General features: G+C 42.8%; 44 protein-coding genes and 1 riboswitch. Of the genes, 32 read left to right on the top strand and 12 right to left on the bottom strand.

The genetic code is table 11. The annotated features are described in order from the left end of the window. The first annotated feature begins 702 nt into the window (after window positions 1-702). The 14 genes from P4V41_RS15800 to purD all read left to right on the top strand — a co-directional run bounded on the left by P4V41_RS15800 (window position 703) and on the right by purD (window position 15268). Window positions 703-1230 (top strand): DUF2179 domain-containing protein, encoded by a 528-nt coding sequence (locus P4V41_RS15800; RefSeq protein ID WP_066390813.1) that lies wholly within the window; start codon window positions 703-705, stop codon window positions 1228-1230. A 3-nt stretch (window positions 1231-1233) separates the two neighbouring features. Then, complete coding sequence (locus P4V41_RS15805; RefSeq protein ID WP_197195914.1) at window positions 1234-1437, top strand: NETI motif-containing protein; 204 nt, start codon at window positions 1234-1236, stop codon at window positions 1435-1437. Window positions 1438-1520: 83 nt separating this feature from the next. Then, a riboswitch (purine riboswitch) is annotated at window positions 1521-1623 on the top strand. Window positions 1624-1727: 104 nt separating this feature from the next. Beyond that, window positions 1728-2213 (top strand): 5-(carboxyamino)imidazole ribonucleotide mutase, encoded by a 486-nt coding sequence (gene purE / locus P4V41_RS15810; RefSeq protein ID WP_328086083.1) that lies wholly within the window; start codon window positions 1728-1730, stop codon window positions 2211-2213. Continuing rightward, window positions 2206-3360, top strand: coding sequence for a 5-(carboxyamino)imidazole ribonucleotide synthase (gene purK / locus P4V41_RS15815; RefSeq protein WP_419181327.1), 1155 nt, complete (start codon window positions 2206-2208; stop codon window positions 3358-3360). Before purE ends, purK begins: the two co-directional genes overlap by 8 nt. After that, entirely contained in the window at window positions 3357-4649 is a 1293-nt protein-coding gene (purB, locus tag P4V41_RS15820; protein WP_144704474.1) for an adenylosuccinate lyase, read from the top strand. Before purK ends, purB begins: the two co-directional genes overlap by 4 nt. Window positions 4650-4989: 340 nt before the next feature. Continuing rightward, window positions 4990-5712 carry a phosphoribosylaminoimidazolesuccinocarboxamide synthase gene (gene purC / locus P4V41_RS15825; protein ID WP_328086087.1) on the top strand — a complete coding sequence of 241 codons (723 nt, stop codon included), beginning with the start codon at window positions 4990-4992 and terminating at the stop codon, window positions 5710-5712. Next, a complete protein-coding gene (purS, locus tag P4V41_RS15830) occupies window positions 5700-5954 on the top strand; it encodes a phosphoribosylformylglycinamidine synthase subunit PurS (RefSeq protein WP_137791366.1) in 255 nt (84 codons plus the stop codon). Before purC ends, purS begins: the two co-directional genes overlap by 13 nt. Beyond that, entirely contained in the window at window positions 5951-6634 is a 684-nt protein-coding gene (gene purQ, locus P4V41_RS15835; protein WP_328086089.1) for a phosphoribosylformylglycinamidine synthase subunit PurQ, read from the top strand. Before purS ends, purQ begins: the two co-directional genes overlap by 4 nt. Further along, on the top strand, window positions 6618-8849 hold the full coding sequence (gene purL, locus P4V41_RS15840; RefSeq protein ID WP_328086090.1) for a phosphoribosylformylglycinamidine synthase subunit PurL: 2232 nt from the start codon (window positions 6618-6620) through the stop codon (window positions 8847-8849). Before purQ ends, purL begins: the two co-directional genes overlap by 17 nt. Further along, window positions 8825-10243: an amidophosphoribosyltransferase gene (purF, locus tag P4V41_RS15845; RefSeq protein ID WP_066399607.1), complete on the top strand. Its 1419-nt coding sequence runs from the start codon at window positions 8825-8827 to the stop codon at window positions 10241-10243. Before purL ends, purF begins: the two co-directional genes overlap by 25 nt. A 14-nt stretch (window positions 10244-10257) precedes the next feature. Then, on the top strand, window positions 10258-11298 hold the full coding sequence (gene purM, locus P4V41_RS15850) for a phosphoribosylformylglycinamidine cyclo-ligase (protein WP_328086091.1): 1041 nt from the start codon (window positions 10258-10260) through the stop codon (window positions 11296-11298). Beyond that, entirely contained in the window at window positions 11295-11885 is a 591-nt protein-coding gene (purN, locus tag P4V41_RS15855) for a phosphoribosylglycinamide formyltransferase (RefSeq protein WP_328086092.1), read from the top strand. Before purM ends, purN begins: the two co-directional genes overlap by 4 nt. Beyond that, complete coding sequence (purH, locus tag P4V41_RS15860) at window positions 11882-13420, top strand: bifunctional phosphoribosylaminoimidazolecarboxamide formyltransferase/IMP cyclohydrolase (RefSeq protein ID WP_328086093.1); 1539 nt, start codon at window positions 11882-11884, stop codon at window positions 13418-13420. Before purN ends, purH begins: the two co-directional genes overlap by 4 nt. 579 nt (window positions 13421-13999) lie before the next feature. Then, on the top strand, window positions 14000-15268 hold the full coding sequence (purD, locus tag P4V41_RS15865) for a phosphoribosylamine--glycine ligase (protein WP_328086094.1): 1269 nt from the start codon (window positions 14000-14002) through the stop codon (window positions 15266-15268). Here purD and P4V41_RS15870 read toward each other — a convergent pair. The 3 genes from P4V41_RS15870 to P4V41_RS15880 form a co-directional block, all read right to left on the bottom strand. Next, window positions 15246-15350 (bottom strand): EYxxD motif small membrane protein, encoded by a 105-nt coding sequence (locus P4V41_RS15870; RefSeq protein WP_328086095.1) that lies wholly within the window; start codon window positions 15348-15350, stop codon window positions 15246-15248. The two genes, purD and P4V41_RS15870, sit on opposite strands and share 23 nt — an antisense overlap. 64 nt (window positions 15351-15414) lie before the next feature. After that, window positions 15415-16686 (bottom strand): MFS transporter, encoded by a 1272-nt coding sequence (locus P4V41_RS15875; RefSeq protein ID WP_328086096.1) that lies wholly within the window; start codon window positions 16684-16686, stop codon window positions 15415-15417. Window positions 16687-16704: 18 nt separating this feature from the next. Beyond that, window positions 16705-16965, bottom strand: a complete 261-nt coding sequence (locus P4V41_RS15880) for a DUF2892 domain-containing protein (RefSeq protein ID WP_328086097.1) — start codon at window positions 16963-16965, stop codon at window positions 16705-16707. A 92-nt stretch (window positions 16966-17057) separates the two neighbouring features. On the opposite strand from P4V41_RS15880, the gene P4V41_RS15885 reads away from it, so the two are divergent. The 5 genes from P4V41_RS15885 to P4V41_RS15905 all read left to right on the top strand — a co-directional run bounded on the left by P4V41_RS15885 (window position 17058) and on the right by P4V41_RS15905 (window position 21926). Then, window positions 17058-18806 (top strand): adenine deaminase C-terminal domain-containing protein, encoded by a 1749-nt coding sequence (locus P4V41_RS15885; protein WP_328086098.1) that lies wholly within the window; start codon window positions 17058-17060, stop codon window positions 18804-18806. 49 nt (window positions 18807-18855) lie between these two features. Then, a complete protein-coding gene (locus P4V41_RS15890; protein ID WP_328086099.1) occupies window positions 18856-19872 on the top strand; it encodes a DUF3048 domain-containing protein in 1017 nt (338 codons plus the stop codon). A 17-nt stretch (window positions 19873-19889) separates the two neighbouring features. Continuing rightward, the gene (locus P4V41_RS15895; RefSeq protein WP_066242834.1) at window positions 19890-20195 is read left to right on the top strand and encodes a YerC/YecD family TrpR-related protein; all 306 of its coding nucleotides are present in this window, start codon (window positions 19890-19892) and stop codon (window positions 20193-20195) included. 351 nt (window positions 20196-20546) lie between these two features. Further along, a complete protein-coding gene (locus tag P4V41_RS15900) occupies window positions 20547-20969 on the top strand; it encodes a MarR family winged helix-turn-helix transcriptional regulator (protein ID WP_328086100.1) in 423 nt (140 codons plus the stop codon). Window positions 20970-21395: 426 nt separating this feature from the next. After that, complete coding sequence (locus P4V41_RS15905) at window positions 21396-21926, top strand: NAD(P)H-dependent oxidoreductase (RefSeq protein ID WP_328086101.1); 531 nt, start codon at window positions 21396-21398, stop codon at window positions 21924-21926. Here the strand turns inward: P4V41_RS15905 and P4V41_RS15910 are convergent. Further along, window positions 21923-22462, bottom strand: coding sequence for a GNAT family protein (locus P4V41_RS15910; protein WP_328086102.1), 540 nt, complete (start codon window positions 22460-22462; stop codon window positions 21923-21925). The genes P4V41_RS15905 and P4V41_RS15910 overlap by 4 nt on opposite strands. 154 nt (window positions 22463-22616) lie before the next feature. Here P4V41_RS15910 and P4V41_RS15915 point away from each other — a divergent pair, with 154 nt between their 5' ends. From P4V41_RS15915 to gatB, 10 genes are all read left to right on the top strand, one after another. Beyond that, window positions 22617-23309 carry a heptaprenylglyceryl phosphate synthase gene (locus P4V41_RS15915; RefSeq protein ID WP_328086103.1) on the top strand — a complete coding sequence of 231 codons (693 nt, stop codon included), beginning with the start codon at window positions 22617-22619 and terminating at the stop codon, window positions 23307-23309. Between the two features lie 66 nt (window positions 23310-23375). Continuing rightward, window positions 23376-25616 (top strand): DNA helicase PcrA, encoded by a 2241-nt coding sequence (gene pcrA / locus P4V41_RS15920; protein ID WP_328086124.1) that lies wholly within the window; start codon window positions 23376-23378, stop codon window positions 25614-25616. Window positions 25617-25637: 21 nt separating this feature from the next. Then, a complete protein-coding gene (ligA, locus tag P4V41_RS15925) occupies window positions 25638-27644 on the top strand; it encodes an NAD-dependent DNA ligase LigA (RefSeq protein WP_328086104.1) in 2007 nt (668 codons plus the stop codon). A 42-nt stretch (window positions 27645-27686) separates the two neighbouring features. Next, window positions 27687-28898 (top strand): CamS family sex pheromone protein, encoded by a 1212-nt coding sequence (locus P4V41_RS15930; protein WP_328086105.1) that lies wholly within the window; start codon window positions 27687-27689, stop codon window positions 28896-28898. A 507-nt stretch (window positions 28899-29405) separates the two neighbouring features. After that, window positions 29406-30953 (top strand): L-glutamate gamma-semialdehyde dehydrogenase, encoded by a 1548-nt coding sequence (gene pruA, locus P4V41_RS15935; RefSeq protein WP_328086106.1) that lies wholly within the window; start codon window positions 29406-29408, stop codon window positions 30951-30953. Window positions 30954-31138: 185 nt separating this feature from the next. Further along, entirely contained in the window at window positions 31139-31495 is a 357-nt protein-coding gene (locus tag P4V41_RS15940) for a DUF3905 domain-containing protein (RefSeq protein WP_328086107.1), read from the top strand. Window positions 31496-31584: 89 nt separating this feature from the next. Continuing rightward, window positions 31585-31839 carry a YciI family protein gene (locus P4V41_RS15945; RefSeq protein ID WP_328086108.1) on the top strand — a complete coding sequence of 85 codons (255 nt, stop codon included), beginning with the start codon at window positions 31585-31587 and terminating at the stop codon, window positions 31837-31839. Between the two features lie 200 nt (window positions 31840-32039). Next, entirely contained in the window at window positions 32040-32330 is a 291-nt protein-coding gene (gatC, locus tag P4V41_RS15950) for an Asp-tRNA(Asn)/Glu-tRNA(Gln) amidotransferase subunit GatC (RefSeq protein WP_137791385.1), read from the top strand. 15 nt (window positions 32331-32345) lie between these two features. Further along, complete coding sequence (gene gatA, locus P4V41_RS15955) at window positions 32346-33803, top strand: Asp-tRNA(Asn)/Glu-tRNA(Gln) amidotransferase subunit GatA (protein WP_205724329.1); 1458 nt, start codon at window positions 32346-32348, stop codon at window positions 33801-33803. Between the two features lie 12 nt (window positions 33804-33815). Then, a complete protein-coding gene (gatB, locus tag P4V41_RS15960) occupies window positions 33816-35246 on the top strand; it encodes an Asp-tRNA(Asn)/Glu-tRNA(Gln) amidotransferase subunit GatB (RefSeq protein ID WP_328086109.1) in 1431 nt (476 codons plus the stop codon). Window positions 35247-35476: 230 nt separating this feature from the next. Here the strand turns inward: gatB and P4V41_RS15965 are convergent, their stop codons facing one another. Next, the gene (locus tag P4V41_RS15965; RefSeq protein ID WP_328086110.1) at window positions 35477-36313 is read right to left on the bottom strand and encodes a TetR/AcrR family transcriptional regulator; all 837 of its coding nucleotides are present in this window, start codon (window positions 36311-36313) and stop codon (window positions 35477-35479) included. A 93-nt stretch (window positions 36314-36406) separates the two neighbouring features. On the opposite strand from P4V41_RS15965, the gene P4V41_RS15970 reads away from it, so the two are divergent. Next, window positions 36407-39490, top strand: coding sequence for an efflux RND transporter permease subunit (locus P4V41_RS15970; protein ID WP_328086112.1), 3084 nt, complete (start codon window positions 36407-36409; stop codon window positions 39488-39490). A 63-nt stretch (window positions 39491-39553) separates the two neighbouring features. Here P4V41_RS15970 and P4V41_RS15975 read toward each other — a convergent pair whose 3' ends face one another. Next, a complete protein-coding gene (locus tag P4V41_RS15975) occupies window positions 39554-40516 on the bottom strand; it encodes a hypothetical protein (RefSeq protein WP_328086113.1) in 963 nt (320 codons plus the stop codon). 102 nt (window positions 40517-40618) lie between these two features. On the opposite strand from P4V41_RS15975, the gene P4V41_RS15980 reads away from it, so the two are divergent. Next, entirely contained in the window at window positions 40619-41113 is a 495-nt protein-coding gene (locus P4V41_RS15980) for a hypothetical protein (protein ID WP_328086115.1), read from the top strand. A 51-nt stretch (window positions 41114-41164) separates the two neighbouring features. Here P4V41_RS15980 and P4V41_RS15985 read toward each other — a convergent pair whose 3' ends face one another. From P4V41_RS15985 to P4V41_RS16010, 6 genes are all read right to left on the bottom strand, one after another. After that, a complete protein-coding gene (locus P4V41_RS15985) occupies window positions 41165-42094 on the bottom strand; it encodes an ABC transporter ATP-binding protein (protein WP_328086116.1) in 930 nt (309 codons plus the stop codon). Beyond that, window positions 42087-43067: an ABC transporter ATP-binding protein gene (locus P4V41_RS15990; RefSeq protein ID WP_328086118.1), complete on the bottom strand. Its 981-nt coding sequence runs from the start codon at window positions 43065-43067 to the stop codon at window positions 42087-42089. The genes P4V41_RS15985 and P4V41_RS15990 overlap by 8 nt, the downstream gene beginning before the upstream one ends. Before the next feature lie 14 nt (window positions 43068-43081). Further along, complete coding sequence (locus tag P4V41_RS15995) at window positions 43082-44002, bottom strand: hypothetical protein (RefSeq protein ID WP_328086119.1); 921 nt, start codon at window positions 44000-44002, stop codon at window positions 43082-43084. Next, window positions 43999-44817, bottom strand: a complete 819-nt coding sequence (locus P4V41_RS16000) for an ABC transporter permease subunit (protein WP_328086120.1) — start codon at window positions 44815-44817, stop codon at window positions 43999-44001. Before P4V41_RS16000 ends, P4V41_RS15995 begins: the two co-directional genes overlap by 4 nt. Before the next feature lie 214 nt (window positions 44818-45031). Then, a complete protein-coding gene (locus P4V41_RS16005) occupies window positions 45032-45862 on the bottom strand; it encodes a TIM barrel protein (RefSeq protein WP_328086121.1) in 831 nt (276 codons plus the stop codon). A 49-nt stretch (window positions 45863-45911) separates the two neighbouring features. After that, on the bottom strand, window positions 45912-46124 hold the full coding sequence (locus P4V41_RS16010; RefSeq protein WP_328086122.1) for a hypothetical protein: 213 nt from the start codon (window positions 46122-46124) through the stop codon (window positions 45912-45914). Between the two features lie 368 nt (window positions 46125-46492). Between P4V41_RS16010 and P4V41_RS16015 the strand changes: the two genes are divergently transcribed. Continuing rightward, window positions 46493-47398: a diacylglycerol kinase gene (locus tag P4V41_RS16015; protein ID WP_328086123.1), complete on the top strand. Its 906-nt coding sequence runs from the start codon at window positions 46493-46495 to the stop codon at window positions 47396-47398. Window positions 47399-47448 lie beyond the last annotated feature (50 nt).

The raw sequence follows: 47448 nt of genomic DNA on the forward strand, positions 1-47448 counted from the left end.
CCCCTGTTAGAGTAGGACGTCGCTAGGCAAAGAAGGTGGGACGAACTTTATGTTCGTTCCATCTTTTTTTTGTTTGTTTATAAGATACAAGATATAAAGGATAATCTAAAAATCTAATTATGAATTTTTTTACAGACTAAATGATATTAAAATAGACTCAACAAATTCAATTTATACTCAATATAGAGCTACGAAGGATTGTCGGAATTTAGCGAACGGCCTTTATTTTGTTTTTTAGACTTAACTGAGGTTCATTTCGACTTAATTGGCTCTTATTTTGACTTAATTTTTTTCATTCAGACTTAATTAGCGGTGGGAGATACCCCACTCCGTATGCTTCAAAGATCATTATCACCTCACGAAACCCATTCACAACCCTCAAAATAGGAAGAAGATGGCCAGAGCCATCTTCCAACACGCGATATTCCTCAGCAAGAGCTCAAAAAAACATTCAAAAGCGATTGCTGACTCTCTTTTTTAACAAACAGCTCACAAACATCATTACCAACACCACCAAAATCAAGAAAAAAGGAGGTTTGGTATGCACCAAACTTTCAATATAAATATAAGAAGCTTCCGCCAAACTTCCTACTAAACTCCCCCAAAAACCACAACTGTTTTTGCATCAATTCTCCAGTTTCCAACTTGTCCAAAAAGTGTTATCCTTAACGAAGTATTTTTCACCTTGGGAGGCTTGCCATCATGTTAGATAATGCGTTCGTCATGGTTGGGATCATATTATTGATCAATATTGTATATGTTTCGTTTTTTACGATCAGGATGATCCTGACGTTGAAAGGACAAAGGTATTTAGCTGCCTTTATTAGTGTGTTTGAGGTCATTATCTATGTGGTGGGCCTCGGGCTGGTTCTTGATAACTTAAATGAGATTCAAAACTTGATTGCGTATGCGGTTGGTTATGGAATTGGTGTTTTAGTAGGAATGAAGATTGAAGAAAAGCTTGCACTTGGATATACTACTGTTAACGTAATTACGACAAATCTTGAAGGCGGCCTACCGAATGAGCTTCGCAACAAAGGCTATGGTGTTACAAACTGGCTTGCAGAAGGTCGTGAAGGGCAGCGTTTGATGATGGAGATCTTAACATCGCGTAAATCAGAAATGAACCTATATAATACGGTAAAGGATTTGGATCCGAAGGCGTTTATTATTTCACATGAACCAAAAGCGTTTCATGGTGGATTTTGGGTTAAGGGTATCAGGAGGTAACAGATGGAGAAGAAACCTTCTAAAAAGAAGTTTGCTGTTGAAGCAGGAGAAACGATCTCTGATTGTCTGGATCGTATGGCCAATGAGGGCTATACACCGGTTCGACGTATGGAGGAGCCTGTGTTTCATGAAGTGAAGCGCAACGGCAGAATGGAACCAGAAGTAAAAGAACAACGAATTGTATTTGAAGGCAAGCTCCTTCAATAATGATCAAAACACGAACATTAAATGCGATATATAACTTAATGTTCGATTTTTGTTGACAAAACAAAACAATCATTGCTACAATAAAATCAGAAGAATAAAGCCCTCATATAATTTCGGGAATATGGCCCGTAAGTCTCTACCTGATGACCGTTATTTCATCAGACTATGAGGGAAAGCATCTTTCTGTCTATTTTTTCGGATACGTATGTCCAGTTGGCTGCTTTCTCTCATATTAGGGAGAAGCATACTAACTGGACTTTTTTATTTTTTCTGACAATAAGGAGGCTGCCATGGCTAAAGTTGGCGTGATCATGGGAAGTGTTTCAGATTGGGAAACAATGAAAGAAGCGTGTGACCTATTAGATGAACTTGAAGTAGCTTACGAGAAGAAGGTGGTTTCGGCACACCGTACACCAGATCTCATGTTTCAATACGCAGAAGAAGCAGAACATAGAGGGATTGAAGTGATCATTGCTGGAGCAGGCGGAGCAGCTCACTTGCCAGGTATGGTCGCAGCTAAAACAATCCTGCCAGTCATTGGTGTTCCGGTTCAATCCAAAGCGCTAAACGGGATGGATTCGCTGCTATCGATTGTACAGATGCCAAAAGGTGTTCCTGTCGCGACAGTCGCGATCGGAAAACCGGGTGCAGCGAATGCAGGACTTCTAGCCGCACAGATGGTGGCTGTACATGATGAAGGAGTCAAACAACGTTTAAAACAACGCCGTGCTACAGCACAACAAATGGCGATCGAAAGTAGTGAGCTTCTTGTTTAAGACGATAAAACCACAACAAACACTTGGTATACTTGGCGGAGGTCAGCTCGGCCGTATGATGGCGTTAAGCGCTCGTGAGATGGGATTGAACGTTGTTGTTTTAGAGCCAGGTGAGAATTCACCATGCGGGCAAGTTGCTGATCAACAAATCACAACAGCTTATGACGACCGAGAAGGCATCAAGAAATTGGCGGAACAAAGCGATGTCGTCACATACGAGTTTGAAAACATAGATGCAGTGAGTGCGAGCTGGTTAGAAGAGAACGGAAACTTACCGCAGGGAAGCCGTCTACTCTCTGTCACTCAGCACCGTTTAAAAGAGAAAGAAACACTTCAAAAAGCAGGTGTCCCTGTTGCTCCATATCGTCCAGTGACCGATTTTCTTTCACTACAACATGCGGTGGAAGAATTGGGTTACCCTTCTGTATTAAAAACGTGCAGAGGCGGTTACGACGGGAAAGGGCAGTTTGTGATCAAGAAAGAAAGTGATCTTGAGATTGCAGCAACACTTTTAGAAAAAGAGACAGATTGTGTGCTGGAAGCTTGGGTTCCTTTTGAAAAAGAAATATCCGTTATCATCACGAGAAGTGTGAGCGGTGAGGTTAAATCGTTTCCGATCGCAGAGAATATACACAAAGAGAATATCCTGCATCAAACGATTGCGCCAGCACGCATCACGAACACAACAGCGGATCAAGCAAAGCTCCTAGCGGGGTCAATCGCAACGGAATTAGAGCTTGTTGGTACGCTTGCCGTAGAGATGTTCGTCGCAAAAGACGGTACGATTTATGTGAACGAACTAGCGCCACGCCCGCATAACTCCGGGCATTACACGATCGAGGCGTGTGAGACTTCACAGTTCGATCAGCATGTTCGCGCCGTATGCAACTGGCCGCTTGGCAATACAGAATTAATAAAACCAGCCGTGATGATCAACATATTAGGTGAACATCATGAGACTGTGTTACGCGAGATAGGAAATTTAGGAGAAGCGAAACTTCATCTGTACGGAAAGAAAGAAGCGAAAGCGAAACGAAAGATGGGGCATATCACGGTTTTAGGTGATACGATTGAACAGGCACTGGAAAAAGCAGAAAAAGTGTCCGCACTATTTTTAAGTGATAACAAAACGGAGGTAACACAATGATTGAACGCTATACACGCCCTGAAATGGGAGCGATTTGGACGGACGAAAACAAATATCAAGCGTGGCTTGAAGTAGAGATCTTAGCTTGTGAAGCTTGGGCAGAACTAGGAGATATTCCGAAAGAAGACGTGAAGAAGCTTCGCGAAAACGCGTCTTTTGATATTAATCGAATTCTAGAGATCGAAGAAGAAACACGCCACGATGTTGTTGCGTTTACGCGAGCGGTATCTGAAACACTTGGTGAAGAGCGCAAATGGGTACATTACGGACTAACTTCAACAGATGTAGTAGATACAGCTCTATCGTATCTACTTAAACAAGCAAACGACATCTTAGCGAAAGATCTAGATCGTTTCGTTGAGATTCTTGCAGAAAAAGCAAAAGAACATAAATATACCGTGATGATGGGTCGTACGCACGGAGTGCATGCTGAGCCGACAACGTTTGGGTTGAAGCTTGCTCTTTGGTACGAAGAGATGAAGCGTAACGTGGAACGCTTCAAGCAAGCGTCTGATACGGTTCGTTTCGGTAAAATTTCTGGAGCCGTTGGGACGTATGCAAACATCGATCCGTTCGTTGAAAAATATGTGTGTGAAAAGCTTGGACTTGAAGCCGCGCCGATCTCTACACAAACGTTGCAGCGTGATCGTCACGCGCACTACATGTCAACGTTGGCTCTTATCGCAACGAGTATCGAGAAGTTCGCAACAGAAGTACGCGGTCTTCAAAAGAGTGAGACGCGTGAAGTGGAAGAGTTTTTTGCAAAAGGTCAAAAAGGATCATCTGCTATGCCGCATAAACGTAATCCGATTGGATCTGAAAACATGACAGGTCTTGCTCGTGTAATCCGCGGTTACATGATGACAGCGTATGAGAACGTATCACTATGGCATGAGCGTGATATCTCACATTCATCAGCTGAACGTGTGATTCTACCAGATGCAACAATCGCACTGAACTACATGCTGAACCGTTTCGGTAACATCATCAAGAACTTAACCGTGTTCCCAGAGAACATGAAACGCAACATGGAGCGCACATACGGATTGATCTACTCACAACGTGTTCTTCTCAAATTAATCGATAAAGGAATGGCACGTGAAGAAGCGTACGACACAGTGCAACCAAAAGCGATGCAAGCATGGGAAGAAGGCGTACAGTTCAGAACATTAGTAGAAGCTGAACAAAAAATCACTGAAAAATTAACACCTGAAGAAATCTCTGAATGCTTTGACTACAGTTATCATCTGTCACACGTAGACACAATCTTCGACAGATTAGGGCTTTAAAAGGTTTTATATACGAAGAATTGCTTTAATAAATGGTTAGTTTTTAAATCTTTAACGTCTACACATCATTGAAAAGTTGATTGTAGAGGAAGGTACGAGACTCCTGGGGGACGAGCGGGGCAGGTGAGACTCTTAACAGCGCAGAGCGCTAAGAGGCTCACCGCACGCCCCCCGGAAAGGGAGTACCTGGAGCGGAAATCAACTCTTTCAAGCTACGAAGATTAAACAAGCTTTTTTGAAGTACTTCAACTAAAAAGAGAGTAATCTATTGAGCTCTCTTTCTCTTTGCCTATTTTAAAAGATTGAATATTGGGAATCTTCATATAACGGAGGGGTCAAGATGGAGAAGTTAGAGCAGCTATACGAAGGAAAAGCAAAACGCATCTACCGCACAACAGACGAAGAAGTCGTCTGGGTCAGCTACAAAGATTCAGCAACTGCGTTCAACGGCGAGAAAAAAGCTGAGATCGCAGGAAAAGGAAGACTGAACAACGAGATCTCTTCTATCCTTTTTGAACTGCTCAAAGAGAAGGGTATCCACTCCCACTTCATAAAACGAGTATCCGAAACAGAACAGCTCGTAAAAAAGGTGACCATCATCCCCTTAGAAGTGGTTGTTCGTAACATCGCAGCTGGGTCCTTATCAAAGCGTATCGGGATTCCTGAAGGTCAGATCCTTCCGCGCACGATCGTCGAATTTTATTACAAAAACGATGACCTTGGCGATCCACTTATCACGGAAGAACATATCGACATCATGAACTTGGCAACACGAGAGCAACTCAGTCAGATTTCAGAACAAGCGATTCAAATCAACGAAGTGCTCACTTCTTATTTTGTTCAAAAGAACGTAAAGCTCGTCGACTTTAAGCTAGAGTTCGGAACAGATGCTAACGGATACCTTATGCTCGCTGATGAAATTTCTCCTGATACTTGCCGTTTATGGGATGCTGAAACGAACGAGAAACTCGATAAAGATGTATTTCGCCGAGGATTAGGAAGTTTAACAGATGCTTATGAAAAAATACTACAACGTCTAGGAGGCCTATCATGTACAAAGTAAAGGTGTATGTAACATTAAGAGAGAGTGTATTAGATCCGCAAGGTAAGGCAGTAATGAGCTCGCTTCACAAAATGGGACAGTCAGAGGTTGAAGATGTACGTATTGGTAAGTATCTGGAGTTAACCCTTCAAAAAGGCGATTACGATCTAGATGAGAAAATCGTGAACATGTGCTCGAAACTTTTATCGAATCCGGTGATTGAAGACTACCGCTACGAGGTGGAGGAGGTTGTCGCACAGTGAAGTTTGCTGTAATCGTTTTTCCGGGATCAAACTGTGACACTGACATGTATCATGCTGTAAAAGATGAGCTCGGTGCTGAAGTTGAGTACGTCTGGCATGACGCAACAAACTTAAATCAATTTGACGGTATTTTATTGCCAGGTGGTTTCTCTTATGGAGATTACCTCCGCTCTGGCGCTATCGCACAATTCTCGAACGTGATGACAGAAGTGGTTAAAGCTGCACGAGATGGAAAACCAGTTCTTGGCGTTTGTAACGGATTTCAGATTTTACTAGAAACAGGACTTCTGCCAGGTGCGATGCGTCGCAATGAATCATTGAAATTCATCTGCCAGCCAGAAGAACTAGTCGTTGAGAACACATCGACGATCTTTACGACTCAGTACGAAAATGGTGAAGTGATCTCCGTTCCAGTCGCACATGGTGAAGGCAACTATTATTGCGATGAAGAGACGCTGCAACAGCTTAAAGCAAACAATCAGATCGTATTTACGTATAAAAACAATCCGAACGGATCGGTTGAAAACATTGCCGGTATCACGAACGAGGAAGGCAACGTGCTAGGTATGATGCCGCATCCGGAACGCGCGGTCGATGAGCTTTTAGGTAGCAAAGATGGTCTTAAATTATTTCAATCTATTGTGAAGAGCTGGAGGGAACGTTATGTCGCTGCAACATGAACCAACAAGTTCACAAATTAAGAAGCAAAAATTATACCGTGAGATGGGTTTAAGTGATTCAGAGTTTGAACTCGTAGAAAAGATTATCGGCAGATCTCCTAACTGGACAGAAACAGGACTGTTCTCTGTTATGTGGAGTGAGCATTGTTCTTATAAAAATTCAAAGCCAGTTCTAAGCAAGTTTCCTACAAAAGGTGAGCGCGTACTTCAAGGTCCTGGTGAAGGTGCTGGGATCGTGGATATCGGTGACGGTCAAGCGGTTGTTTTCAAGATCGAATCTCATAACCATCCTTCAGCGATCGAGCCTTACCAAGGAGCTGCAACAGGTGTTGGTGGAATCATCCGTGACGTTTTCTCCATGGGAGCACGTCCAATCGCGATGCTGAACTCCCTTCGTTTCGGTGAATTAGAATCTCCGCGTGTAAAGTATTTGTTTGAGCAGGTGGTAGCGGGGATCGCAGGCTACGGCAACTGTATCGGAATTCCGACGGTTGGTGGAGAAGTTCAATTTGATCCATCATATGAAGGAAATCCACTTGTGAACGCGATGTGCGTCGGTCTGATCGACCATAAAGACATTAAAAAAGGACAAGCAAAGGGTGCAGGAAACTCTGTCATGTATGTTGGGGCGAAAACAGGCCGTGACGGCATCCACGGTGCAACGTTTGCATCGGAAGAGCTTTCTGAAGCATCAGAAGAAAAGCGTCCAGCGGTTCAAGTTGGGGATCCTTTTATGGAGAAACTCGTTATGGAAGCGTGCTTAGAGCTTATTCACAACTGTGATGCACTTGTTGGGATTCAAGATATGGGTGCTGCAGGTCTTACAAGTTCGTCGGCCGAGATGGCAAGTAAAGCGGGTATGGGAATCGAGATGAACCTTGATCTTATTCCACAGCGTGAAACAGGAATGACAGCTTATGAGATGATGCTTTCAGAATCTCAAGAGCGCATGCTTTTAGTTGTTGAAAAAGGCCGTGAGCATGAAGTGGAGAAGATCTTTGCAAAATGGGATCTTGATTGCGTGACGGTTGGAACGGTTATAGAAGAACAAGTACTGCGTCTTACTCACCAAGGTGAGATCGTGGCAGATGTACCGGTAGATGCTCTTGCAGAAGATGCTCCGGTTTATCATAAGCCATCAAAGGAACCTGCTTATTATGGTGAGTTCCAAGCGCAAGCAGACTACTTCCCAGAGATTACTAGCTTCAAATCTACGTTGCTCTCTCTTTTAAAGCAACCGACGATCGCGAGCAAAGAGTGGGTTTATAACCAATATGACTATATGGTACGTACGAATACGGTCGTAGCACCTGGATCGGATGCAGCAGTCGTTCGAATTCGAGGAACGAAAAAAGCACTAGCGATGACAACAGACTGTAATTCTCGCTATCTCTATCTTGACCCAGAAGTCGGTGGCATGATCGCTGTTGCCGAAGCAGCTCGTAATCTTGTATGTTCAGGAGCGCAGCCTCTTGCGGTGACAGATTGCTTAAACTACGGAAATCCTGAAAAGCCAGAGATCTTCTGGCAGCTAGAGAAATCAGCTGACGGTATGAGTGCGGCATGCAACAAACTTGCAACGCCAGTCATCGGCGGTAACGTATCTCTTTATAACGAAACGAACGGTGTAGCCGTTTACCCAACACCAGTCATCGGTATGGTCGGGCTTATCGAAGACACGAAGCATATCATGACTCAGAGCTTTAAAGAAGCGGGCGACATCATCTATCTTATCGGTGAGAGTAAGGCTGAGTTTGGCGGAAGTGAACTTCAGAAGATGAAAGAAGGGCGCATTTTTGGTAAAGCGCCTCACATCGATCTAGAAGTGGAAGAAACAAGACAGCGTGAACTTTTAGCTGCGATTCAAAAAGGCTTGATTCAATCTGCGCATGACGTTGCAGAAGGCGGACTATCTGTTGCACTTGCTGAATCTGTGATGGACGGAAAAGTAGGAGCGAGCGTGACATTAACAGATGAGCCGATCGGAAGTCTTTTTGGAGAATCTCAATCCCGTTTCTTAGTCACAGTAAAACCTGAACATCAAGATGAGTTCCAACAGCTTGTAAAAGACGCAAAAATCATAGGTTTTGTTCGTTCTGAGAGCGGTCTAGCGATTGATAATGAGCAGGGTGAAGAGTTGTTATCCTGCACGCTCCAGGAGATGCAAGACGCCTGGAAAGGAGCTATTCCATGCTTGCTGACATCAAAGGCTTAAACGAAGAATGTGGTGTATTTGGTATATGGGGTCACCCGGATGCCGCGCAATTAACATATTATGGACTACACAGTTTGCAACATCGCGGACAAGAAGGAGCGGGAATCGTTGTAACAGACGGGGAGCGTTTACGCATTCATAAAGGAAGCGGTCTTGTAAACGACGTGTTCAGCAAAGGGGAGCTCGAAGGACTGATCGGACATGGTGCAATCGGCCATGTTCGGTATTCCACGGCAGGAGGCAATGAGCTTGCGAACGTTCAGCCTTTATTGTTCCGCTCTCAAACTAGTTCACTTGCACTTGCGCATAACGGAAATCTTGTAAATGCCAACGCGCTAAAGCATCAGCTGGAATCGCAAGGAAGCATTTTTCAAACCACTTCAGATACAGAAGTGCTTGCTCATCTAATCAAGCGTAGCGGTTATTTTACACTAAAAGAAAAAGTACAGAACGCTTTAACGATGCTAAAAGGTGCATACGCGTTCTTAGTGATGACAGAAAACGAGATGATGGTAGCACTCGATCCGAACGGCTTACGCCCATTGTCACTTGGTATGCTAGGTGATGCGTATGTAGTCGCTTCTGAAACGTGTGCGTTTGACGTAGTTGGAGCGACATACGTACGTGACGTGCAGCCAGGAGAGCTTTTGATCATTAATGAAGATGGACTAACGGTCGATACGTTCTCGACTTCTGTTCAACGCTCTATGTGTTCGATGGAATATATTTATTTTTCACGACCAGACAGCAACATCGAAGGAATCAACGTTCATGCGGCTCGTAAAAGTCTTGGGAAAAAGATGTATGAAGAAGCGCCGATTGAAGCGGATGTTGTAACAGGTGTGCCTGATTCTAGTATCTCAGCTGCGATCGGTTATGCAGAAGCATCCGGTATTCCGTATGAGATCGGTTTGATTAAAAATCGTTATGTTGGCCGTACATTCATTCAGCCATCTCAAGAGCTTCGCGAACTAGGAGTGAAGATGAAGCTTTCGCCGGTTCGAGGAATTGTAGAAGGCAAGCGCGTCGTGATGGTTGATGACTCAATCGTACGTGGTACGACGAGCCGCCGAATCGTGAAGATGCTGCGTGCTGCTGGCGCTACAGAAGTTCATGTTCGCATAACAGCACCACCGATCGCACATCCATGCTATTACGGCATTGATACGTCAGAACGTGCAGAACTGATTGCATCAAAGCATTCGGTAGATGAGATTCGTGAGATAATTGGTGCGGATTCCTTATCGTTTATTTCCGTAGAAGGACTGATGGAAGGCATCGGACGTTCAAATGCGGAACCGAACTGCGGACAATGTTTAGCTTGTTTTACTGGAAGATATCCAACAGAAATTTATCCAGATACTGTTTTACCATATGAAAAAGAGCTTGTTTAAAGGGGGAGAAGACGATGGCAGAAGCATATAAGCAAGCAGGCGTGAACATCGAAGCAGGATATGAAGCGGTCGATCGTATCAAGAAGCATGCACAGAGAACGAAGCGTCCGGAAGTATTAGCGGGTCTTGGTGGCTTTGGGGCCATGTTCGATCTATCCGGATTCTCACATAAAGAGCCTGTGCTGATTTCCGGAACAGACGGAGTAGGTACGAAACTGATGCTTGCGTTCATGGCGGATAAGCATGACACGATCGGTGTAGATGCCGTTGCGATGTGTGTGAACGATATCGTAGCGCAAGGCGCTGAGCCGCTTTATTTTCTGGACTATATTGCTTGCGGCACGCTTCACCCTGAAAAGATTGAAGAAATCGTCAGTGGAATCGCGGATGGCTGTGAACAAGCAGGGTGTGCGCTCATCGGTGGAGAAACGGCAGAGATGCCTGGCATGTACGACAGTGAAGAGTATGATCTTGCTGGATTCACTGTTGGAATCGCCGAGAAATCGAAGCTGATCAACGGAGCTGCTATCTCCGAGAACGATGTATTAATCGGCCTTGCTTCAAACGGTCTTCACTCCAACGGTTTTTCACTCGTTCGTAAAGTTTTATTAGAAAACGCAGGTCTTGATTTGAACCAACACATTGAAAGTTTATCTAAGACATTAGGTGAAGAGCTGTTAACACCGACTCGCATTTATGTAAAACCGTTGCTTGAAGTGTTCAATCAGTTCGATGTGAACGGTGTTGCTCATATTACAGGCGGCGGATTCATTGAAAACATTCCACGCATGCTGCCTGAAGGTCTTGCGGCAGAAGTAGATTATGGTTCATGGCCGGTTCCTGCAATCTTTGATCTAATCGAAGAAAAAGGAAACCTGACACGCAAAGAGATGTTCACAACGTTTAACATGGGAATTGGAATGGTGCTCTCGGTTTCAGAAGAAAATATGCTTCCGATCATCCGCCTTTTAGAAGAAACAGGCGAGAAGCCTTACATCATCGGTCGCGTGAAGCAAGGTGAAGGCGTGATCTTTGGTGGAGGAAACATCGAATGAGAAAAATAGCGGTATTTGCTTCTGGAAGCGGAAGCAACTTTCAAGCCATCGTGGACGCGGTTGAAGCAGGTGAGCTTCAAGCGGATATCGAGCTTTTAGTATGTGATAAACCGGGGGCAAAGGTAATCGATCGTGCGCGCCATTTTGACATACCAACGTACTCGTTCATGCCCAAAACTTTTGCATCAAAAGCTGATTTTGAAAAAGAAATTGTTTCTGAACTTCAATCCTATGGAGTAGAATTTATCGTTCTCGCAGGATATATGAGGTTGGTTGGCGATGTGTTATTGAAAGCGTATGAAGGTCGTATCATCAATATTCATCCGTCTTATCTGCCAGCATTTCCGGGCAAGGATGCGGTGGGACAAGCACTGAAAGCAAACGTTGCAGAAACAGGTGTAACCGTTCATTATGTAGACAGTGGAATGGATACAGGGCCGATCATTGAACAAGTAAGGATCCCCGTATTGCCAGGCGATACAGAGGATACCCTGCAGCAGCGTATACAAAAAGCAGAACACCAATTGTACCCTGCCATCATCAACAAACTATTACAAAACGACACCGTAGGAGGCATCTTACATTGACAATCAAACGCGCACTCATAAGCGTATCAAATAAAGAAGGATTGCTTGATTTTGCAGAAAAACTAGCTCATCACGGCGTAGAGATTATCTCTACAGGCGGAACAAAAAAAGCGTTACAAGACGCAGGAATTCCTGTAATCGGCATATCTGAAGTGACGGGTTTTCCAGAGATCATGGACGGGCGTGTCAAAACGCTTCATCCAAAAATTCATGGCGGCTTACTCGCTGTTCGAGATAATGAGACACATCAAGCAGCGATGACAGAAAATGAGATCTCTCCGATCGATCTTGTAGTCGTAAACCTTTATCCATTCAAAGAGACGATCGCAAAAGAAGGAACGACATTCGCTGATGCGATCGAAAATATCGATATCGGCGGACCGAGCATGCTTCGTTCAGCAGCAAAGAATCACGCTTACGTAACCGTCGTTGTCGATCCGGCAGACTATGTGACAGTAGCGGGTGAGCTTGATGGTGCAGGAGCGGTAAGTGAAGAGACGCGCCGCAGACTTGCTGCGAAGACGTTCCGTCATACAGCGGCTTATGATGCGTTAATCGCTGAGTATTTAACAGCAGCTGTAGAAGAGGAGCACCCTGAATCTTACACAGTAACATATGAAAAGAAGCAGGACCTTCGTTATGGTGAGAACCCTCATCAAAAAGCTGCGTTCTATTCAACTCCACTGAAGAACACGCTCTCTTTAACAGATGCTGAACAGCTTCACGGAAAAGAACTTTCTTACAACAACATCAACGATGCAGATGCAGCACTTTCCATCGTAAAAGAGTTTGTTGATCCAGCCGTTGTTGCGGTTAAACATATGAATCCTTGTGGAGTTGGAACAGGCTCAACCATTTTTGAAGCGTACAACCGTGCATTTGAAGCTGATCCTGTATCAATCTTTGGCGGCATCATAGCAGCTAACACAGAAATAGATGAAGAAACCGCTCAAAAGCTGAGTGAGATTTTCCTTGAAATCATCATCGCTCCTTCATTTACTGAGAAAGCGTTAGAGATTCTAACGAAAAAGAAGAACATCCGTTTATTAAAACTAGATTTTACTGAAGGTAAAGGAATCGCAAAGAAAATCACAACCGTTTCTGGCGGAATGTTAGTTCAAGAGGAAGATGTTTATGGTTTGGATGATGCGAATGTGACGATTCCTACAAAGCGCCAGCCGAATGAGCAAGAGTGGAAAGATCTGAAGCTTGCTTGGAAAGTGGTAAAACACGTGAAATCTAACGCGATTGTCTTAGCAAAAGACGAAATGACAGTAGGTGTTGGTGCAGGTCAGATGAACCGCGTTGGCGCAGCAAAGATCGCGATCGAGCAAGCTGGTGAACGTGCACAAGGTTCTGCTCTTGGGTCAGATGCGTTCTTCCCGATGGATGATACCGTAGAAGCAGCGGCACGCGCTGGCGTAACAGCAATCATCCAGCCAGGTGGATCAATCAAGGATGAAGATTCGATCAAAAAAGCAGATGAGCACGGGATCACGATGGTGTTCACAGGCGTAAGACACTTTAAGCATTAATTCTTCTAGCTGTTTTCGAATGCATTGTTACTTCCTGAAAGTAGTTGATCTCCGCTCCAGGTTGCACGCTTTCCATGGGGCGAACGGTGAGCCTCCTGTCTAGTTGCAGTGACTAGCCCCTCGAGGTCAAAAGGTAAATGGTCAAGAAGTCAAAGTGCGCCGTCCTCGCCCATTTCCCTTTTGCTTGTCGGGGCTGAACGAGTCACTTTCACTTTTCGGACTGCCCGCTCAAAGATTGTCTCTCTGCTCCTGCGTCTACAAGTTTATGCTGAAGAAGTGAACTTCCTCGTCGCATGCCTTGCAAGAAGCTCATCATGTGGCAGGCAGGCAACCTTCCGCTACAATCAACTTGCTGTAGGAAGAAAAAAGAAAATTTCTTAAAGTAACATAGTCTTTTCTTCGAAGATTGGTTGATCGGAGTGCAAGGTGCGAGACTCCTGCGGGACAGGTGGGCAGGTGAGACACTTATACGTGAAACGTACGAATGTGGCTCACCGCCTGCCCCGCGGAAAGGGAGTACCTGGAACGGAGATCAACAGCTTTCAAAAACTTCGAAGCTAAAAAAAGGAGGTAGCAACCATGAACGTTCTTGTAATCGGCAAAGGTGGACGTGAACATGCGCTCGTGTGGAAGTTTGCCAACAGCCCAAGCGTCACACAAGTGTTTGCTGCACCAGGAAACCCAGGCATGGCTCAGCAGGCGACATGCGTTTCCATCAAAGAAACCAACATCGAAGAGCTCGTTACTTTTGCAAAAACAAACGAAATCGGATTAACTTTCGTGGGCCCTGAAGTTCCTCTGCTAGGGGGAATCGTAGATCGTTTCACAGAAGAAGGCCTTGTTATCTTCGGTCCATCTAAAGCGGCAGCAGAGATAGAAGGCTCAAAATCGTTCGCCAAGGATCTCATGAAGAAGTACGACATTCCAACGGCAGCTTCTGAAACATTTACGAATCATGATGAAGCTCTAGCTTACGTTCGTGAAAAAGGTGCACCGATCGTGTTAAAAGCGGACGGGCTTGCGGCAGGTAAAGGTGTCATTGTGGCAATGACCTTAGAAGAAGCGGAAGAGGGTCTACATGAGCTGATGGTGTACAAACGCTTTGGTTCGGCGAGCGAAACGGTTGTTGTTGAAGAATTTCTTGAAGGGGAAGAATTTTCATTAATGTCTTTTGTGCATGATGAAATTTTCCTTCCAATGGAGATCGCTCAAGATCATAAACGTGCCTATGATGGGGATAAGGGTCCGAACACAGGTGGGATGGGGGCATATTCACCTGTTCCTCAAATTTCTGACGCCGATATTCAAAAAGCCATCAAAGAGATCGTTCAGCCAACTGTTGCTGCGATGAAAGAAGAAGGAACTCCTTTTACAGGAATTCTTTATGCAGGCTTAATCTTAACGAAGAATGGGCCGAAAGTGATTGAGTTTAACGCACGCTTTGGTGACCCTGAAACACAAGTGATTCTGCCTCGGCTAGAAAACGATCTGGCTGATCTACTTTTATCTTTGTTAAACGGCAAAAAGCCGGAACTTCATTGGTCAGAAGAATCCGTCCTAGGTGTTGTTCTTGCATCCGAAGGTTACCCAGTTTCGTCTTCAGAAGCCCAAGTGATTAAAGGGCTAGACAACATTTCAGGTGATTCGAATGTTTTTCATGCCGGTACGAAAAGAGAAGATGAATCTCTTCTAACGGATGGTGGCCGAGTATTATTGGTAGCCTCTAAAGGACGTTCACTAAATGAAGCTCAGGAGAACGTATATAAAGAATTGAAGAAAATCACGTGCGAAGGTTCATTCTATCGTAAAGATATCGGGTTTCGAGCTATTTCGCACGTCTCTTCTTAATAAATACAAACGAGATGGCGATGATTCCGCCGATAAGCAAAATATAAAGAAAAGCTGTATCCATTAAATATTCATAACTCATATGGCTAACCTCCTATATGGAATGTTGAAGGCTGAGGGACAATGGTTAATTAAAACCTTGTTCGTCAGCCTTCATTAATTGGATTTGGGTGAGATGTGGCCGAGTCCGTGTTCGGAGCTGCGGTTGCCATAGGTTTGGGTGGTTGTATAATAGACAACGGTTTCCACCGACGCAACAGTTGCATTCCGATAAAGATGACAATACCTGCTATCACGTACGTTACATAAGGAACAGCACTTTGTCCGCCATCTGCCACTTCAAACAATCGTCCTCCGATTGAATTTCCTATCGCTTCTCCAATCCCTGTAAAAACACTGGCTAAACCAAAGAACATGCCAAGAAACCTAGCAGCGGCAAGCTGTGAGATTGACGTATCCAACGTTGGCATGATCAGCATCTCACCTGTGATAAAGATAATGCCGATAAAAACGAAGAAAAATAATGTGTTCGCAAAATATAAACTTCCGAGCGCAGATCCGATACAGATTGCCCCTATGCCAACAGAAGTTAGTGGATGAATGTTTCGGATAATATTTTTCGTTATGAGTGTTTGAGCTAATATAACTGTAATGCTGTTGATAGTCCAGATGATGCTGATGTCTTTTCCGTTAGATAGAACACTTTCTGCTCGAAGTGGGAGTACGAGTGCAAACTGTACGTAAAGCGCCCAAACAAAGATTGTGGCGATCACAAAAACGAGGAAGGGGATGTTTTTTAACGCTTGTCGATATTCACTCCACTTCACTTCTCGGCAGTTTTCGTCTCCACAGCCTGCAGGCAAGAAGAACCAGCTGATCACGCTTGCTCCTAAATAAATGACAGCAGCGGTGATAAAGATGAGCCTCGAGCTTCCTGTAAATAAAGCGAACACGGTCAATCCAGCGATCGCCATACCAATGTTGGCAAAGATTCCGCGCAACGAAAAAGCAGTAGATCTCATGTCCGCTTGAACGAGCGATGAAATAAATGCTTTCGTGGAGGGTGCATTAAGCCCAAGGCCAAGCCCACTGATCGCAGCAGTTAACAAAATCAGTGAATACGTTGAAAAATAAGCGAAACCTATCAGCCCGCCTGCCCGTATTAAAGCACCAAGTGCGATGATGAAGCGTCTGCCTGTTCGGTCAGCGAATACGCCTCCGACCACACTTCCTACTTGCATGAAGATCGAGATAACAGCGAGAGTAAAACCAATCTGTGCTGCAGTTAATCCTGTTTCAACTTTTAAAAGAATAGGAAGGACAGGCAAGACAAGATACGAGCCGAGATGGGTAATAAAAACAACAATTAATAGACTGAACAGGGGTTTGTTGCCTTTTAATAAAGAATGAGTGGGCATTGTGGTGTCTCCTTCTTCTTATGAAGGATTGAACGGCGAACCTTCGTTCGCGATATTACCAAGATCCATGTCATTCATTTCTTTGCTTTTGTGAAGTAGGTCAGTCATCGGGCAGTAGCGAACGATTCCTTCTGCTACTTTCATCGCGGCCATTAAGATCATTAGGATGTATGACTCTTTGTAAGGCTTTCTTGTCAACTTTGCTGTATAAACAGAAAGCAGTGTTAGACCTGCAATAATACGAATCATGCTATTAACTAAACCAATATTTTGTCTCATTGTGATACTCCTTTCAATTTTCACCAATTTGCTTGATGAATATGGTATTCTTGAAAAAACGAAATTTTCAGAGAGAAGACAGGTGATCCAACATGAACCAACACATCGCTTTTTGGACAAAAGCGCAAATGCGCAAACAAGTGGCCGTCATTCAAGGTGAATTGGCGCCGTCGCTTGTCTTAACAAACGCTACTTATTTGAACACAGCTCTAAAAAAGTGGGTAAAAGCAAACATCTGGATCCTTCAAGACCGCATCGTCTATGTAGGCGAAAAGATGCCTGAACATACAACAGGAACGGAAATTACAGATCTAGAAGGTAAGTTTGTTGTACCGGGGTATATTGAACCTCATTGTCATCCGTTTCAACTTTATAATCCCCAGTCGCTCTCGCGATATGCATTGCAGCGTGGAACGTCTGTATTTTTAGCCGATAACTTTATGCTGCTTTTTGAAATGAATATTTCGAAAGCGCTTTCTTTTATGGAAGACGTGAACGATTTGCCTTCTAATTTCTTTTGGTGGTGCCGTTATGACGCACAAACTGAGCTCTTAGAAGAAGAAAATTATTTTTCGGAAAAAAGCGTGAGACAGCTGCTCGAGAGCCCTTATGTTCTTCAAGGTGGTGAGTTAACGAGCTGGCCGCGCGTTCTGCATGGCGATGATACACTTTTGCATTGGATGCTGAAGACGAAAAAAGCGGGTAAGAAAATCGAGGGACATCTACCAGGAGCTTCTGAAAAAACACTAACTGCTATGACGTTACTCGGTGTGGATTGTGATCATGAAGCGATGACAGGTACAGAAGTGATGGACAGATTAAATGCGGGTCTGCAAGTATCGCTTCGTTATTCCTCTATTCGTCCAGATCTGCCGAAGCTGTTACGACAGATGAAAGAAGAAGGCATCACGAACTATGAACGCATCTTTATGACGACAGATGGTTCCACACCTGCTTTTTATGAAGAAGGTGTTACAGATAAGATGTTACAGATCGCGCTGGAAGCAGGACTTGATCCAGTGGATGCATACATGATGGTCTCTTATAACGTGGCTAGATATTACGGCTTAGATCACCTCTTTGGCATGGTTGCTGCAGGGCGAGTCGCGCATTTAAATATTTTAGAAGATGTAACTAATCCTTTGCCTGAATCTGTTTTGGCAAAAGGAAAGTGGATGAAGCGTGACGGTGAGGATGTAAGTGACGATCGTGATTTTCATTTTGATTGGGAAGGTCATGGAATCCGAAAAAGAGAGATCACATGGGACCTTCAAGACGAGGATTTTCAGTTTTCTGGTCTCGTTGGGATAGAAATGTACAATAGTGTCATCACACGGCCATATAATGTATCGATCAATCCTTTTTCTGAAGAGATTAACGAAGAATCGGATGAGTGTTTCTTAATGCTGATCGATAAAGAAGGAAAGTGGAGAACGAACACGATCGTAAAAGGCTTTGCGAAAAATCTGTATGGCTTTGCGAGCTCGTATTCCAATACGGGAGATCTTCTTATCATTGGAAAAAGTAAAAAAGATATGGCTGTGGCGTTCGAACGCTTGAAAGAAGTCGGCGGAGGCATCGTTCTTGCGGAGAGAGGCGAGATCGTCGCCGAGATAAAACTTCCTTTAGTGGGAGGAATGTCGAATCTTGGTATAGAAGAACTAGTGGTAGAAGAGAAAAGGTTAACGAACGCTCTGAGAGAACGAGGTTATCAATACGAAGATCCGATCTATTCTCTATTGTTTTTCTCTTCAACACACTTGCCATACATCCGCATTACGCAAAGAGGCATTTACGATGTTAAAAAGAAAGGGTTACTCTTTCCTTCGATTATGCGTTAATATAGAAAAGGATTGGGCAAAATAATACGATACAAAGGTAGTGAGCCCAATGAAAAAGTGGTACATCATCTTGATGGCGATGATCACGGTATTAATGCTGTCTGCATGTAAAGACGCAAGAGATAAAGTATTAGAAGACGGTAAAGTAAATAAAGCTGAAGCTACGGATTCAAAAAAAGAGGAGCTTGCTTCTGTTTATCCACTCACTGGCTTGGGTACGAATGAAGAGGTAGATCATCGCGCAGTTTCGGTCATGGTGAACAACCACCCTAAAGCACGACCGCAATCTGGACTTCATAAAGCTGATATCGTTTACGAAGTATTAGCTGAAGGAGAACTTACTCGCTTTTTGGCAATCTTCCAAAGTGAGATGCCAGAAGTAGTAGGACCGGTTCGCAGCGCGAGAGATTATTACATTGAGCTCTCACGTGGCTACGATGCTTTATTCGTGGCACACGGATTCAGTCCTGAAGCGAAAGAGATTCTCGATAGCGGAACGATCGATCACCTGAACGGAATGGATTACGATGGCATTCTTTTTAATCGGGCTGATTTTAGAAAAGCGCCTCACAATTCCTACATCACCTATGAAAATATTGAAAAAGGGATGGAGAAAATCGGGGCAGAGCAATCAGATGATCTCGATATGCTTTCGTTTTTAACAAGTGAGAGCGTTAAAGCAATTGAAGGTGCACCTGCAAAAGACATTCAAATTTCTTATCCAGGCGGAGAAACAGTAGGATTCACGTACTCTAATAAAAAGAAGATGTACGCGAGAAGCAGTAACAATGAACCAACGATAGATCGTGAGACCGAAACACCTATTACGGTAAGCAATGTATTCATTGTTGAAGCGGCTCACCGGGTTATCGATGATGCCGGCAGACGAGAGATCAACTTAACGTCAGGCGGAGATGCAATTCTGATTCAGAATGGTGTCGCACATAACATTTCGTGGAAAAACGAAAACGGAAGAATCGTTCCGGACGGTGGAGCGTTTGTTCCAGGAAAGACATGGATTAACATTGTGCCGAGCGGAATGACAGATTCGGTTAAGATGCAATAAAAAGGAGTGCATGTTACATGCAAATTGATAAACTACGAGGAAAAGCACTAGATCAGCTTTTTGAATCGGTTTTATCGCTGAAGGATATGGAAGAATGCTATCGATTCTTTGACGACCTTTGTACGATGAACGAGATTCAATCTTTGGCGCAGCGACTTGAAGTAGCGCGCATGCTTCGTGAAGGAAAAACGTATCACAAGATTGAGAGTGAGACGGGTGCGAGCACCGCAACAATTTCACGTGTAAAACGTTGTCTGAACTTTGGTAACGACGCGTATGCGATGGTACTCGACCGCGTTCATGAAGAGGAAGAAGCGAAATAATGAGTCGAAAACCTGCCTGAACGGTGGGTTTTTGTATTATTGTAAAGGTAGTGCTGAGTGAGTGGTTATCAGGTTGTCGATGTATGTCGAGGATTGTAGACTCGTGGATAAACTGTAAAAACTTTTGGATTCAACCCTAAAACTCGTGGATTGAGCAGCCAAACTTGTGGATTAAGAGCAAAAACTTTAGGATTAGAGCTCAGCAGGGTATTCTTCCAATGTGGTAAAACCCTAAAATGTAAGCTTGGCCGCAGCCAAGCACCCATATATACTCAAAATATTGACAGAAATCACACTACAATTTATAGTTGTATGTACAAACAACAATGATGGTATGAAAGAGGTGCAATAATGCCCGAAAAGTATCTAGAAAACTGCTTATATTTTACCGTGAACAAACTTTCTCGCGTTATATCGAAAATGGCTGAGGAATCGTTTAGACCAACGGGTATTACACCTACTCATGGTTTTATGATGATGCTTGTGAACAACAAACCAGGAATCTCTCAATCGGAGTTAGCAGAAGAGCTTCATATGACACCAAGTACGATTACAAGATTTGTGGACAAGCTTGTTTCAAAGGGACTTGCTGAGCGAAAAGTGCAAGGAAAGGTGTCTCACATCCATCCGACACAGGCGGGCATTGAGGTTCAAACAGAACTCGAAAAAGCATGGAAAGATCTTTATCGAGTGTACTCTGACCTTTTAGGAGAAGAAGAAGGAAAAGCACTCACAAAAGCAACACATCTAGCAGCAGGGCAGCTCGAGTCATAATTGAGCTCTCTTCTTTATCATTTTAGTTGTTTGTACAAACAAATGAAAAAAATAATATATGGCTTCCTTTTCTGCAGCATTTGTTGCTTTTAAATCTTTTATATCCTCTTCATTGCAAGTTGATTGTAACGCAAGGTTGTCGACTCCTACGGGACGAGCGGTCAGGTGGAGACTCCTAAAGGCGCGTAGCGGCAGTACGAAAAGTGGAAGTGACTCGTTCAGCCCCGACAAGCAAAAGGTAAATGGGCGAGGACGGCGCACTTTGCCTTCTTGACCGTTTAACTTTTGACCTCGAGGGGCTAGTCACTGCAACTAGGCAGGAGGCTCACCGTTCGCCCCGTGGAAAACGAGTGACCTGGAGTGGAAATCAACTACTTTCACAAGCTTCAATGCAAACGAAAACAGCCTAATAAAGGAGACTCACTAATGAAAAAGACACTAGTTATTATCGCGCATCCTAATCTACAGAACTCTACAATAAATAAAAGATGGTCTGAGGAAATGGAGAAACAAGATCACGTTACAGTTCGAAAACTTTACGACCTGTATCCGGACGGAAAAGTGAACGTTGAGGAAGAACAGCATATGCTGCTGCAGCACGATCGTATTGTTCTTCAATTTCCGTTCTACTGGTACAGCTCACCTTCACTTTTAAAAGAATGGCAAGATAAAGTGCTAGCATTCGGTTGGGCATACGGACCAGGTGGCGACGCACTTCATGGAAAAGAATTAGTACTAGCGATTTCAACGGGCGGACCAGACTTTTCTTATCAAGCTGGCGGCTACAACCACTATACGATCAGCGAACTGCTTCGTCCGTTTCAAGCGACTTCTAACTTGATTGGAACACGTTATATCACGCCTTTCGTCTTTCACAGTGCGATTCGTGCGTCAGAGGAAGTTGTTGAACAAAGCACGCAAAACTATATCTCATACGTTTTAAATCCTGAAATTTAATGAAATTCATTCTTCATCAAGCTCATCTGGACTTGGTCGCGGCAGTTTCCGCGAATCCATTCTGCCTGCCGAACAACGCCTTCTGCTTGGAAGCCTAGTCGGCGGGCGAGCTTGATGCTTTTTTCATTTTGAACCGCAGCACGCAGCTCCACACGATTCAGCATCAATGTGTAATAAGCGTACATAAGCATTCCTTTTACCGCGCGCTGTGCGATTCCGTGACCTTCGAATCCTGATCCTACCCAATAACCAAGCATACCCGACTGGTTATGCCACTTGATATCATATAAAGCAACAGAACCAGCTACTTGTCCGCGATACCATATAAAAATAACAACGTCTGTCTGGTCTTTCATCTTTTTGTTCACCGTTTTAATAAACTGCCGCATCTCACTACTAGATTGGGTATAATCGACCCAGCTGATCCACGGTCCAAGATGATGACGTGATTTGTCTAGCAATCTATAGATGTTGTCCGATTCTTTAACGTCTGCTTGTTTTAGCATGATTTCGTCGTCGATTTGCCACATAAGCATAGCTATTCCTCCCAAAAAGCAGTATGAACTTCACAATCTTTCCACATGATGAATCATAGAGTGAGAACCTTATTTTTGTTATAATGCAGAAGTACAGAACTGGCTTGTTAAAATAGCAAGCACGGGTGTTTCTAAACATGAAAGGAAGAACACAATGTTTGATTATCGAAAATGGAAGCATGTGTTTAAGCTAGATCCAGATAAAGAGATCAGTGACAGTGACCTGGAGCTGATCTGTGAGAGCGGAACGGACGCTGTTATCGTTGGGGGATCTAGTGGCGTAACGCTTGATAATACGTTAGACCTTATGTCACGAATCCGCAGATATGCGGTTCCTTGTGTGCTTGAAGTATCTAATATTGAATCACTTACACCAGGGTTCGATTTTTACTATATTCCTACCGTTTTAAATGCAAAGGATGCTAACTTCATTACGGGGCTTCATACAGAAGCACTAAAAGAGTTTGGCGACATAATGAATTGGGACGAGATCCTTACAGAGGGGTATTGCATTTTAAATCCAGATTGTACAGCTGCAAAACGTTCAGGTGCCGACAGTGATCTCTCGGCAGATGATGTTGTAGCATATGCCCGCTTGGCCGAAAAGATGTTTAAGCTTCCGATCTTTTATTTGGAATACAGCGGCACGTATGGTGATGTCGATATCGTTCGGCAAGTAAAAGGGGTACTTGAAAACACGATCCTCTATTATGGAGGCGGCATTCATTCGGCTGAACAAGCGAAAGAGATGGCAGAGTTCGCGGATACAGTTGTTGTCGGGAACGTTATTTATGACGATTTAAACAGAGCGATTGAAACGGTTGAAGCGGTTAAGGGTAAAAGTTGATAAAATCTCGAAAATGAGTGAGAATAAAATAAGAATATATGTTCGGGCGGTGAATGAAGAATGAGTATGCATCAAATGATTGAAAAGCTATTATCAGGATTGAATCCTGAGCAGAGAGCTGCAGTAAAACATACAGACGGGCCGTTGTTATTGATGGCTGGAGCGGGAAGCGGTAAGACGAGAGTGTTAACACATCGTATCGCTTATTTAATGATGGAAAAAGAAGTGGCACCATGGAACATTCTTGCAATCACGTTTACAAATAAAGCAGCACGAGAGATGAAGGAAAGGGTCGCAAAGATTACAGGACCTGTAGCAGAAGAGATCTGGATCTCTACGTTCCACTCCATGTGCGTACGGATTTTACGCCGTGATATCGATCGAATCGGAATTAATCGTAACTTTACGATCTTAGATGCGACAGATCAATTATCTGTTGTAAAAGCGGTATTGAAAGATCTGAACTATGATCCGAAAAAATATGAACCCCGCGGAATATTAAGCGCGATCTCCTCTTTAAAGAACGAACTAAAAACAGCAGCGGATTTTGCAAAAGTGGCGAACGGGCATTTTGAAGGTGTTGTTCAAGAAGTTTATGAAGGCTATGAAAAGCGTCTGCGCAAGAACCAGGCGTTAGATTTTGATGATCTGATCATGACGACGATTCAGCTTTTTGCCAAAGTACCTGAAGTGCTCGAGTTCTATCAGCGCAAGTTTCAGTATGTTCATGTTGACGAGTATCAAGATACGAATAGAGCGCAGTATATGCTCGTTAAGATGCTAGCTGATCGATTCCGCAACCTTTGTGTTGTAGGGGACTCTGATCAGTCTATCTATGGCTGGCGTGGCGCTGATATCGCGAACATTCTATCGTTTGAAAAAGACTATAACGATGCTGAAGTTATCCTACTAGAGCAAAACTATCGTTCTACGAAAAAGATTCTTCAAGCAGCTAATAAAGTGATTGAAAACAACATGAACCGTAAGCCAAAGAATCTTTGGACAGATAATACGGATGGCGCTAGCATCACGTACTATCAAGGTGATGATGAGCAGGGTGAAAGCTATTACGTAACAGGTAAGATTCGTGAAGCGGTATCATCAGGAAAACGTTCGTATAATGACATCGCGATTCTGTACCGAACAAATGCTCAATCTCGTGTCATAGAGGAAGTATTGATTAAATCCAACATTCCATACAATATCGTCGGCGGCACAAAGTTCTATGACAGAAAAGAGATCAAAGACATCTTAGCGTACCTTCGATTGATTTCGAATCCAGACGATGATATTTCTCTACAACGTATTGTAAATGTACCGAAACGCGGGATCGGTGCGTCTTCTATGGATAAAGTGGCACAATATGCGGCAAACAATGACCTCTCCATGTATCAAGCGCTTCAAGAAGTGGAGCAGATCGGTCTTAGTGCACGTGCAACGAACTCGTTAAGAGAGTTCTCTGAGTTTGTTACGAACTGGACGCGTCAGCAGGAATTTCTTTCTGTGACTGAACTAACAGAAGAAGTGCTCAGCAAGACGGGCTACCGTGATGCGCTAAAAGCAGAGAAAACAATTGAAGCACAAAGCCGTTTAGAAAACATCGATGAGTTTATTTCTGTTACGCAAGACTTTGAAAAGAAACAAGATGATAAATCATTGATCGCCTTCTTAACCGATCTGGCACTGGTTGCAGATATTGATAAGCTCGATGAAGATGCAACAGATGACAAGCCGAAAGAATCTGTTGTTCTAATGACGCTTCACTCTGCAAAAGGTTTGGAGTTCCCGATGGTCTTCTTAATGGGTCTTGAAGAAGGGGTATTCCCGCATAGCCGTGCTCTTTTTGAAGAGAATGAGATGGAAGAAGAACGTCGTCTCGCATACGTTGGAATCACGCGTGCGGAAGAAGAGTTATTCTTAACAAATGCTAGAATGCGTACCCTGTATGGTCGTACGACGACAAATCCAGAATCCCGTTTTATCGCTGAAATACCTGAAGATCTTATTGAGACAGAAGTTAAAGAAAAGCCATCTGTACCGTGGGGAGCAAGTGCTCGTTCAGGTGGAGGATCAACGCCTTCGTTCATGGCACCGAAAAAGAAAATGGTTACACCTGTCTATCAATCTTCTGGTGGGGAAAAACTGGAATGGAGAGTAGGCGACAAAGTCAAACACCGTAAATGGGAAACAGGAACTGTTGTAAGTATGCGTGGTTCAGGAGATTCAATGGAACTCGACATCGCGTTTCCGCAGCCTGTTGGTGTGAAAAGACTGCTTGCTAAATTTGCCCCGATTGAAAAAGCGTAAGAGAAGAAGGAGTGGAACGGGTTGAACGAAGAACAAGCGAAGAAACGCATCCTGGAACTCCGGGAAATGCTAGAAAAATATAATTATGAATATCATGTACTAGACAAACCGTCTGTACCTGATGCTGAATATGATCAGCTTATGAAAGAGCTGATCGAACTTGAAAACAATCATCCTGAACTTCATGACGAGCACTCGCCTACATCACGTGTAGGCGGTGCTGTTTTGGACTTTTTTGAAAAAGTAGAACATACCGTACCGATGCTGAGCCTCGGCAATGCCTTCAATGATCAAGATCTGCGAGATTTTGACCGCCGTGTAAAAGATGGGGTAGGTTCGAACGTATCGTATGTTGCTGAACTTAAGATCGACGGTCTAGCCGTATCCCTCACGTATCAAGATGGTCGTTTTGTACGTGGCGCTACACGCGGTGACGGCACAATTGGTGAGGACATAACGAATAATTTAAAAACGATCCGTTCTATTCCATTCAAGTTAAAAGAGAATGTGATGCTTGAAGTACGAGGCGAGGCGTTCATGCCGAAAAAATCTTTCCAAAAGCTGAATGCGCATCGAGAAGAAGAAGGACAAGAGCTTTTCGCGAATCCACGGAACGCAGCAGCGGGTTCCCTACGTCAGCTCGATCCGAAGATTGCAGCGAGCCGTAACCTCGATATCTATGTTTATGGTGTAGGAAAGCTTGAAGGTCATTCGGTCGATTCGCATGACGAAAGCTTAACGTACTTAAGCCATTTAGGATTTAAAACGAACCCAGAGTGGAAGAAATGCGCGAACATCGAAGAAGTCATTGAATATGTGAACAGCTGGCAGGAGAAGCGACCTGACCTTCCATATGAGATCGACGGAATCGTTATTAAGGTGAACTCTCTGTATCAACAAGAGGAGCTAGGATTCACGGCGAAGAACCCTCGTTGGGCGATCGCTTATAAGTTCCCTGCTGAAGAGGTGGTAACTAAACTAGAAGGCATCGAGTTGAACGTCGGACGCACAGGTGTCGTTACGCCAACCGCCTTGCTACAGCCTGTATTAGTCGCGGGAACGACTGTAAAGCGCGCTTCGTTACATAATGAAGACTTGATCCGTGAAAAAGACATCAAGCTCGGTGATTATGTGGTTGTAAAAAAAGCAGGTGACATCATTCCAGAAGTCGTGAATGTGATCACGGAACGCCGAACTGGTGATGAGATTAACTTTAATATGCCGACCGAATGCCCAGAGTGCGATAGCAAGCTCGAGCGTTTAGACGGGGAAGTAGCACTGCGTTGTTTAAATCCGCAATGTCCGGCACAGATTCGAGAAGGGTTCATTCACTTTGTATCGAGAAATGCCATGAACATTGATGGGTTAGGTGAAAAAGTAGTCGCACAATTGTTTAAAGAAAAATTAATACAAAATGTTGCCGATTTGTTTAAGCTAGAACGCGAGAAACTGTTAGAATTAGAGCGTATGGGTGAGAAGTCAGTAGACAACTTGCTAGCAGCGATCGAAAAGTCGAAGGAAAATTCATTAGAGCGTCTTCTGTTTGGGCTTGGTATTCGCCATGTCGGAGCGAAAGCTGCCAAGACGATCGCACAGCGCTTTGAAACGATAGATGGTTTGATGAACGCTTCTAAAGAGGAGCTTTTAGCTGTTGAAGAGATCGGTGAAAAGATGGCTGACTCTATTCTTCTTTATTTTTCAAAGCCAGAAGTACACGAACTCGTAGCTGAGCTGAAGACTCTTGGCATGAACATGGAATACAAAGGTCCGAAGCTTGTAAAAGTTGAAGATCTTGATACTCCGTTTGCGGGGAAAACAGTCGTGTTAACAGGTAAACTATCAATTCTGACTCGTAACGATGCAAAAGAAAGATTGGAGCGCCTAGGAGCGAAAGTGACTGGAAGCGTGAGTAAGAATACAGATATGCTGATTGCAGGAGAAGATGCTGGATCTAAGCTGGATAAAGCGAAGACGCTAGGTATTGAAATCTGGGATGAGCAAAAATTGGTGGACGAGCTTAACAAATAAGATTGGCGAGAGCTAACCAACAATACTAGAGGAGTGTCCGTGATGATGAAACGGGTTGGGCTCCTTTTCTTAAGTACTTTACTGCTTTTGACCGGCTGCTGGGGTGGCGATGAGCTGGAAAAAGAAGAAAAGATCGTGCAAGAAAAGGGCAAAAAAGATGAAAAAGCGATTATAACAGGGGAGATCAACACTGGTGAGAAGTACTATCGAAGCATTTTTCCGTTCAAACCAGGCGGTGCCCGTGGTGTAATCCGTTATGGCGTTGATAACCGGCTTGATATTAACGAGTTTGAGATGGGCTTAATGCGCATCGCTCAAGACACATTCAGTACAGACAAGTACTTTTTCCAAGAAGGACAATTTCTGAATGAGCCAACGGTTACGAACTGGCTAAGAAGAGCTGATGAAGAACCGGGAAAAAGCAAGAGCAAGTTAGACCAAGCAGGATTGAATCCTAAGCTTGGTGTAAAAGTAGACGAAGGTGACCCAGGCTATAAAGATAAGATGCTAGAAGCAAATAAGAACAATCCTAAGTATCTTTCTTACGTACTGGAACATAACTATCTTGTTCAGAGCGGTGATGGAAAAGTAAAGCTTGGCGGTGTGGTAATCGGTTTATCCTTTAACTCAACGTATTATTATGACGTTAACCAACAAGGCTTAATCTATCCTGGTGAAGTTAAGCTCCAGCGCGAAAAAGTGAAACAAGAAGCACAAAAAATAGCAGGACAAGTGGCAAGTCGTTTGCGCACAGATTCAAAGCTTAAAGATGTGCCGATCGTATTTGCACTTTATCAAGAAGAAGAACGTGATTCTGTAACACCCGGAAACTTCTTCGCGTCAGGCGTAGTAAAAAAAGGAAGCAGCTCAGTAAGTTCATGGGAAGACGTAGATGAAGATTATGTGTTGTTCCCATCTGACGCAGCTTCAAAAAAGAAGCGAAGTGACTACGAAAAGTTCACTACTTTTAAATCAAAGGTACAAGAATATTTTCCTAACTATATCGGAGTGATCGGGAAAGGGTACTATAAAGATGGTAACCTAGAGCGTATGACGCTTGAGATTCCTGTTCAGTTCCGCGGTAAAGCAGAGATCATCTCATTTACCCAATTCGTAGCGACGTCTGCACTAGGCGAGCTGCCGAATGTGCCTGTAGAAGTATACATCGGCTCAGCAGTTGATCAGCCAGAGGCGCTCATCGTGAAGGACGAAACAACACAAGAAGAACCATTCGTGCATATTTATCGTAAATAAGGATTTTTTGAAAGCCTACTGACTATGTTAGTGGGCTTTTGTATTTTGTTTTCGTTGTATTAATAACTTTAGCTTTTGAAGATTTTTAAATCTTCAATGACAAGTTGATAGGAGCGCAAGGTGCGAGACTCTTGGGGGATCAGCGGGACAGGTGAGACCCCGCCAACGAAAAGCGGTAGGGTGGCTCACCGCACGCCCCCCGGAAAGCGAGCAACCTGGAGCGGAAATCAACCACTTCCAAAAGCTTCTTTGTTATTTGGAAAAATATACTTCAAGAAGAACATAGAATTCATAATTATTCGCCCATCTCCTACGAAAATCACATAAACTCATACAAAACCTTATTAATCATTCACCATAAAGAAAAAAGATGCAAAAAGTGGGCTTATCCCTTGAAAATAAAGAATTCTGACTATTATCAGTTTGTTTGAACAAACCGCTATGTTCATGTAGAATGAACGTGGGAAACCGAATAATGAAAACGCTTTAATAGGAGGGGAATTTATTATGACACGTGAATACCGTCATGAACCATTTATGGATTTTTCAGTTCCTGCAAACAAGGAAGCTTACGAAGCAGGCTTAAAGGTAATTAACTCAAAGCTTGGTACAGAGTTTCCGCTTGTTATCGGCAGTGAAAAGATCACGACAGACGAAAAGATTGTTTCTATAAATCCAGCTAACAAAGAAGAAGTGATTGGATCTGTTTCCAAAGCGACTCAAGATCACGCTGAGCAAGCGATGCAAGCTGCACTTACTGCTTTCGAATCTTGGAAAAAGTGGGATCCTGAACACCGCGCGAACATCTTGTTCCGTGCAGCAGCGATTATCCGCCGCCGTAAATATGAATTCTCCGCTATGCTTACAAAAGAAGCAGGTAAGCCATGGAAAGAAGCTGACGCTGATACAGCTGAAGCGATCGACTTTTTAGAATACTATGCACGCCAAGCGATTAAGCTTAAAGCTGGACAGCCAGTTGTAAGCCGTGACGGCGAAATCAATAAATTTAACTATATTCCACTTGGAGTAGGTATCGTTATCTCTCCATTCAACTTCCCGTTTGCGATCATGGCAGGTACTGCAGCGGCTGCGTTCGTTTCTGGTAACACAGTATTGTTGAAGCCAGCGAACTCAACGCCAGTTATCGCAGCAATGTTCGTTCAAGTGATGGAAGAAGCAGGACTTCCTGCAGGCGTACTTAACTTTGTTCCTGGAAGCGGAGCAGAAATCGGTGACTACCTAGTAGACCACCCGAAAACACGTTTCGTATCATTCACTGGTTCTCGTGAAGTGGGCTGCCGTATTTATGAGCGCGCAGCAAAAGTACACCCTGGCCAAATTTGGCTTAAGCGTGTAATCGCTGAAATGGGCGGAAAAGACACGGTTGTTGTTGACCGAGATGCTGATCTTGAATTAGCAGCTAGCTCAATTGTATATTCTGCATTTGGATTCTCTGGACAAAAATGTTCTGCTGGATCACGTGCAGTTATCCACCAAGACGTTTACGACGAAGTTTTAGAAAAAGCAGTAGCGCTTACTAAAACATTAACGATGGGTAATCCAGAAGAAGTTGGCACATACATGGGGCCAGTAATCGACCAAGCTTCTTTCAACAAGATCATGAAATACATCGAAATCGGAAAAGAAGAAGGCCGTCTGATGACTGGTGGAGAAGGCGACGACTCTAAAGGTTACTTCATCCAGCCTACAATCTTTGCTGATGTAGATGAAAAAGCTCGCTTGATGCAAGAAGAGATCTTCGGACCAGTTGTAGCGGTATGTAAAGCGCGTGACTTCGATCACATGATGGAAATCGCAAACAACACTGAGTACGGTCTAACAGGTGCCCTTCTTTCTAACAACCGTGAGCACATCGAGCGCGCGCGTGAAGAGTTCCACGTAGGTAACTTCTACATCAACCGTGGATGTACGGGTGCAATCGTTGGATACCAACCGTTTGGCGGATTCAACATGTCTGGAACGGACTCAAAAGCAGGCGGCCCAGACTACCTAACACTTCACATGCAAGCAAAAACAACTTCAGAAACACTTTAATCTTTAAAAATGTGCCCTTTCTCGCCTGAGAAAGGGCTTTTTTTGTGGGGATTTTTCATTTATAAGTCTTGAAAAAATTTTATAAGTCTTCAAATTTTTTTATAAGTAATCTGCAAACAAAAATGGATTATACACCTCGCTTCAGGAGAAGTTAATCGTATAACGATATGGAAGCAGGTGTGAAGATGTCAAAAGATAAAAAGCAAAAGAAGAGTGTTCCTGAAGTCGATCTGGATGAAACGATGCCGCATCAGATCAGTTCTCCAGACTTCAAAAAAACAGGAATGAAGATGGAAGCTCCGTTTGTAAACGAGCATGGTGTCGTAATCGGTGATAGCTTTTACGACTCGTCCAATTCTCCTCTTAACAACTGGAGTACGGAGACGGATCCTGAAGTTATGGCAGGAGAAGAGTGGGTGCATCCTACGAACGATATCGGCTGGAACACGAACATGAACCGCGATCTCATCGAAAAGAAAGCACCGCCAAAAGAAGGCATGCTCCGGCACCCGACAAAAGACTCGAGCTACGGAAAAGATTAAGACATCTGGTTTTATTGACCGGATGTTTTTCTTTTGTGCTGCAAGCTGTCTATAGTAAGATGAGAGTAATGATGAAGGAGGTTACAAACATGTCATATTTCGCAGCAATTTTACATATGGAAAAACCTGAGCTTAACCAAGAATTTCGTCAGGCGCATCTTGACTACCTAGCGGAGCTTGTGGCACAAGATAAAGTTCATCTAAAAGGACCATTCTTAGACGGAGCAGGCGGTATGGTGGTTTACAAAGCGGAGTCACTAGACGAAGCTCAAAACTTAGCACAAGAAGACCCTTACGTAAAAGAAGGCGTGCGTCGCTTAGAACTTCATGAGTGGGGAATTTAATTACGATTAGAAGAGAATCTGCGTTAAGTAGATTCTTCTTTTCATTTATTAGCACCATAAATAATCTAATTTCCCAATAAGACATTTTAAAAAAATAACTCAATTTCGTGAATGTTCCGTCCTCAAGTTGCTTATATAGCAAGCTTTTTGTTATCATCAGAATAATACTTTTCGTATAGAAAGTCTTGGAGGTGGCGAGCTTGTCTCGAATTTCGAAAGATCAAGTGAAACACGTGGCGCATTTAGCCAGGTTAGCCGTTACGGAGGAAGAAGCCGAAATGCTGACTGAACAATTAGATAAAATCATCGGGTTTGCTGAAGAATTGAACGAACTCGATACAGATAACGTGGAGCCGACTACACACGTTCTGGAACTGAAGAATATCCTTCGCAAAGACGAAGTGAGAAATTCTGTTTCAGTGGATGAGGCGATGAAAAATGCGCCTTCAGAAAGAGATGGCCAGTTTAAAGTTCCGAACATTTTAGAGTAGGAGGAAAGACCACGTATGTCGATTTTAGATAAAAAGATCTCAGAACTGCATCAGTTATTACATACAAAAGAATTGAGTGTAACTGACATTGTGGATGCGACGTTTGACCGCATTCATCAAGTAGATGGTAAAGTAAAGGCGTTTTTAACACTTAATGAAGAATACAGCCGCATTAAGGCTAAACAATTAGATGAAAAGCTCGTTTCCGGTGCTGACAGAGGACTGCTCTTTGGTATGCCGATCGGAATCAAGGATAACATCGTAACAAAAGGGATTCGTACAACATGTGCGTCTCGCATTTTAGAGAACTTTGAACCGATCTATGATGCAACCGTTGTGGAACGCTTGAATCAAGCGGACACAATCACGATCGGGAAATTGAACATGGATGAATTTGCGATGGGTTCATCAAATGAGAACTCAGGGTTCCATCCAACACATAACCCGTGGGACCTTTCTTGTGTACCAGGAGGATCTTCAGGTGCGTCTGCGGCATCTGTATCAGCGGGAGAAGTTCTTTTCTCACTTGGCTCTGATACGGGTGGGTCAATCCGTCAACCTGCTGCGTTCTGTGGTGTTGTTGGATTGAAACCGACGTACGGACTTGTTTCTCGTTACGGTCTAGTTGCGTTTGCTTCTTCACTCGACCAAATTGGTCCTGTAACGCGTAACGTTGAAGACAACGCATACCTGCTGCAAGCCATTGCAGGGAACGATCCGATGGATTCTACTTCTGCAAAAGTAGACATCCCAGATTATTTGGCTTCTTTTACAGGTGATGTAAAAGGACTTAAAATCGCGGTTCCAAAAGAATACCTCGGTGAAGGCGTAGAGCCTGGCGTAAAAGAGCGCGTGATGGAAGCTCTTAAAGTACTTGAAGGACTTGGAGCGACGTGGGAGGAAGTATCTCTGCCGCATTCTCGTTATGCCCTTGCAACGTACTACTTGCTGTCATCATCTGAAGCTTCTGCTAACCTTTCACGCTTTGATGGTGTTCGTTACGGACTGCGTTCAGATAACAGCGAGAACTTGATCGAGATGTACAAGCAGTCCAGAAGCGAAGGATTTGGTGAGGAAGTAAAACGCCGCATCATGCTTGGAACGTTCGCGTTAAGCTCTGGATACTACGATGCATATTATAAAAAAGCACAAAAAGTTCGTACGCTGATCAAAGAAGACTTTACGAACATCTTTGAAAAATACGATGTGATTATCGGGCCGACAACGCCATCTGCATCGTTTAAATGTGGATCGATGACGAAAGATCCGTTAACGATGTACATGAACGATATCTTAACGATTCCGGTTAACTTAGCTGGTGTGCCTGCGATCTCTGTACCGTGTGGGTTCTCAGATGGACTGCCGATCGGACTTCAGATCATCGGTAAGCATTTTGACGAGAGCACGATTTATCGCGTAGCACATGCGTTTGAACAAGCAACAGATCATCACACAGAAAAGCCGAAGCTGTAGGGGGTGCAGAAAATGAGCGAATTTGAAACGATAATTGGATTAGAAGTACACGTTGAATTAAAAACGAACACTAAGATTTTCTGTGGCTGTTCTACAAACTTTGGTGCACCGCCGAACACGAATGTGTGTCCGATCTGCTTAGGACATCCTGGCGTGTTGCCTGTTGTAAACCATCAAGCTGTAGATTTTTCGATGCGTGCAGCACTTGCGCTTAACTGCGAAATTAATAGAGAAACAAAATTTGACCGCAAGAACTACTTTTATCCAGATAATCCGAAAGCCTATCAAGTCTCACAGTTTGATAAGCCGATCGGCGAGCACGGCTGGATCGAAATTGAAGTGGGCGGAAACAAAAAGAAAATCGGCATTACGCGCATCCATATGGAAGAGGATGCTGGTAAGCTGACGCATACGGCAGACGGATCACTTGTCGATTTGAACCGTCAAGGAACACCTCTTGTTGAGATCGTGTCTGAGCCGGATATTCGTACACCTGAAGAAGCTTACGCGTATTTAGAAAAGCTTAAAGCGATCATTCAATATACTGGTGTATCTGACTGTAAGATGGAAGAAGGTTCGTTGCGCTGTGATGCGAACATCTCGATTCGTCCGGTTGGTCAAGAGAAGTTCGGGACAAAAGCAGAGCTTAAGAACTTGAACTCGTTTGCTTTTGTACAAAAAGGGTTAGAGCATGAAGAGAAGCGTCAGCGTGAAGTGGTATCAGCTGGAGGAGAGATTCTTCAAGAGACTCGTCGATATGACGAAGCGACTAAAACGACGATCCTGATGCGTGTAAAAGAAGGATCTGACGACTATCGTTACTTCCCAGAGCCTGATCTTGTATCTATTTTTATCGATGAAGAATGGATGGATCGTGTAAAATCTGACATTCCAGAACTTCCGGATGCTCGTCAAAAGCGTTATGTAGGTGACTTCGGATTACCTGAATATGATGCGAAAGTATTAACGATGACAAAAGAGATGGCTGATTTCTTTGAAGCGACGATCACGGCTGGTGCCGATGCTAAGCAAGCATCCAACTGGATTATGGGTGAAGTGAGTGCGTACTTAAATAACGAAAACAAAGAGCTCGATCAAACGGCTCTGACTGCTGAAGGTCTTGCTGGTATGATCAAGCTGATCGCAGATGGAACGATCTCTAACAAGATCGCGAAGAAGGTCTTTAAAGAGTTGATCGAGAACGGTGGCGACGCAGATAAAATCGTGAAAGAAAAAGGTCTCGTGCAGATCTCAGACGAAGGAGCAATCCGCGAAATCGTCGTTAAGATTCTTGAGGCGAACGTGCAATCCGTTGCGGATTATAAAGACGGAAAAGAAAAAGCAGTCGGATTCCTTGTTGGGCAAGTGATGAAAGAAACAAAAGGGAAAGCAAACCCTCCACTTGTTAACAAGCTGATTGTGGAAGAACTTAAAAAGAGATAAATATGACTTGTTTGGGTTGCTTTGTTGATTAGGAGGGTGGTTGATCTCCGTTTCAGGTACTCGCTTTCCGCGGGGCAGGCGGTGAGCCACATTCGTACGTTTCACGTATAAGTGTCTCACCCGCCCGCCTGTCCTAGCCGAGAGTCTCGCACCTTACACTCCAATCAACTTGCAACGAAGATAGTCTAAACAAAGAAATCCTCCTGTTACTACGGGAGGATTTCTTTGTTTCAATCATTAACCAAACAATCCTGAACCAAATAAGCAATCTGCTTACATGCTGGATGATTATTCAGATTTAAGATCAATCCTTTTACGATTGCAGGACTGAGACTCGGCTCAATCATCTGCTGTTTCAGGAGATCTAATGATTCTTTTAACGTTGAATCTTCTAATTCCTCTATCTTTTGCTCCATCATTTCTAACAACTGTTCTTTTGTTACATGAACATGAAATGGCTCATTAATCGTATGGTAAAGCTCTTCTGTGATAAACGTCGTTTCTGAATGCTTGGCGAGTAGTGCTGTTTTCTCCGCAAGTGAGCGACTCAATGTATGAAGATCCAGCGGCACGTTAAAGAACAAAATTAAATGTGAATACGTATGAATGAAGCCTTTCACACAATAAATTAAGTCAAAACGTGTCTGTGAGATTTCTTCCCCATATATGCGATCTAACATGCCTAATATGATGTTATCGATAAGTTTATCATATTGATGTATTTTTGAGATAAGCTCTTCATTCGGTGTTTTTGATTGTTCTTTTATAAAAATCTTGGCAAAATCAGAATGCTTTTGAAAAGAATGAAACGCAGCTTGATAGAAATCAAATAAAAGAGTAGCATCCGTTTCGTGATGTTTGACTACATGGTCAATATCTGAAATCAGACTCAGCATAAAGTGGTCGATCAGACCGTTGATCAATTCGTCTTTTGATTTGAAAGATAGGTAGAATGCACCTTTTGAGATGCCGGCGTGTTCTGTGATCTGTTGTACAGATGTGGCGTCAAACCCTTGCTGCGCAAAAAGTTCTAAGGCACTTTCCATGATTAATTGTTTCTTACTCATTGTATCGCTCCTAAGTAATTCATTGACAAATGACCAATCAGTCATTAGTATAAATAATTGAGTTGGATAAGTCAATTAGGGGTTGGTGGATGAATGAAAGGTTTGGTTAATTTTGTCTTAATGAATAAATTAGCTGTATGGCTGCTTACCATTATTATAACAGTCTCAGGTATTTATTCAGGAACACGCATGAATATGGAAACGATTCCTGATGTTTCAATTCCATATTTGATGGTGATGGACGTTTATCCTGGAGCTACTCCAGAGAAAGTGATGGAAGACGTGTCGATGCCGATCGAGAAAGCGGTAGAAGGGCTTGAAGATGTTAAAGCCGTTTATTCAAATTCTTATTCGAACATGTCTAATCTTCAAGTTGAGTATGAATACGGAATAGACATGGACGAGGCGAAGCGTGAGCTCCAATCTGCATTAGATGCAGTTGAATTGCCAGAAACGGCTGAGGAGCCTACTGTGACAGCGATTAGCATGAACATGATGCCAGTTGCGGCGCTAAGTGTAAGTAGTACGAAAGAGGATATCGTTGAATTAACGTCAACTGTTGAAGAGATTATACTTCCTAAGATCGAGAAAATTGATGGTGTGGCATCCGCTAAGATAACGGGTCAGCACATTGAAGAGGTAGATCTTTCATATAAAAAAGACAAGTTGAAACAGTATGATCTAACAGAAGATAAAGTGAAAGAAATGGTTCAAGCAAGCAACATGGCCGTTTCATTAGGACTATATGAGTTTGAAAAAGGGGAAGAAGCAGTTGCCGTTGATGGGAAGTTCATGACTTCAGATGAACTGAAGAACATGATGATTCCTGTAACACCATCTGCAACAAACCCAACACCGTTTGTAAAACTTAGTGAGATCGCGGATATTAATACGGTTGGTAAAGTGGAATCCGTTTCTCGAACAAACGGAGATGAAGCGATTGCAATTCAGATCGTGAAAGAGCAGCAAGCTAACACGGTTGATGTCGTAAATGGTGTAAAAGAGCTGATTAAAGAAGAAAAATCAAAAGTAGATGGTCTTGTCATTGATGTGTCACTCGACCAAGGAAAACCGATAGAAGATTCAGTAGCAACAATGATTGAAAAAGCCTTATTTGGCGGATTGATAGCGGTATTGATCATCCTATTATTCCTTCGTGATTTTAAATCGACGATCATTTCAATCATATCTATCCCTGTTTCAATCTTCATGGCATTATTGGTGCTCAACTGGATGGATATTACGTTGAACATCATGACACTAGGTGCGATTACGGTTGCGATCGGTCGTGTAATCGATGATTCAATCGTTGTCGTAGAAAATATTTATCGACGTTTGCATTTGAAAGAAGAGAAATTAAATGGGCGTGCTTTAATCAGAGAAGCAACGATTGAGATGTTCAAGCCGATCCTTTCTTCCACACTCGTAACGGTTGCGGTGTTCGCTCCGCTTATCTTTGTGGGTGGTATGGTAGGCGAACTGTTCGCGCCTTTTGCGTTAACGATGACATTTGCGCTTGGTGCATCACTAATTGTTGCCATAACAATCGTTCCAGCATTGTCACACTTTTTGTTTAAAAAGAAGCTGTATAGCGAAAAGACAGAAAGCAGCCATAAGGAAACTGGTAAATTAGCAAAATGGTATAAAGGGATTCTTAATAAATCTCTTAATCATAAAATTATCACTTCGATCTTGGCCATCCTTTTACTTGGAGGTAGTTTAGCTTTAACTCCTATTATCGGTTTCAGCTTCATGGGCAGTGAAGAAGACAAAGTTATGTATTTAACATACACACCGAAAGCCGGGGAGCTTAAAGAGGAAACATTGAAAAACGTTGAAGCATTAGAAGAAAAGATGCTAAAGCGCGATTATATTGATATCGTTCAAATCTCTGTTTCAGATAACGCAGATCCAATGATGGCTATGGCTGGTGGCGGAGAAGGCGGAGCACTCATGTACCTCATCTTTGATCCAGAGATGGAGAACTTCCCAGAAGTGCGAGATGAAATAGAAGACTATGTCGCTGACCTTGGTCAATCAGGCGAATGGAAGAGTCAGAACTTCGCTGCGTCAACGGGAGCTGAAAATGAAGTCAGCTATACGTTCTATAGTGAAGATCTGAATAAACTCAATAAAGCGGTAAAGATGGCAGAAGACGCCATGAAGAAGAACGACCAGTTAGAGGAGGTTTCGTCAAGCGCTAAGGATGCGTTCGTCGAGCATACGTTTAACGTCGATCAAAATGAGATTCTAAAATATGGACTAACAACAGGTCAAATCGTGATGATGCTGAATCCGATGAAAGCCGAAGATGTCTTAACGACAATCGAAAAAGACGGAGATACACTAGACGTTATCGTTCAGCAGGAGCAAACGAAACAACCTAAGTCAGTCGATGATATTTTAGCAAGACAGGTACCAACAGCTCTAGGCACGACAATGCCGTTATCTGAGCTTGTTACAGTTGAAAAAGGAACAACACTTAATACACTTGCCCGAAGTAAAGGGGAGTATTATGCTACCGTGTCTGGTAAGGCAATTGGCGATGATATGTCCAAAGCAACTTCGGAAGTCCAAAAAGATATCGATAAACTGGATATGCCAAAAGGAGTTACAGTTGGAGTAGCGGGTGTTCAGGCTGATATGAACGAAACATTTACACAGCTTGGCGCGGCAATGCTTGCGGCAATCGCGATCGTGTATTTCATACTCGTCGTAACATTCCGTGAAGGTGTCGCACCATTTGCGATTCTGTTCTCACTTCCATTTGCTGTGATTGGTTCATTTGTAGGTCTATTGATCGCAGGTGAAACCATCTCCGTATCGGTTATGATGGGGCTGTTGATGTTGATTGGTATCGTTGTAACAAATGCCATCGTACTCGTAGACCGAATCATTCATATGGAACGTGAAGGGATGAGTATGCGTGAGGCAATCCTTGAAGCGGGTGCAACACGTCTTCGTCCGATTCTGATGACAGCTATCGCAACGATTGGAGCGTTGATTCCGTTGGCAGTTGGCTCAGGTGGTGGCGGACTGATTTCAAAAGGTCTTGGCGTTACCGTAATCGGCGGATTAGCAAGTTCTACATTATTAACGCTGATCATCGTGCCAATCGTGTATGAAGTTCTCTCCAAAATCTTTAAAAAGAATCGTAAAGAAGTAGAAGAGAATTAAGATGAAAGCCCTGCAAAGTGATGTTGAGTCACTTGCAGGGCTTTTTTATTTAGAACATATTCACTAACTACTTCCGCATCCACTGCCGCAACTGCTTCCACAGCTACTTCCACTATCACTGCTGCAGCTGCTGTCATGTCCGCCATTGTCGTCACGATGATTGCCACACCCCGTTCCGCAAGCGGTTGTGTTTCCAGAATTATAGTTCGATGCAGGATTTAACTTTGCCATATACATATCATATTCATCAAAATGATGATAGGAATAATAAAGCATCGCACCAGCTAAGATCGGTGCACTATCTATGGAATTCGGTGACAATTTTAATCCCTTGTATGGATCTTCATCATTCGATATACGGTTTAAATCTCCTTTGATTTTTGTAAGTAAAGCGTGAACGGTCTCTTTATCAGCATTGGGTCTAAAATATCGGTTTCCGAGTTCTTCTGTTGATAGTGTTTGAAGCTCATGTAAAAGACCTTGATGTAACGGATTTTGAAAAAAGGTCCCCCAAGCAATGGGTGTAAAATCGGTAAAGGTGAAAAGATTAGAATACAAAAGATCAAACCAAGCTCTTCCATGTGGATCGGGCTCTACAACATCATTTGGAGCATGATGAATGTGCTCACCGCATAGATCAGCAGAAAATTTTTCATACTCCTTCGTATACATCAACATCTCGTGCCAGATGTCATCCACCTTTTTACTGAACATCGGAACATTATTTAAGAGTGAACACATGATAAAGAAGCGTTGAAGCTCATAAAATACAACCTGAAAGTAGGCTTCTGTCGTCTTCGGGTGTTCTGAAAGATATCTGCGTTTTATTTTTTCTTTAAACTCACGAGGAAGAGCTTTCTCCATGTTTCTTACACTTTTTTGTAAATGTAAATCTTCACGAATCCCCAAGTTCGGTAGCAGTTCAGTTTTTTCTGCAACCTTTTGATAGTTCGGTTTAGTCGTGTATTTAATAACGAGGGGAGCAATTACGGCAATAGCAAAAAATAATAAAAATAGTTCAAACATCGATGGCGCCTCCTTTTACGTCTCCTACCAAATAGCTATATTCTAGTTCTCTACATTAATGATAATATAAGATATATTTATTGTAAAAAAGTGGGTGTTTTTTTGACGGTTTTATTGTTAGCTGGAATTGTTTTTACGTTAATTCTCGTAATGAAACAAAGGGATTTCGCTTCTGTCGGTATAGTAAGAAACATTACCCATAAAATAAAGGGACATTCTTTAAGTACAAATTATTGGCAAGCGGGTATAACTCTATTTGCTGCGAACGCTGCATTATTTGCACTAGCCTTTGTTATTCTCTTCTTTTTGCCTTATGGTACTATGGCCGGATTGTTGATATGCATACCGCTCAGTCTTTTTACGTGGGTACTATTTTCAGAAATGTGGCAGGGATCGCGGAAGGATAAAGTGAAGATGACGTTCATTGGGAGCGCGTTTTTTCTCTTTTTCTTAGGGTGGATCGTTTCGTATTATGCAACTCTTGAACCCGCTTATCCAGGAGACGATCTCTTTATGGCTTGGATTGGTGTCATCATTGCGTCTATATTTACAATAGGGGCGATGAGCGTGAGTATGTTTGTGATATTGCGAAAGTAATTATTTAGCTTAAAAAGGAGACTGCTTAGAGGGCAGTCTCTTTTCATTTGCTCAATTACGAATGAGGTTTCTATCATTCTCAATCTCAAACTCTTTAATATTGATCATGTTCGCAGATACGTAATGCTCGTTACCAACATGAATCAACTGTGGCGGATAGAGCGGTTTCTCTGGCAGAATGATCGGTTCTCTGTATGCGTTCCGGCGCTCAGGATCTGCGATCGGAATGGATGATAAAAGAGATTTCGTATAAGGGTGGATCGGATTTCGGTACAATTCATCTTTAGGGGCCAATTCAATCAGGTGGCCAAGGTACATGACGGCTACACGGTCACTCATATAATGAACAACGCCAAGATCATGAGAGATGAACAAACAGGTTAGATCTAGTTCAGTTTGAAGATCTTTTAATAGATTCAACACTTGCGCTTGAACAGATACATCGAGTGCGGAGACAGGTTCATCTGCAATAATGAACTTGGGATCTAGCATCAATGCACGAGCAATTCCGATCCTCTGACGTTGCCCACCGGAGAATTCGTGGATCTTTTTTAGATAAGAAGTCTTTGGCAACCCGACCTTTTCTAATAGATTGTACGCTTTCTTCGTACGCTCTTCTTTACTTAACATCTTCTGAATAACAAGCGGTTCTTCTAAAATTTCTCCGACCGTTAGACGAGGGCTGAGCGATTCATAAGGATTTTGAAAGATCATTTGAAATTCTTTACGGTATGGTCGCAACTTTTTTTCAGGCATATGTGTGATGTCCAGGCCATCAAACGTAATGTTTCCGTGCTCTGGTTCATACAATCGCATGATCGTTCGGCCAAGGGTTGTCTTGCCAGATCCAGACTCCCCAACAATACCTAATGTTTCGCCTTTAAAAATATCGAGAGTGATTCCATCGATTGCTTTATGGATTCCTGTTTTCGTCATAAAATACTTAGAAAGGTTTTGGATGTTAATCAATTGTTTATCCAACGATATTCACCTCGCTCTCATCAAAAAGACGAACATAATGACCTGGTTCCACTTCTATAAGAGAGGACGGAGCATGATAGACTTTGCTTTCCATGGAATACGTCTCTGGTGCGAATTTTCTTCCCCTGTAGCCTGCTTCTTCAAACGTGTAATCGTAGACGCTCTTTAAACGCTCGCGGTCGCTCTCCAAACTTGGAATGCAGCCGATCAAGCCTTTTGTATAAGGATGGATCGGATTATTAAATATAGTAAACACATCTCCTGATTCTACGATTCGTCCTCCGATCATCACATACACCCAGTCAGCATATTCTGCCACAACACCAAAATCATGTGTGATCATTAAAACAGAAGCGTCTTCACGTATTTTATAATCAGCGATCAAATCCAATACCTGCCTTTGAATCGTTACGTCTAAAGCGGTAGTTGGTTCATCCGCGATAATCAGTTTAGGTTTACAGGAGATGGCCATTGCGATTAAAATTCGTTGCTTCATACCTCCTGACAGTTGAGAAGGATATTGATCAAAAATGTGTGCTGGATTATGAAAACCTACTTGTTCGAGAAGTGAGAGCGCAACAGATCTAAGCTCTGATTTTGGCATCTGTTTATGATATTTCAAGCCTTCTGTAATCTGAATTCCCACTTTCATGCCGGGATTCAGTGAAGCGATCGCATCCTGAAAGATCATGGAGATTTCGTTGCCTCTTATTTTTTGCATTTCTTTTTCGGTCATCTGCAAAATTTCTTTATCGTCAAAACGAATAGAACCTGATTCTGCTCGCCCGTTAGCTGGTAAAAGTTTCAGCACAGAAAGGGATGTGACACTCTTCCCGGAACCTGATTCGCCGATAAGTGCGGCAGTCTGTCCTTTACTGACAGAGAGACTTATATCGGTAACCGCTTTAAACACGTTTTTTCCACTACCGAACGATATGTTCAGATTGTGTATTTCTAAAAGCCTGTTAGACATGCTTCACACCTCACTTATGATTTGTTGGATTCGAGGCTGTTCTGTATACCTTGTATCATGAGATTGATCGAGAAAATCGTAAAAGCAAAGAATGATAGTGGCACTAAGATAATCCAAGGAGCCGTTAAGAGCTTTTGGTATGACTGGCCGATGATTCCAGCCCATTCTCCGCTTAATGATATGGTGGCTGGCGTTAAATTAAAGATATCGCCTAACATGATCGTTTTTGATCCACCGATAAAAACGGCAAGAACGCCTAAGTGCGCTAACAGAATTAATGTTTGAATGGCTTGCTGAGCAAATAGAAGCAACAGTTTAGAGCTCAGTTCAGGTAGGACATGCTTGTAATAGACATACGGCTTTTTTGATCCTAATGAAAAAGTACTGACGATATAGTCTTTTGCCAGAATCGAACGGATCTCTTCAGAAAACGTTGAAACTAAAGGTGGCACTCCAATACCAACGAGTATCAAGCATTGCACGACAATAAGAGTCATCATGCCCATCGGTTCAGTGGCATCTTTTACGAAGAGGGGAACCATAAACATATAAGCTAAGATCGCAGTTGGAATATAGAGCGTAGCTTGTACGATATCGTCAAAGAATGTACTCTTCGATTTTCTATGAAACAAGGAAAAGAAAAGGGCGAAGAAAATTCTAAGAAATGCGATAACTAAGGTAATGAGGATCGTAAATTTTGCACCTTCTAAAACAAGATACAATAAGTGCTTTCCGTTCATATCCGTACCAAAAGGAGGCATATCTTTTGGTGAGAAAGGTGCTACACCAACGATGACTTCATTCTCGTCATAGAGAAACTTAGATTCCTTCTGAACATCCATGACATACGGATAAAAAAAGCTTAATAAAATTAAACTCACGATAAACAGAAAACCTATTAAGAATTGCGGCTGTTTAAGTATTCGAACGATCATGCTGCATCCTCCTTTTGGACGTTTATGCCTCCACGGTAAGATTCCATAATCTCGAAAAGAAAAGAGAAAGGAATTGCGATAAACAAGACCGTTATGATAAACGAAACACCTTGCGTATTCAGCATGATGGTCATGATTCCGTTCAAGTTAAAGACATATTCCAAAATAAATAAGTTTGATAGCATAAAAACAAAGATGGTCTTGGAATATTGAAAGAGACTTGTCATGATATTTCGAAACACATGATTGAGCGTGATATAGAGGTTTCCGAGTCCCATCGCGCGTGCTACAGTTATGTACGGTTTGTTTTGCTCTTCTTTCATTAGTAGAAAGGTAATCTTAAAGAGTTGAATCGTTGGCAGGACAGATAGTGTTAGAATTGGAAAAAAGTAGATGCGGTTGTCGTAGGCACCAGAAACGTTCGCGATTAATAATCCAGTCTTCTTAAAGATATATACTGCTGAGACTTGTAGCGCGATAACAATAAAAAGATCGGGTAAAGATTCTAATAGTGTTAAGAAGCCATAGACAGCACGCTTTAATGGTCTTGGCAGCAGTGTTGCTAAAAACGTAAGCAACAACGCTACTAAAAGACCTAGGAGCAATGATGTAAAGAAAATAGTCATCGAGTAAAAAAACTTATCAAAAATATCAGGGAAAAGGCTATATTTTCGATTCTCGATGGTGTACTCCCAAAGCTTCATGCTCTGCAGTGGTGCGATGCCAAAAAAGATAGAAGGAAGAAAACTGATGATCAAAACGCCGATAAAGATCGACCGAAGTCTCTTCAGATAACTCGTAAATGAAAAGTTCATATATACACCTCTTTTTGTAGCAAAAGTTGACAGAATAATCTGTATGTAATAATTGTAAACGAATCGACAGGTCTTTTGAATAACGTTTTGTATTAAATTTCCAAACGAACGAACCATTACTAAAAGTTTTGACGTACAAAGTATTTGAAATTATTCAAATAAATCTCAAACAAAAAAATACTGAATGGGTACCATCAGTATTTTTTCAGATAGGTTATTTGTCGTTTTTTAAAACATCATTTATCAACCAGTCGATCCCTTCTTGAATAAATGTTTCAGAAGGATTTGAGTGTGGTGTATGTTCGAGTATCCAAATAAGATCACGGTAACTTGATAAAACATGAAGAATCTCCTTAATGGAATAATGTTGTCCGTCATCTTCATGTGATGGGTGGATAGGAACCCATATGTATTTGTCATCCATATATTCAATGTTGTGTAGGTGGACAACTTTAATGTGATCTTTCCACTTCTCAATCATGTTTAGAGTTTTTTCTTCTGTAGCCAGTAGGTAATCACCAATATCAATGCACAGCTTCAGTCCGTATTTCTCCCATAATGCAATAGGAAAAGCATTTAGATACTCAATTCCCTTTGGTGATTGATTCAATCCAAGCTTTGGTTCGCAGACAATTGGCATGTTGTATGTTTTCTGCAGTTCAGATAATCGTTTCAGACCCTGCACAATTAAGGTATCCGGATTACGGGCGCTTCCTTGAAAATAAGGAAAATGAACAAGAATATACTGAGCGCCTAACTTAACGAGACGCTGAATTTCCTTTTCGAACAAGGTCCATGCTTGTTCAGGTGTATATTGAAGCTCCTCTAATAAATCATATTTACTACCGCTTCTATAGATGGGAGAGTGGATGCCAAAGGTTTTGTTACTTTTCTTTAGAAGTGCTAGAAACCTTTGAAAGGCTTCTTCATTTTGGAACTCTCCAATCTCAATATGTGTGATTTGATCATGAGCTCGAAACAAATCGTTGAATTTTGTTTCATCAGACATGATGGTACTGCCAGAAATACCGATAATATGTTTCATCTTAACCTCCTAGATAAAAGAAAAAAGACAGGAAATGAGATCCTGTCTTTTAAAATCCTCCACCACCGCTACCACCAGAGTGGTGATTATGTTGGGATGCGTTCCAGGCTGCTGCATTATTGATCTTGTTTTGATCACTAACATGTTCTTCTAGCTCGTACTTGTAGTTGTATCTTCTGTACTTTAGCCTTGTTCTCCAGTTTACAACTGCGGCTAGTAAGAACACAGCGGCAATAGGTCCTAAAATGTATAGCCAAAACATTGAAGCACCTCCTTAAAATAGTGATATTACTCGTTACCGTATGTTGTTATTCCTTATATATGCGAGTTAAGAAAGAGATGAAGCTTGTTCATCCCCAAAGTTGCTTTAAATGTATAATTCTACAAAAAATGAAAGAAATCCTTTATGGGGTCTGTCCCGGGGTCTGACCCCGGGACAGACCCCCTACAATTTAGACACAATTTTAACACATACTGGGAGATAACTGCTTTGCAATTTAAGACAGGTATCACTATAATATAAGAGGAATCGACAGAAGCAGTCCGGCAGTGGGCTGTTTTTTGCAGTTATACAACAAACAAATTTAGGTTAAAACTTTTAAAAGAAGTCAAACAATGAAGGTGAAAGATATGAAACGAGCTCGACTAATATATAATCCAAGTTCGGGAAGAGAAACGGTAAAAAAACAGCTTCCTTATATTCTAGATAGACTTGAAAATGCAGGTTATGAAACGTCTTGTCATGCAACAACGCCTGAAGACGGCTGCGCGACTCGCGCTGCACGTGAAGCGGGGGAAAGAGGCTTCGATCTTGTTATCGCAGCTGGTGGAGATGGAACAATCTATGAAGTTGTTAATGGGTTAGCAGGACTCGAAAATCGCCCCATGCTAGGAATTATTCCAGCTGGAACAACGAATGACTTTGCACGTGCAGTTGGCGTACCGCGTACGATTGAAGGAGCATGTGACGTTCTTTGCGGCGGTGTACATATGCCTGTTGATATCGGTAAAGTAAACGATAAGTTCTTCATCAACATCGCAGGTGGTGGTCGTATAACAGAGCTTACGTATGAAGTGCCGAGCAAGCTGAAGACGATGATCGGACAGCTGGCTTATTTCCTAAAAGGAATTGAAATGCTGCCATCAATCCGTCCTACATTTGTAGAGATTGAATTCGATGATAAAGAAAAATACGAAGGCGAGATCATGCTCTTTCTAGTGGCTAACACAAATTCTGTTGGAGGCTTTGAGAAGCTTGCTCCATCATCAGAATTTCATGACGGTCTTTTTGATGTAATCATCTTGAAGAAAACAAATCTTGCAGAGTTTGTCCGTATTGCATCCCTTGCGATCCGTGGGGAACACATCCATGATGATCATGTAATCTATAAAAAGGCAAAGCGTGTAAAAGTAACGCCTCGCGAAAAGATGCAGATCAACTTAGATGGGGAACTTGGCGGAATCCTGCCTGGTGAGTTCGAAAACTTACACCATCATTTTGAATTACTTGTACCAAAAGAGCGACTTAAACCATAAACCAATCATGTTAAAGAGCACTTCAAGCTATGAACTGTAACCCGAATAAT

The sequence above is a fragment of the Fictibacillus nanhaiensis genome (assembly GCF_036213205.1).
GTDB lineage: Bacteria > Bacillota > Bacilli > Bacillales > Fictibacillaceae > Fictibacillus > Fictibacillus nanhaiensis_E.

Excerpts from the sequence above, each read along its gene's own strand:
- P4V41_RS15800 (WP_066390813.1), top strand. The coding sequence starts at position 703 with ATGTTAGATAATGCGTTCGTCATGGTTGGGATCATATTATTGATCAAT.
- P4V41_RS15805 (WP_197195914.1), top strand. The coding sequence starts at position 1,234 with ATGGAGAAGAAACCTTCTAAAAAGAAGTTTGCTGTTGAAGCAGGAGAA.
- purE (WP_328086083.1), top strand. The coding sequence starts at position 1,728 with ATGGCTAAAGTTGGCGTGATCATGGGAAGTGTTTCAGATTGGGAAACA.
- purB (WP_144704474.1), top strand. The coding sequence starts at position 3,357 with ATGATTGAACGCTATACACGCCCTGAAATGGGAGCGATTTGGACGGAC.
- purC (WP_328086087.1), top strand. The coding sequence starts at position 4,990 with ATGGAGAAGTTAGAGCAGCTATACGAAGGAAAAGCAAAACGCATCTAC.
- purS (WP_137791366.1), top strand. The coding sequence starts at position 5,700 with ATGTACAAAGTAAAGGTGTATGTAACATTAAGAGAGAGTGTATTAGAT.
- purL (WP_328086090.1), top strand. The coding sequence starts at position 6,618 with ATGTCGCTGCAACATGAACCAACAAGTTCACAAATTAAGAAGCAAAAA.
- purF (WP_066399607.1), top strand. The coding sequence starts at position 8,825 with ATGCTTGCTGACATCAAAGGCTTAAACGAAGAATGTGGTGTATTTGGT.
- purM (WP_328086091.1), top strand. The coding sequence starts at position 10,258 with ATGGCAGAAGCATATAAGCAAGCAGGCGTGAACATCGAAGCAGGATAT.
- purN (WP_328086092.1), top strand. The coding sequence starts at position 11,295 with ATGAGAAAAATAGCGGTATTTGCTTCTGGAAGCGGAAGCAACTTTCAA.
- purD (WP_328086094.1), top strand. The coding sequence starts at position 14,000 with ATGAACGTTCTTGTAATCGGCAAAGGTGGACGTGAACATGCGCTCGTG.
- P4V41_RS15870 (WP_328086095.1), bottom strand. The coding sequence starts at position 15,350 with ATGAGTTATGAATATTTAATGGATACAGCTTTTCTTTATATTTTGCTT.
- P4V41_RS15875 (WP_328086096.1), bottom strand. The coding sequence starts at position 16,686 with ATGCCCACTCATTCTTTATTAAAAGGCAACAAACCCCTGTTCAGTCTA.
- P4V41_RS15880 (WP_328086097.1), bottom strand. The coding sequence starts at position 16,965 with ATGAGACAAAATATTGGTTTAGTTAATAGCATGATTCGTATTATTGCA.
- P4V41_RS15885 (WP_328086098.1), top strand. The coding sequence starts at position 17,058 with ATGAACCAACACATCGCTTTTTGGACAAAAGCGCAAATGCGCAAACAA.
- P4V41_RS15890 (WP_328086099.1), top strand. The coding sequence starts at position 18,856 with ATGAAAAAGTGGTACATCATCTTGATGGCGATGATCACGGTATTAATG.
- P4V41_RS15895 (WP_066242834.1), top strand. The coding sequence starts at position 19,890 with ATGCAAATTGATAAACTACGAGGAAAAGCACTAGATCAGCTTTTTGAA.
- P4V41_RS15900 (WP_328086100.1), top strand. The coding sequence starts at position 20,547 with ATGCCCGAAAAGTATCTAGAAAACTGCTTATATTTTACCGTGAACAAA.
- P4V41_RS15905 (WP_328086101.1), top strand. The coding sequence starts at position 21,396 with ATGAAAAAGACACTAGTTATTATCGCGCATCCTAATCTACAGAACTCT.
- P4V41_RS15910 (WP_328086102.1), bottom strand. The coding sequence starts at position 22,462 with ATGCTTATGTGGCAAATCGACGACGAAATCATGCTAAAACAAGCAGAC.
- P4V41_RS15915 (WP_328086103.1), top strand. The coding sequence starts at position 22,617 with ATGTTTGATTATCGAAAATGGAAGCATGTGTTTAAGCTAGATCCAGAT.
- pcrA (WP_328086124.1), top strand. The coding sequence starts at position 23,376 with ATGCATCAAATGATTGAAAAGCTATTATCAGGATTGAATCCTGAGCAG.
- P4V41_RS15930 (WP_328086105.1), top strand. The coding sequence starts at position 27,687 with ATGATGAAACGGGTTGGGCTCCTTTTCTTAAGTACTTTACTGCTTTTG.
- pruA (WP_328086106.1), top strand. The coding sequence starts at position 29,406 with ATGACACGTGAATACCGTCATGAACCATTTATGGATTTTTCAGTTCCT.
- P4V41_RS15940 (WP_328086107.1), top strand. The coding sequence starts at position 31,139 with ATGTCAAAAGATAAAAAGCAAAAGAAGAGTGTTCCTGAAGTCGATCTG.
- P4V41_RS15945 (WP_328086108.1), top strand. The coding sequence starts at position 31,585 with ATGTCATATTTCGCAGCAATTTTACATATGGAAAAACCTGAGCTTAAC.
- gatA (WP_205724329.1), top strand. The coding sequence starts at position 32,346 with ATGTCGATTTTAGATAAAAAGATCTCAGAACTGCATCAGTTATTACAT.
- gatB (WP_328086109.1), top strand. The coding sequence starts at position 33,816 with ATGAGCGAATTTGAAACGATAATTGGATTAGAAGTACACGTTGAATTA.
- P4V41_RS15965 (WP_328086110.1), bottom strand. The coding sequence starts at position 36,313 with ATGAGTAAGAAACAATTAATCATGGAAAGTGCCTTAGAACTTTTTGCG.
- P4V41_RS15970 (WP_328086112.1), top strand. The coding sequence starts at position 36,407 with ATGAAAGGTTTGGTTAATTTTGTCTTAATGAATAAATTAGCTGTATGG.
- P4V41_RS15975 (WP_328086113.1), bottom strand. The coding sequence starts at position 40,516 with ATGTTTGAACTATTTTTATTATTTTTTGCTATTGCCGTAATTGCTCCC.
- P4V41_RS15990 (WP_328086118.1), bottom strand. The coding sequence starts at position 43,067 with ATGTCTAACAGGCTTTTAGAAATACACAATCTGAACATATCGTTCGGT.
- P4V41_RS15995 (WP_328086119.1), bottom strand. The coding sequence starts at position 44,002 with ATGATCGTTCGAATACTTAAACAGCCGCAATTCTTAATAGGTTTTCTG.
- P4V41_RS16000 (WP_328086120.1), bottom strand. The coding sequence starts at position 44,817 with ATGAACTTTTCATTTACGAGTTATCTGAAGAGACTTCGGTCGATCTTT.
- P4V41_RS16005 (WP_328086121.1), bottom strand. The coding sequence starts at position 45,862 with ATGAAACATATTATCGGTATTTCTGGCAGTACCATCATGTCTGATGAA.
- P4V41_RS16010 (WP_328086122.1), bottom strand. The coding sequence starts at position 46,124 with ATGTTTTGGCTATACATTTTAGGACCTATTGCCGCTGTGTTCTTACTA.
- P4V41_RS16015 (WP_328086123.1), top strand. The coding sequence starts at position 46,493 with ATGAAACGAGCTCGACTAATATATAATCCAAGTTCGGGAAGAGAAACG.